The sequence below is a fragment of the Streptomyces ochraceiscleroticus genome, assembly GCF_000720485.1.
Taxonomy (GTDB): domain Bacteria; phylum Actinomycetota; class Actinomycetes; order Streptomycetales; family Streptomycetaceae; genus Streptomyces; species Streptomyces ochraceiscleroticus.
In genome coordinates this window covers 228,141-284,369 of record NZ_JOAX01000020.1, presented here as the reverse complement: position 1 = coordinate 284,369, position 56,229 = coordinate 228,141, and the positions used below count along the sequence as shown (strand labels likewise).

50 protein-coding genes (2 of these 50 running past the window's edge) are annotated in these 56,229 nt (G+C 73.1%); 27 read left to right on the top strand and 23 right to left on the bottom strand.

What is annotated here, in order from left to right; all coding sequences use genetic code 11:
• On the top strand, positions 1-331 hold the 3' portion of the coding sequence (gene hemQ, locus IG84_RS0124510) for a hydrogen peroxide-dependent heme synthase (RefSeq protein WP_031061245.1). The gene continues 410 nt to the left of window position 1, outside the view; 331 of the gene's 741 nt are visible here — the last part of the coding sequence; its start codon lies off the left edge, out of view; it ends in the stop codon at positions 329-331.
• Positions 332-349: 18 nt separating this feature from the next.
• Here hemQ and IG84_RS0124505 read toward each other — a convergent pair whose 3' ends face one another.
• The 6 genes from IG84_RS0124505 to IG84_RS0124480 all read right to left on the bottom strand — a co-directional run bounded on the left by IG84_RS0124505 (position 350) and on the right by IG84_RS0124480 (position 7,102).
• The gene (locus IG84_RS0124505; protein ID WP_031061243.1) at positions 350-1,888 is read right to left on the bottom strand and encodes an alpha/beta hydrolase; all 1,539 of its coding nucleotides are present in this window, start codon (positions 1,886-1,888) and stop codon (positions 350-352) included.
• A gap of 182 nt (positions 1,889-2,070) precedes the next feature.
• Positions 2,071-2,856, bottom strand: a complete 786-nt coding sequence (locus IG84_RS0124500; RefSeq protein WP_051862326.1) for a DUF4142 domain-containing protein — start codon at positions 2,854-2,856, stop codon at positions 2,071-2,073.
• Between the two features lie 172 nt (positions 2,857-3,028).
• Positions 3,029-3,919, bottom strand: a complete 891-nt coding sequence (locus IG84_RS0124495) for a TIGR04222 domain-containing membrane protein (RefSeq protein WP_051862324.1) — start codon at positions 3,917-3,919, stop codon at positions 3,029-3,031.
• A 5-nt stretch (positions 3,920-3,924) separates the two neighbouring features.
• Positions 3,925-5,499: an MbnB/TglH/ChrH family RiPP precursor modification enzyme gene (locus IG84_RS0124490; protein ID WP_078649304.1), complete on the bottom strand. Its 1,575-nt coding sequence runs from the start codon at positions 5,497-5,499 to the stop codon at positions 3,925-3,927.
• A 181-nt stretch (positions 5,500-5,680) separates the two neighbouring features.
• Positions 5,681-6,358, bottom strand: coding sequence for a LysE family translocator (locus IG84_RS0124485; RefSeq protein WP_031061231.1), 678 nt, complete (start codon positions 6,356-6,358; stop codon positions 5,681-5,683).
• A 105-nt stretch (positions 6,359-6,463) separates the two neighbouring features.
• Complete coding sequence (locus tag IG84_RS0124480) at positions 6,464-7,102, bottom strand: NUDIX hydrolase (RefSeq protein ID WP_031061228.1); 639 nt, start codon at positions 7,100-7,102, stop codon at positions 6,464-6,466.
• A gap of 196 nt (positions 7,103-7,298) precedes the next feature.
• Between IG84_RS0124480 and IG84_RS0124475 the strand changes: the two genes are divergently transcribed.
• Positions 7,299-8,108 (top strand): nuclease-related domain-containing protein, encoded by an 810-nt coding sequence (locus IG84_RS0124475; protein ID WP_157848937.1) that lies wholly within the window; start codon positions 7,299-7,301, stop codon positions 8,106-8,108.
• 51 nt (positions 8,109-8,159) lie between these two features.
• On the opposite strand, the gene IG84_RS0124470 is transcribed toward IG84_RS0124475, so the two are convergent.
• A complete protein-coding gene (locus IG84_RS0124470; protein WP_037800796.1) occupies positions 8,160-8,924 on the bottom strand; it encodes an aminoacyl-tRNA hydrolase in 765 nt (254 codons plus the stop codon).
• 101 nt (positions 8,925-9,025) lie between these two features.
• On the opposite strand from IG84_RS0124470, the gene IG84_RS0124465 reads away from it, so the two are divergent.
• The 4 genes from IG84_RS0124465 to IG84_RS41650 are packed head-to-tail and all read left to right on the top strand — an operon-like array spanning position 9,026 to position 11,512.
• Complete coding sequence (locus IG84_RS0124465; RefSeq protein ID WP_031061219.1) at positions 9,026-9,703, top strand: AIM24 family protein; 678 nt, start codon at positions 9,026-9,028, stop codon at positions 9,701-9,703.
• 35 nt (positions 9,704-9,738) lie between these two features.
• Complete coding sequence (locus IG84_RS41870; protein WP_031061216.1) at positions 9,739-10,662, top strand: ABC transporter ATP-binding protein; 924 nt, start codon at positions 9,739-9,741, stop codon at positions 10,660-10,662.
• On the top strand, positions 10,659-11,327 hold the full coding sequence (locus tag IG84_RS41865; RefSeq protein WP_031061214.1) for a hypothetical protein: 669 nt from the start codon (positions 10,659-10,661) through the stop codon (positions 11,325-11,327). The genes IG84_RS41870 and IG84_RS41865 overlap by 4 nt, the downstream gene beginning before the upstream one ends.
• Positions 11,328-11,353: 26 nt before the next feature.
• On the top strand, positions 11,354-11,512 hold the full coding sequence (locus tag IG84_RS41650) for a hypothetical protein (RefSeq protein WP_169749898.1): 159 nt from the start codon (positions 11,354-11,356) through the stop codon (positions 11,510-11,512).
• Positions 11,513-11,583: 71 nt separating this feature from the next.
• Here the strand turns inward: IG84_RS41650 and IG84_RS0124445 are convergent, their stop codons facing one another.
• Together IG84_RS0124445 and zapE are read right to left on the bottom strand one after the other, a co-directional pair.
• Entirely contained in the window at positions 11,584-12,945 is a 1,362-nt protein-coding gene (locus IG84_RS0124445; protein WP_031061211.1) for an alkaline phosphatase PhoX, read from the bottom strand.
• Between the two features lie 138 nt (positions 12,946-13,083).
• Entirely contained in the window at positions 13,084-14,163 is a 1,080-nt protein-coding gene (gene zapE, locus IG84_RS0124440; protein WP_031061208.1) for a cell division protein ZapE, read from the bottom strand.
• 129 nt (positions 14,164-14,292) lie between these two features.
• On the opposite strand from zapE, the gene IG84_RS0124435 reads away from it, so the two are divergent.
• Both IG84_RS0124435 and IG84_RS0124430 read left to right on the top strand, forming a co-directional pair.
• The gene (locus tag IG84_RS0124435) at positions 14,293-15,147 is read left to right on the top strand and encodes a pyrimidine reductase family protein (RefSeq protein WP_031061205.1); all 855 of its coding nucleotides are present in this window, start codon (positions 14,293-14,295) and stop codon (positions 15,145-15,147) included.
• 166 nt (positions 15,148-15,313) lie between these two features.
• Complete coding sequence (locus tag IG84_RS0124430; RefSeq protein ID WP_078649297.1) at positions 15,314-15,805, top strand: indole-3-glycerol phosphate synthase; 492 nt, start codon at positions 15,314-15,316, stop codon at positions 15,803-15,805.
• 18 nt (positions 15,806-15,823) lie between these two features.
• Here the strand turns inward: IG84_RS0124430 and IG84_RS0124425 are convergent, their stop codons facing one another.
• Positions 15,824-16,510, bottom strand: coding sequence for an ABC transporter ATP-binding protein (locus tag IG84_RS0124425; protein WP_031061201.1), 687 nt, complete (start codon positions 16,508-16,510; stop codon positions 15,824-15,826).
• A 52-nt stretch (positions 16,511-16,562) separates the two neighbouring features.
• Positions 16,563-17,657, bottom strand: a complete 1,095-nt coding sequence (locus tag IG84_RS0124420) for an ABC transporter permease (protein ID WP_031061199.1) — start codon at positions 17,655-17,657, stop codon at positions 16,563-16,565.
• Between the two features lie 184 nt (positions 17,658-17,841).
• On the opposite strand from IG84_RS0124420, the gene IG84_RS0124415 reads away from it, so the two are divergent.
• The 4 genes from IG84_RS0124415 to msrB all read left to right on the top strand — a co-directional run bounded on the left by IG84_RS0124415 (position 17,842) and on the right by msrB (position 21,781).
• Positions 17,842-19,089, top strand: coding sequence for a sensor histidine kinase (locus tag IG84_RS0124415; RefSeq protein WP_031061196.1), 1,248 nt, complete (start codon positions 17,842-17,844; stop codon positions 19,087-19,089).
• Complete coding sequence (locus IG84_RS0124410) at positions 19,086-19,766, top strand: response regulator (RefSeq protein ID WP_051862318.1); 681 nt, start codon at positions 19,086-19,088, stop codon at positions 19,764-19,766. Before IG84_RS0124415 ends, IG84_RS0124410 begins: the two co-directional genes overlap by 4 nt.
• A 177-nt stretch (positions 19,767-19,943) precedes the next feature.
• A complete protein-coding gene (murC, locus tag IG84_RS0124405; RefSeq protein WP_031061190.1) occupies positions 19,944-21,341 on the top strand; it encodes a UDP-N-acetylmuramate--L-alanine ligase in 1,398 nt (465 codons plus the stop codon).
• Between the two features lie 29 nt (positions 21,342-21,370).
• Entirely contained in the window at positions 21,371-21,781 is a 411-nt protein-coding gene (msrB, locus tag IG84_RS0124400; RefSeq protein ID WP_031061186.1) for a peptide-methionine (R)-S-oxide reductase MsrB, read from the top strand.
• A gap of 163 nt (positions 21,782-21,944) precedes the next feature.
• On the opposite strand, the gene IG84_RS0124395 is transcribed toward msrB, so the two are convergent.
• On the bottom strand, positions 21,945-23,018 hold the full coding sequence (locus IG84_RS0124395; RefSeq protein WP_031061183.1) for an ATP-dependent DNA ligase: 1,074 nt from the start codon (positions 23,016-23,018) through the stop codon (positions 21,945-21,947).
• 74 nt (positions 23,019-23,092) lie between these two features.
• Here IG84_RS0124395 and ligD point away from each other — a divergent pair, with 74 nt between their 5' ends.
• Positions 23,093-24,130, top strand: a complete 1,038-nt coding sequence (gene ligD / locus IG84_RS0124390) for a non-homologous end-joining DNA ligase (protein ID WP_051862317.1) — start codon at positions 23,093-23,095, stop codon at positions 24,128-24,130.
• An 85-nt stretch (positions 24,131-24,215) separates the two neighbouring features.
• On the opposite strand, the gene IG84_RS0124385 is transcribed toward ligD, so the two are convergent.
• Positions 24,216-25,736, bottom strand: coding sequence for a PucR family transcriptional regulator (locus tag IG84_RS0124385; protein ID WP_425424061.1), 1,521 nt, complete (start codon positions 25,734-25,736; stop codon positions 24,216-24,218).
• Positions 25,737-25,907: 171 nt separating this feature from the next.
• On the opposite strand from IG84_RS0124385, the gene IG84_RS0124380 reads away from it, so the two are divergent.
• Positions 25,908-27,380 carry a purine-cytosine permease family protein gene (locus IG84_RS0124380; protein ID WP_031061174.1) on the top strand — a complete coding sequence of 491 codons (1,473 nt, stop codon included), beginning with the start codon at positions 25,908-25,910 and terminating at the stop codon, positions 27,378-27,380.
• Here IG84_RS0124380 and treZ read toward each other — a convergent pair.
• Together treZ and IG84_RS0124370 are read right to left on the bottom strand one after the other, a co-directional pair.
• Positions 27,370-29,139: a malto-oligosyltrehalose trehalohydrolase gene (treZ, locus tag IG84_RS0124375; RefSeq protein ID WP_037800795.1), complete on the bottom strand. Its 1,770-nt coding sequence runs from the start codon at positions 29,137-29,139 to the stop codon at positions 27,370-27,372. The genes IG84_RS0124380 and treZ overlap by 11 nt on opposite strands.
• A gap of 70 nt (positions 29,140-29,209) precedes the next feature.
• A complete protein-coding gene (locus IG84_RS0124370) occupies positions 29,210-30,127 on the bottom strand; it encodes a GNAT family N-acetyltransferase (protein WP_031061168.1) in 918 nt (305 codons plus the stop codon).
• Between the two features lie 258 nt (positions 30,128-30,385).
• On the opposite strand from IG84_RS0124370, the gene IG84_RS0124365 reads away from it, so the two are divergent.
• Positions 30,386-30,931, top strand: a complete 546-nt coding sequence (locus IG84_RS0124365; RefSeq protein ID WP_031061166.1) for an FHA domain-containing protein — start codon at positions 30,386-30,388, stop codon at positions 30,929-30,931.
• Here the strand turns inward: IG84_RS0124365 and treY are convergent.
• Complete coding sequence (treY, locus tag IG84_RS0124360; protein ID WP_031061165.1) at positions 30,918-33,473, bottom strand: malto-oligosyltrehalose synthase; 2,556 nt, start codon at positions 33,471-33,473, stop codon at positions 30,918-30,920. The two genes, IG84_RS0124365 and treY, sit on opposite strands and share 14 nt — an antisense overlap.
• 121 nt (positions 33,474-33,594) lie before the next feature.
• On the opposite strand from treY, the gene IG84_RS0124355 reads away from it, so the two are divergent.
• Positions 33,595-34,956: an MFS transporter gene (locus IG84_RS0124355; protein ID WP_031061163.1), complete on the top strand. Its 1,362-nt coding sequence runs from the start codon at positions 33,595-33,597 to the stop codon at positions 34,954-34,956.
• Here IG84_RS0124355 and glgX read toward each other — a convergent pair.
• Positions 34,910-37,039, bottom strand: a complete 2,130-nt coding sequence (glgX, locus tag IG84_RS0124350; RefSeq protein ID WP_031061161.1) for a glycogen debranching protein GlgX — start codon at positions 37,037-37,039, stop codon at positions 34,910-34,912. The genes IG84_RS0124355 and glgX overlap by 47 nt on opposite strands.
• 528 nt (positions 37,040-37,567) lie before the next feature.
• Here glgX and IG84_RS0124345 point away from each other — a divergent pair.
• Positions 37,568-38,806: an SAV2148 family HEPN domain-containing protein gene (locus IG84_RS0124345; RefSeq protein ID WP_031061159.1), complete on the top strand. Its 1,239-nt coding sequence runs from the start codon at positions 37,568-37,570 to the stop codon at positions 38,804-38,806.
• A gap of 76 nt (positions 38,807-38,882) precedes the next feature.
• Here IG84_RS0124345 and IG84_RS0124340 read toward each other — a convergent pair whose 3' ends face one another.
• Entirely contained in the window at positions 38,883-39,647 is a 765-nt protein-coding gene (locus IG84_RS0124340; RefSeq protein ID WP_031061158.1) for an SDR family NAD(P)-dependent oxidoreductase, read from the bottom strand.
• Positions 39,648-39,824: 177 nt separating this feature from the next.
• Between IG84_RS0124340 and IG84_RS0124335 the strand changes: the two genes are divergently transcribed.
• Positions 39,825-40,535 (top strand): 3'-5' exonuclease, encoded by a 711-nt coding sequence (locus tag IG84_RS0124335; RefSeq protein ID WP_031061151.1) that lies wholly within the window; start codon positions 39,825-39,827, stop codon positions 40,533-40,535.
• A gap of 50 nt (positions 40,536-40,585) precedes the next feature.
• On the opposite strand, the gene IG84_RS0124330 is transcribed toward IG84_RS0124335, so the two are convergent.
• The 3 genes from IG84_RS0124330 to IG84_RS0124320 all read right to left on the bottom strand — a co-directional run bounded on the left by IG84_RS0124330 (position 40,586) and on the right by IG84_RS0124320 (position 43,135).
• Positions 40,586-40,933 (bottom strand): VOC family protein, encoded by a 348-nt coding sequence (locus tag IG84_RS0124330; protein WP_031061149.1) that lies wholly within the window; start codon positions 40,931-40,933, stop codon positions 40,586-40,588.
• Between the two features lie 33 nt (positions 40,934-40,966).
• A complete protein-coding gene (locus tag IG84_RS0124325; RefSeq protein WP_078649296.1) occupies positions 40,967-41,845 on the bottom strand; it encodes an SAM-dependent methyltransferase in 879 nt (292 codons plus the stop codon).
• 378 nt (positions 41,846-42,223) lie between these two features.
• Positions 42,224-43,135: an aminoglycoside phosphotransferase family protein gene (locus tag IG84_RS0124320; protein ID WP_051862316.1), complete on the bottom strand. Its 912-nt coding sequence runs from the start codon at positions 43,133-43,135 to the stop codon at positions 42,224-42,226.
• Positions 43,136-43,506: 371 nt separating this feature from the next.
• Here IG84_RS0124320 and IG84_RS0124315 point away from each other — a divergent pair, with 371 nt between their 5' ends.
• From IG84_RS0124315 to IG84_RS0124290, 6 genes are all read left to right on the top strand, one after another.
• Positions 43,507-44,436: a carbohydrate ABC transporter permease gene (locus IG84_RS0124315; protein WP_031061139.1), complete on the top strand. Its 930-nt coding sequence runs from the start codon at positions 43,507-43,509 to the stop codon at positions 44,434-44,436.
• On the top strand, positions 44,433-45,341 hold the full coding sequence (locus IG84_RS0124310; RefSeq protein WP_031061136.1) for a carbohydrate ABC transporter permease: 909 nt from the start codon (positions 44,433-44,435) through the stop codon (positions 45,339-45,341). The genes IG84_RS0124315 and IG84_RS0124310 overlap by 4 nt, the downstream gene beginning before the upstream one ends.
• Positions 45,342-45,364: 23 nt before the next feature.
• Entirely contained in the window at positions 45,365-46,675 is a 1,311-nt protein-coding gene (locus IG84_RS0124305) for an ABC transporter substrate-binding protein (protein ID WP_031061133.1), read from the top strand.
• A gap of 312 nt (positions 46,676-46,987) precedes the next feature.
• Positions 46,988-48,190, top strand: a complete 1,203-nt coding sequence (locus IG84_RS0124300; protein WP_031061131.1) for a S8 family peptidase — start codon at positions 46,988-46,990, stop codon at positions 48,188-48,190.
• Positions 48,191-48,367: 177 nt separating this feature from the next.
• Complete coding sequence (locus tag IG84_RS0124295; RefSeq protein ID WP_245659557.1) at positions 48,368-49,390, top strand: LacI family DNA-binding transcriptional regulator; 1,023 nt, start codon at positions 48,368-48,370, stop codon at positions 49,388-49,390.
• A gap of 13 nt (positions 49,391-49,403) precedes the next feature.
• Positions 49,404-49,697 (top strand): YkvA family protein, encoded by a 294-nt coding sequence (locus IG84_RS0124290; RefSeq protein WP_031061126.1) that lies wholly within the window; start codon positions 49,404-49,406, stop codon positions 49,695-49,697.
• A gap of 70 nt (positions 49,698-49,767) precedes the next feature.
• Here IG84_RS0124290 and IG84_RS0124285 read toward each other — a convergent pair whose 3' ends face one another.
• Positions 49,768-50,829, bottom strand: coding sequence for a glycoside hydrolase family 43 protein (locus tag IG84_RS0124285; RefSeq protein WP_031061124.1), 1,062 nt, complete (start codon positions 50,827-50,829; stop codon positions 49,768-49,770).
• A gap of 29 nt (positions 50,830-50,858) precedes the next feature.
• The gene (locus tag IG84_RS0124280) at positions 50,859-53,399 is read right to left on the bottom strand and encodes an alpha-L-arabinofuranosidase C-terminal domain-containing protein (RefSeq protein ID WP_051862315.1); all 2,541 of its coding nucleotides are present in this window, start codon (positions 53,397-53,399) and stop codon (positions 50,859-50,861) included.
• Between the two features lie 252 nt (positions 53,400-53,651).
• Between IG84_RS0124280 and IG84_RS0124275 the strand changes: the two genes are divergently transcribed.
• The 3 genes from IG84_RS0124275 to chvE form a co-directional block, all read left to right on the top strand.
• Positions 53,652-54,812: a mandelate racemase/muconate lactonizing enzyme family protein gene (locus IG84_RS0124275; RefSeq protein WP_031061120.1), complete on the top strand. Its 1,161-nt coding sequence runs from the start codon at positions 53,652-53,654 to the stop codon at positions 54,810-54,812.
• A complete protein-coding gene (locus IG84_RS0124270) occupies positions 54,809-55,798 on the top strand; it encodes a zinc-dependent alcohol dehydrogenase (protein WP_031061118.1) in 990 nt (329 codons plus the stop codon). Before IG84_RS0124275 ends, IG84_RS0124270 begins: the two co-directional genes overlap by 4 nt.
• Before the next feature lie 66 nt (positions 55,799-55,864).
• A protein-coding gene (gene chvE, locus IG84_RS0124265; RefSeq protein WP_031061115.1) for a multiple monosaccharide ABC transporter substrate-binding protein crosses the window boundary here: on the top strand, positions 55,865-56,229 show its start. The gene runs 739 nt beyond the window's last position; the window shows 365 of its 1,104 coding nt (coding positions 1-365); it begins with the start codon at positions 55,865-55,867; the stop codon falls past the right edge of the window.

Sequence of the window (56,229 nt, the reverse complement as noted above, 5' to 3'; positions counted from 1 at the left end):
CGACGAGCAGGCGCGCAACTACGTGAGCGTCTACCCGTTCGTGCGCTCGTACGACTGGTACCTCCTCCCCGACGAGGACCGCCGCCGGATGCTCGCGGACCACGGCAAGATGGCGCGCGGCTTCCCCGACGTGCGCGCCAACACCGTGCCGTCCTTCTCGCTCGGCGACTACGAGTGGATCCTCGCCTTCGAGGCCGACGAGCTGTACCGCATCGTCGACCTCATGCGGCACCTGCGCGGCTCCGAGGCGCGGCTGCACGTCCGCGAAGAGGTCCCGTTCTACACCGGCCGCCGCAAGCCGGTCTCGGAGCTGGTGGCCGGGCTGGCCTGACCGGCCCCCGCGCCCGACTCACTCCTCGCCGGGCTCGGGCTCCTTGTGCGGCTTGCAGAATGCATCCCGCTCCGGGACCCGCCCGGTGAGCAGGTAGTCCTCGGTGTACTTGTTCACGCAGTCGTTCTCGCTGAAGGCGATCCCGTGCGTGCCGGCGTCGCGCTCGGTGACCAGCGTGGACCCCGCCAGCCTGCGGTGCAGCTCCCGCGCCCCCTCGTACGGCGTGGCGCCGTCCCGCTCCGCCGCGAGCAGCAGGACCGGGGGCAGCACTCCGGGAGCCGTACGGACGTCCAGCGGGCGCTGCTGCTGCAGCGTGCGCGCAGGCCGGGGCCAGAACGCGCAGGGCAGGTTCATCCACGCGTTGTCCCAGGTCTCGAACGGCGCGACCTGGGACACGATCGTGTTGTCGCGGTCCCACGTCGCCCAGTCCCGCGGCCAGTCCGCGTCATTGCACTCCACGGCCGAGTAGACCGCGTCGCCGTTCTCCTTCGACGCCGCGTCCGCCGGGTCCGGCGCCGCCTGCGCGATCAGCGGCTTCGGGTCGCCCTTGAGGTACTTGGACAGCGCGGCCGCCCGGATGGGCCAGTAGTGGTCGCTGTACCCCGCCATCAGGAAGGCGGACTGGAGCTGGGCCGGGCCGACCTTGCCGCCCGCAGGCTTCCGGCGGAGCTGCGCGGCCGCCCGGTAGTACGACGTGCCCACCGCCTCCGCCGTCGTGCCCAGGCGGTACGTCTTGTGGTGCTTGGCCACCCAGGCCCGCCAGTCGTGCCAGCGGCCCTCGAAGGCGATGTTCTGTTCGAGGTTGTTCTGGTACCAGACCTTGTCCGGGTCCGGGTTCACGACGCTGTCGAAGACCATCCGGCGCACGTTCCCCGGGAAGAGCGTCGCGTACACGGCCCCGAGGTACGTGCCGTACGACGCGCCCATGAAGGTGAGCTTCTTCTCGCCCAGCGCGACCCGCAGCATCTCCAGGTCACGCGCGTTGTTCAGCGTGTTGTAGTGCTGCAGCGCGGACCCGGCCCGGCGTGCGCAGCCCTCCGCGTACTCCCGCGCCTCCTTGATCTTCTGCTGCTTGAAGCGCTCCGAGGGGTGCACCGGGCTGTCCGAGGGCGCCTTCGCGGACTGCTCGGGGTCCTCGCAGGAGAGCGGCGCCGAGCGCCCCACCCCGCGCGGCGCGTAGCCGACGAAGTCGTACGCCCTGGCCGTGCGGCGCCACTCGGGCAGCCCGCCGTACATGGGGAAGGCCATCGCGGAGCCGCCGGGGCCGCCGGGGTTGTAGAGCAGCGCGCCCTGCCGCTCGCGCGCGGGGCCACTGGCGCGCCGCCGGCTGACCGTGAGGTCGATCTTCCTGCCTTCGGGGTGCGCGTAGTCCAGGGGGACGCTGACCTTGCCGCACTCCACGCCGGCCGGGAGGTGCTCCACGGGGGCGCAGCGGCCCCATGAGATCTTCTTCGGGGCGGGCACGCGGAGCCCGGTCTCCGCGCCGTCCGCCGGAGCGGCCGCCAGTGTGCCCAGGACCAGTGACCCGATGGCGCCGAACAACGCTACTGCCTTCACAAGCCGTCCCTTCGTGGGTCACCGTGCCGCCTCCGAATGGCGTCACCGTGTGTGACAAAAGGGATACTTGAGCGGGGATTTGGTGATGTAAAGCACCGGGCGCCGGTGTCGGAAGGGATGCCCCGGAAGAGACCGTGCGGGACCGCGGGGTGGCTGCCTCCGGGGCTTTTCGACGAAGGCTCTCAGCGCGCGGCGTTCGCGTGGGACCGGCCCGCGCGGCCGGTGCCCTCCGGCGCGGGCGCCGAGGCGGCCGGCGGCAGCGAGTAGGTCGCGGACGGGGTGGCGGGCTCGGGCGGTGCGGGCGGCGCCGAGGGCGTCGGCGGGACGGGCGGCGGCGCGGCCGGCGACGTCGGCGAGCTCGACGCCTGCGTGTCCCGCGCGATGCCGTCGAAGTCCACGAAACCGGTGCGTTCGAGCACGGTGATGTGGTCGAGCACGGTCGCGTTGGCGTCGTCCGCCAGCCCGCGGACCAGCGAGTTTCGGGTCGTCGCGCGGACCTGTGCGACGACCGTGAAGACCCTGCCGTGCGCCAGCCGCAGGATGTTGGCGAACTTCCGGTCGTACTCGGCGCCGCGCGCGGCCTCCAGCTCGGAGAGCCAGCCCTGCTGCTGGTCGTTGGGCTGGTTGGGCAGGTCGACGCCGAGCTGGCCGGCCACCTCCCGTACGTGCCGGTCGAGTTCGGTGTGCCCGTTCACGAGGTGGTCGCCCGCGGTCCGTACGGCCTTGGTGGTGCCGCGCTCCTGCGCCTGCTGCCCGGCCGGCAGCTCCCACAGCCCGGCCAGCCGTACCTTGGTCACGAAGTCGCGGTCGAGCGGGGAGAGCGGGCCGGAGCGGGTGGCGACGGTGCCCGCGTCGGGGTCGGTGCCGGCCGCCGACAGCCCGGCGAAGGACAGGATGGGGAAGAGCAGTGCGGCTGCCGTCGCGACGAGTGCGGCGACGACGAGACCGGTTCCGGTGACGGTTCGCATGGTGCCTCCTGGTGCGGCACCGCACGCTAATCGGGCTGGCCGTGCCCGCGCCCCCGTTCGCCGAAGCCCGCTCAACAAGGGGCGGGGGTTGGTACGTTGGCGGGTTTCCGGGCCCGTGTGGCCCCGCGCCGTGCGGCCGGGCGCGCGGTTCAGCCGCCCGATCAGCCGCCGATCAGCTACCCGAGCCGCACCACGTCCCGCCGGTGTCCCCGGCCGCGCTCCAGTCGGCGCCGGGGCCGGTCGAGGACACCGCGGCGGCCGTCGCGCTGCCGGCCGCCGCCCGCTGCGCCTCCAGCAGATGGTCGCGCAGTACCCGGTCCACCAGTACCGCCACGCCGCCGACGGCCACGGTGAGCGCGGCGGACCGGTCCGCCGGGCCGGTGACGGCCGCCCTGTTCGCCGCGCGAAACTGCTTCAGGGCCCGCTTGCCGGCCTTCGTGATGCGGCGGCGCACGGCGCTCCGGCACAGCGTGCCGACGAAGATCCCCGCGAACACCGCGGGCGTCACCTTCAGTACGAACGGCATGTTCTGCGGGTACTGCGGAGCGCCGTCGTCCAGCGCGCCCGTCACCGACTGGAAGATGCCGAGGAAGAAGACGCACATGCACGCGCCGATCTGCAGCCGGGCGAGCTGCCGCCAGCGCCGGCCCGTCTCCGGGCGGCGCAGCAGGCCGCGGTCGGCCAGCCGGTCGCCGATCTGCTGGACGGCCGCGCTGCGCATGACCGTGGGGCGCAGCCGCGTCAGCGAGCCGCCGGGCGTGCGGACGAGCGCTTCCAGCACCGCGGACTCGACCGGGTCGTGCGAGACGGCGGGGCGGCGCGCGGTGACCGTTCCGGGGCCGCCGATCGCCAGCCGGCCGTCGCCGTGCATCCCGGCGATCGCCGCGTCGGCGACCCGGCCGGGACCGCCGGCGAGAAAGGCGTTGTCCCAGAGGTCCTGCGAGTCCGCCTCGACGAGCACGGTACGGGGGGACGGCGTGGCGCGGCGGGTGTGGACCGTACCGGCGATGAGCACCACTGAGGAAGCGGCGACGGCCCAGTACACCAACTGCGCGAAGGACAAAGTGATTACCTCCCACTCCGGGGTCTGTCGACATACTCCACCCGCGAGGCACCCGCCGGCACGCTCGGGGGTGCGCTCCGGCCGTCCGCCGTCCCGTCCGGGGCCGGACCGCCGCCCCGGGGCCGGTCCGGCGACCCGTCCGCAGTGTGGCCCGTCCGGGGCAGCAGGCGGCCGGTCACCGTGCGGGCCAGCCGGGCCAGCCGTGCGGCGGCGCCGGCCGACGGCGGGGTGGGGCCCGAGCGCTCGCGCCACCACTGTGTCAGCTCCCGCCGCGCGGCGGGGTGCGCCGGCAGGCCGAGGGCGAGCAGATGGCCGGCGAAGTCCAGCGCGTCGCGGCGGTAGCCGCCCCGCATCGGCCGGTGCTGCGCGTAGTCCAGGAAAGCGCTGCGGTAGTCCGCTCCGAGTATGCCGGGCAGCTCCGGCGCGACCGAGGCGATCACGTCGGCGCGCTTGCCCGCCAGCGCGCGCCGCTGCACGGCCAGCCGCTCCCCGTCGAACCCCGCGGGGTCCGGTTCGCCCGCCACCAGCGCCGCGAGCAGCTCCTCCTGCGCGGCGGCCAGGCGGGGGCGGGCGGCTTCGGTCTCCTTGGCGGCTGTGTCGTCCGGGGCGTTGCCCAGGTTGATGCTCCGGTCGTCGGGCCGGGGGACTGGGCGCGCGCCGGACCCGAGCCCGGGCCGCAGCGCGGTCGTTTCGACGACGGTCCGTATGGCATCCAGTTCGGCGGCGAGCTCCTCCGTAGCGGGGAAGTTCTCATCGCGTTCGAGGAGGACACCGGGCGGGCCGACGCGGGCGCACAGCTCGGCGAGTACCTCCAGAACGGGCTGCGTCACGGGGTGAGCATGGCTGTCGTGCCACACCCCGTCCCGTTCGAAACCGCCCGCGACATGGACGTACGAGATCGCCTCCACCGGCAGCGCCGCGAGCGCGGCCGCCGGGTCCTCGCCCCGGTTGACGCGGTTGGTGTGCAGGTTCGCCACGTCGATCAGCAGCCGTACGCCGGTCCGCTCGACGAGCTCGGCGAGGAACTGTCCCTCGGTCAGCTCCTCGCCCGGCCAGTTGACCAGCGCAGCGATGTTCTCCAGCGCCAGCGGTACCGGCAGCGCGTCCTGCGCGATGCGTACGTTCTCGCACAGCACGTCCAGCGCGTCGTACGTCCGCGGTACGGGCAGCAGGTGCCCCGCCTCCATGCGCGGGCCGCCGGTCAGCGCGCCGCCGGCCCGTACGAAGGCGATGTGCTCCGTGACGAGCGGCGCGGCGAGCGCCTCGGCGCGCTCGGCCAGCGCGGCCAGCCGCCCGGCGTCCGGCCGCTCGGCGCCGCCCAGCCCGAGGGAGACGCCGTGCGGCACGACGGTCGTGCCGCGGGCGCGCAGCGCTTCGAGGGCGGGCGGGAGGTGGCCCGGGCAGATGTTCTCGGCGACGACCTCGACCCAGTCGATACCGGGCAGCCGGGCGATGCCGTCGGCGATCTCCGGCCGCCAGCCGATGCCGGTGCCCAGGAGCGGCGTGTGTGCCGGCCGCTCCCGGTGGTCCGTACGGCCCGGCTGCCGCTCCCGGTGGCCGGTGTGCCCTGGCTGCTCCATGGTTCCCCCTCCACTCCCGACTCCGCGTATTCCGTACTCATCACCCCTCTGGGGAGGACGAACCGTCCATGGGCCGGGTTCAGAGCCGGATCTGAGCTTTTCCCTGCCTTTGCGCAGCGTACGGCGCCCGTACGGGGCGTTGGCGCGGCGCACGGGCGGGGCCGGTGCCGCGGGCGGCGCGTCAGCGGGCCGTTTCGGCGGCCACCGCGGCGCCGAGCCCGAAGAGGACGGTGCCGGTGAGCTGTTCGAGGCGGCGGCGGACGCGCGGCCTGCGGAAGACGGCCCGTGCGCGGTGCACGGCGAGGGTGACGGAGCCGAGCCAGACGACGCCCAGTAGGGCGTGGACGGCGACGAGCATCAGGGTGGTCGCCACGACCGGCGCGCCGTGCGGGATGAACTGCGGCAGCAGCGACATGTACACCACGCCGACCTTCGGATTGAGCACGTTCGTCAGCAGCCCGGTGCGGAACGCGCGCCACGGAGTCTGCGGTGCCTCCGGACCGGTGGGGCCGGCCGGGTCGGCCGCGCCGTCCGCCGGGGCGCTTTCGGCGGGCTCGGTGGCCGCCGTGGCGGTGCGCCGTGCGCTGCGCAGCGCCTGGAAGCCGAGCCACATCAGGTACGCGGCGCCCGCGATCCGCAGCCCGTCGTACGCCACCTGGGACGCCGACAGCATCGCCGTCAGCCCGGCCGCGCCCGCCAGCCCCCACACGAAGCAGCCCGCCGCGATGCCGAGCGCGGAACACAGCGCGGCGCGCCGCCCCGAGCCGAGCGCGGTACGCAGCACGACCGCGAAGTCCGGACCGGGGGAGACGGTCAGCAGGGCGGCGACGACAGTGAACCCGAGGAGTGAGGTGTACACGCAAGAAACGGTACGTGCTCGGCGATGCCCCACCGGCCGCGGGGCTGTGCACCGAGGCCGGTGGGGTGGTACGCCGCGGCCGGTGGGGGCGCCGCCCTCTCCGGCTCACCGGCGGGTGAACTCCGGCTGGGTCACCGTGCCGACCCGGGTCGGGCGGCCGAGCAGGCACACCTCCCGGAACTGCCACAGCAGCGCACCGGTCGGCGCGTGGATCACCATCCCCGGGCGCAGCGGCATCTGCAGCAGCGGCCCGCCGTCCGGAGCCGTGACCCACCGCGGCAGGTCCGGCTCCCGCAGCCGCCGCAGCGGTACGTGGTGCACCGACTGGACCTCGTCCGGGGCCGGCCGCGGCAGCGCCGGTCCACGCGGGACGACGACCAGCGGCGTGATGACGAACCCGGAGTCGGTACGGAAGTCGTCCAGATACCCGGCGATCTCCTCGGGGCCGGCGTCGACCGAGGTCTCCTCGGCCAACTCCCGCAGCGCGGCCGCCTCCGCCGACTCGCCCTCGTCCAGGCGGCCGCCGGGCAGCGCCCACTGCCCGGCGTTGCGGCCGCGCGGCGCCCGCTTGATCACCAGGACGTGCGGCTCGTCGCGGTACGGGAGAACGGTGAGGCACACGGCGGCGTGGCGCACGCCCTCGGGCACGGCGATCTCGCGCCGTTCGAAGGCCGCGAGGTTCGCGCGCAGGGCGGCTTCGAGCCGGGACGGATCCGCGAGGTCCGCTTCCTTCAACGTCGACATCGGCATCATCACGATGTACCACGCCCGGACGCCTGTTCCCACCCTTTCGCGGACGTTCACCGGCTCGTTCGGCGTACCTTCACTCGCTCTTGCCCGTGCCGCGGGCTCCTGGTCCCATGGGGGAGGGGCGGGGCCGGCGCCGTGGCGGTCTCCGCCGGAGGCGAGTCCCGCGAGGGGTGCGCGAGGGGTGATGTCCGTGGAACCGACGCCGGACTACCCCGACCGGAGCTACCTGCCGCCGGACGACGACCGAGACCGCCGCTACCTGCCGCCGGACGACCCCGACCGGCTCTTCCTGCCGCCGGACGACGACCTCGCGCCGAACCGCCCCGGGGAGGTGCTCCGCACCCACCTCGCCGCACACCCCCTCGACGGCCCCGCGCTCTTCGCCGCCCGGCTGCTGGGCCGGCGGCCCGTACAGGACGAGTGGCGGCGCCGGCTCGCCGCGGAGTGCGCGGTGGGCGCGGAGCTGGAGCGGCTGAGCCGCGGCGGCTGGCACGTGCTGCATTCCCTGCCGCTGCCGCCCGGCAGCGAGATCAGCCACCTGCTCATCGGGCCGGGCGGGGTCTTCTGCATCGCCACGGAGTGCGTACGTGCGGCGCGCGTACGTGCCGACGCCACCGACGTGCACCCGGGCCGCGGCCGGCGCCCGCAGCCGTACGTGCGCCGCACCCGGCAACGCGCCGAGCGCGCCACCTACGCCCTGACCCGCGCCTGCGGCTTCCCGGTCCCCATCCACCCCGTACTCGTCCTCATCGGCCCCCACCACATCGAACAGCTCCCGCCGGAGCAACCCGGCCCGGAGCCTCCCGTCGACGCGAGCCCGGAGGGCAACGCGGACGTGCCGGCCGACGCGGAGGCGAAGGGTGACGACGCGGCCGTCCGTCTCATGGCCGGGGCCCAGGCGGTCACCGCCCTCGGCGCCCTCGGCGGCGTACTGACCCCCACCACCGCCAACCGCATCCACACCCTCGCCCGCAACCGCCACACGTGGCACGGGGTGTGAGGCGGCGGCAGGCGCGCGCCGGCCGTCTCCTTGGACCCAGGAGCGGCCCGCCTACGGCTGTCGCAGGGGCCGGAGGGGGCAGAAGCGACTGCCGCCTTCGGCCACGACGGTGTTCCCGGGGGCGATCTCCGTGAAGCCCGCGTCACGGACGACGGGCAGGCCGCTGCGTATCAGTGCCGCCCAGCGGTCCGGCTCCGCCGTGCGTACCGACAGCGGGAAGCCGGCCGCCTGCCAGGCCGCCCGCTCGGGCTCGGACAGCTCCCACCACGCGAGCTGCGCGCCGTGGCCCGCCTGGGCCATCGACTTGCCCGCCGACATCTTCAGCTCCGGGCTCAGCCACAGCACGGGCCCCTCCGTGCCGGGCGCGCCCGGCGGCTCCGGGTCGTCCAGCTCCGTACCCGAGACCTGGAGCTTGGCCAGCTCCTTGGGCCAGCCGTCCAGCGGCACCGGCGGGAAGACCCGCACCTCGGCGGAGTCGCCGGTGACCGTGATGCCCGGCAGCTCCGACGCGCGCCGCCACTCCGCGCCCCGCGCCCGCCGCACGACCTTGCGGATGCGGGCGTCCTGCCAGTCCCGTACGGCAGCGGCCCACTCGCCCTCGCCCAGCGAGCGCGCGTCCGAGAGCAGTACGAGCACCGCCCGCGCGGCCGTCTCCAGCGCGTCCGTACGCGCCGGCGGCGCGGTCTTCTCCAGCCGGACGACCAGCGGCAGCACGAACTGCGGTGCCGCGTCGCGGTCGGTCTCCTCCCGGCGCGCGGGGGCGGCGGGGGCGGGGGTCTCGGTATGGCCGGTGCTGTGGGTCTCGGTGCTGCTCACGGTTTCAGTCTGCCAGCAGGTACTGACAATCCCCGGCCCGGAGCCGTCCCCTCCCCGGGCCTCCTTGGCGGAGGGAAGAGTTCCGGGCGATCATCCTCACCATGCAGAGCGAACTCTTCTCGTCCGAGAACTTGGTCACCCCGGCGACCGCACCCGGCATGACCCTGCAGAACGCCAAGTCGGTCAAGTACGTGGTGGACGGCGAGTGCTACGCGCGCCAGGGCTCGATGGTCGCTTTCCGCGGCAACCTGCAGTTCGAGAAGCAGGGCCAGGGGGTGGGCAAGTTCCTCAAGCGCGCGGTCACGGGCGAGGGGCTGGCTCTGATGGCCGTGCGCGGCCAGGGGGAGGTGTGGTTCGCGCACGAGGCACAGAACTGCTTCATCGTCGACCTCGCCCCCGGGGACAGCATCACCCTCAACGGCCGCAACATCCTGTGCTTCGACGCCACCCTGTCCTACGAGATAAAGGTCGTGAAGGGCGCCGGAATGACCGGCGGCGGGCTCTTCAACTCCGTCTTCACCGGGCACGGCCAGCTCGGCGTGATGTGCGAGGGCAACCCGATCGTCATCCCTGTCAGCCCGCAGTTGCCGGTCTTCGTGGACACCGACGCGGTGGTCGGCTGGAGCGCCGCGCTGAAGACCTCGCTGCACCGCTCGCAGAGCGTCGGGTCGATGATCCGCGGCGGCTCGGGCGAGGCCGTACAGCTCCGCCTGGACGGCGAGGGGTTCGTGATCGTACGGCCCAGCGAGGCGAAGCCCACCCAGTCGTCGAACGGCTGAGGCGGTACGCGAACGGCACGGAGAAGGACCCCGGAATGAAGCTGCACAAGGTGGGGCGGCGCTACGGGCTGCGCGGCCCCTGGGTGCTGCGCGACGTCGACCTCGAAGTGCCGCGCGCGTCCCTGCTGCGCATCGAGGGCACGAACGGCAGCGGCAAGTCCACGCTGCTCCGTCTGTTCGCCGGGATCGACGCACCGAGTACGGGCCGCGTCACGGGACGCCCGCGCGCCGCGTACGTACCGGAGCGCTTCCCCGCGGCGCTGCCCTTCACGGCCTTGGAGTACCTCGGCCATCTCGGGCGCGTCCACGGGCTGCGCGGTGCCGCGCCGGCCCGCCGGGCCACCGAGTGGCTGGAGCGCTTCGGGGCGGCGGGGCACGCCCGTACGCCGCTCGCCGAGCTCTCCAAGGGCACCAGCCAGAAGGTCGCCGTCGTACAGGCGCTGCTCGCCGAGCCCGAACTGCTCGTCCTGGACGAGGCGTGGACCGGCCTGGACGGCACGGCGCGCGGCACCCTCGACCGCGCGGTGGCCGAGCGCGTCGCGGCCGGCGGCACCGTCGTGTTCGTCGACCACGACCCGGCCCGCCTGGCCGGTGCCGCGGACGCCTGCTACCGGGTCGTGGACGCGGGCCTGCGCCCGCAGGACGCGCACTCGTACGCGGCGCGCGCCACCCGGGAGCCGAGCGCCACCTCGGGGCCGCGCGTGACCGTGGTGGCGGAGGGCCCGCCCGGTGCCGCCCCGCCGCCCGGCCTCCCCGGAGCGCCCGTCACCGGGCCCGGACCGGACGGCACGACCCGGCTCACCGTCCCCGCCACGCATTCCGACACGCTGCTGCGCGCCCTCCTCACGGCCCGTCCCCCGTGGCACATCCACGCGGTGGCTCCCGAGGGCACCCACCCAGCCCACTCGGGCCACCCCGCCCCGACCGCCCAGACCGCACCGAGGCCCGATACCCCGTGATCCCGCTGCTCCGCTACCACGTCGCGCTGCTCATCGGCTCGCACCGCTGGCTGCCGCCCGCCCTCCTGTACGCCGCATTCGTGGCGATCGGCATCCGGGCCGGCGATCCGGTGCTCGACGGGTACGGGTACGCCGCCGCCCCGCTGCTGCCCGTGGCCGTGTGGCTGGTGCGGGCCTGCGTGACCGGCGAACCGCCTGCCGCGCGGGCCTGCACCGCGGCGGCCGCGGGTCCCGGCCGCGCGCACCTGGCGGCCGTCCTGACCGCGACGCTGGCCGCGACGGTCCTCGGGGCGCTCGGTACGGGCTTCGTCGCGCTGGTCTCCGACCCGCACAGCGCCGATCACCGCACCCTGGTACCGATGGGGCCCGCGGCCCTCGCCGGGACGCTCACGGCGCTCTCCTGCGTCCTGCTGGGCACGGCAGCCGGCGCGCTGGCCAACTGGCCGGTGCTGCGCAGTACCGGATGGGCGGTCCCCACCGGTGCGCTGGCCGCCCTGCTGCTGCTCGTCACCGCGGCCTCGCCCGCGAACGCCGCGGTCAGCGGCCTGGTCACCGGCTCGGCCGACGGCACGGTGACCGTTCCCTGGCTGCCGCTGGGCGCGGCCGCCCTGATCGCCGCCGCGGCCGTCGCGGCGGCCTGTGCGCTCAGCTCCCGGCGTACCTGAGCGGCAGCGGCAGTAGGCTCGGGACCATGCCGCCCGCCACCCAGCACCCCGCGCCCGAAGACGCACCGCTCGCCGAGTGCGTCCTGTGCCGCGAGCCCACCGAGTACCCGGAGACCACCCCGGGCATCGTCCTGTGCCCGGTCTGCGAGTGGCAGGAAGCCCAGCGCACCGCCTGTTCGGGCTAGTCGAGCCCATACAGACGGTGCGCGCGCTCAGCCTCGAAGGGCCGCTCGGCCCCGAAGGGCGGTGATCACGGTCAGAAGGGCCCCGTCACGGCGAACGTCGTCCCCGGCGTGTAGCAGTTCACGTACATCGTGCGCCCGTCCGGCGCGAAGGTGACGCCCGCGAACTCGCCCCACTCCGGCTTCTCCGGCGTCCCGATGTTCTGCCGGCCGCGCGCCATCGGGTACACCGCGCCCTTCCGGGTCAGCCCGAAGACGTGCTGCGCGCCGTCCCCGTCCTCGCACACCATCAGGCCGCCGCTGGGGGCCAGGCAGATGTTGTCGGGGGACTCACCGGGGAGCTGCAGATCGCTGTCCGGGCCGAAGACGACCACCAGCGTGAGAGAGTGCCGCTTCGGGTCGTACCGCCACACCTGCCCGTAGTGGTCGGCGGCCGAGCCCTCGTCCCGGTGCGCGAAGCTGGACACGAAGTACACGCAGGAGCCGCCCCAGTAGCAGCCCTCCAGCTTCTGGGCGTGCGTGATGCCCTTCGTACCGAAGTCCTGGAAGCGGATGGGCGTCTGCTTCGCGAGCGGGTCCGGGACGTCCACCCACTCGATGCGGTCGAACGTCGCGCCCGTCTCCTTGATGGCGGAGAGGTCCTTCACCCCCGGTACGCGCATCGCCTGCAGCCGGCCGCCCGCGCGCAGTGAACCGGTGCCGCCCAGCGGCTTGTTCGGGTGGAAGCGGTAGAAGAGCCCGAACGGCTTCTCGAACGCGTCCTCGGTCTCGTAGACCGTGCCGTCCCGGGGGTCGACCGCGATCGCCTCGTGCTGGAAGCGGCCCATGTCCGTGAGGGGCACGGCCCCGGTGCGCCGCGGGTCGTACGGATCGACCTCGAAGATGAAGCCGTGGTCCTTGGTGTAACCCTCCTCGCCCGCCTTGAACTCGGTCTCCTCGCAGGTCAGCCAGGTGTTCCAAGGGGTGGGGCCGCCGGCGCAGTTGGTGGAGGTACCGGCGATGGCGACCCGCTCGGAGACCACCTCGTTGTGCGCGTCGACCTCGATGGCCGTACAGCCGCCCTCGCCCATCGGGTCGTAGGTGATACCGGGCACGGTGGGCACGGCGGAGCGGGACTTGCGGCGGTTCTCGTGGTTGCGCACCAGGTGGGTGTGGCCCCGGCGGCCGCGGAAGGCCGCCATGCCGTCGCAGTTGCTCGGTACCTTGCCCTCACCGGAGAGCAGCGGGGAGCCCTCCCGGGACAGCACCTTGTAGCGGAAGCCCTTCGGGAGGTCGAGCAGGCCGTCCGGGTCGGGAACCAGCGGTCCGTAGCCGTCCGGGCCCGTCGACTGGGCAACAGCGGTACCGGCGAAGATCTCCGAGACGGCGCCGGAGAAGGCGATTCCCGCCCCCACCGCGCCGGTTCTTGCAAGGATCTGACGTCGTGTTGCGGACATGAAGCAACTCCCTGCTGGCGGACAGGTGATGTGACCGGATGTGTGTACCACGTCACAGGGCCGCCGGGAACCACGCGCGTAGAGGTGTGGTGACAAGCCGTGGCGGGGGCTCTGGCGCCCTGGCAGGGGCGCCGGGGGCTACTTCTCCGTGAGCTGCTTCGCGTCGCGTGCCAGCGCCGTCAGGCGCGATATCGCGCGGAAGTACTTCTTGCGGTAGCCGCCCTTGAGCATCTCCTCGCTGAACAGCTCATCGAACGGCTTGCCGGACGCCAGCACCGGCACCTCGCGGTCGTAGAGCCGGTCGGCCAGCACTACGAGGCGCAGCGCCGTGGACTGGTCCGGCACCGCCTGTACGTCCGTGAGGCAGACCGCCCGGATGTCGTCGCACATCCCGCCGTACCGGCTCGGGTGCACCTTCGAGAGGTGGTCCAGCAGCCCGGGGAAGTCGTCGAGCGAGGCGCCGGGCGTGGCGTACGCGACCCGGGTGACGGTCTCGTCGTCGAAGGGCGCCGGGGCCTCGGGCAGCCCGCGGTGGCGGTAGTCCTCGCCATCGATGCGCAGCGGCCGGAAGTGCGCGCTCAGGCCCTGGATCTCGCGCAGGAAGTCGGCGGCGGCGAAGCGGCCCTCACCGAGCTTGCCCGGGAGCGTGTTCGACGTGGCCGCCAGTGCCACGCCGTGCTCGACCAGCTTGGCCAGCAGGGAGGAGACCAGCACCGTGTCGCCGGGGTCGTCCAGCTCGAACTCGTCGATGCACAGCAGGCGGTGACCGCTGAGGGTGCGCACCGTCTCCTGGAAGCCGAGCGCGCCGACCAGGTTGGTCAGCTCCACGAAGGTGCCGAACGCCTTGAGCTCCGGTGCGGCGGGCGTGGCGTGCCACAGGGACGCCAGCAGGTGGGTCTTGCCGACGCCGTAGCCGCCGTCCAGATAGACGCCGCGCGGGCCCTGGGGCGCAGCGGGCTTCTTCGAGAACCAGCGCCGCTTGCCGCTCGAGGAGCTCGCGCTGCCCCCGATGCTTGCCGCGAAGGAGCTGAGCACCTGTACGGCCTCGGCCTGGCTGGGCTGCGAAGGGTCCGGGATGTAGGTCTCGAAGCGCGCGCTCTGGAAGCGCGGCGGCGGCACCATCTCCGCGACCAGCCGGTCGGCGGGGACGTGCGGGGCGCGCGCGGTGAGCGCGGCCGGGGCCGCGTCGTCCGAGGGACCGGCGGCCTGGCCGGTTATCGGAGCGGGCTGCGAGGGCGACGAGGGCGTGGAAGGTGACACAGCGCTCCAGCGTAGTCGCTGCACGGCACGGGCCGGACCGCTGAGCGAGGCATGTCACACGGCCGTCTCCGTGCCACACTGCGGCCTATGCGACGTCTGTTCCCCTCTCCCGCCCCGTCCGCGCCGTCCGGAAACGCACCCTCCCAAGGAACCTCCGGTGAAGCGGTGTCGCCGCCGCCGGACGGGTACCGGGAGTGGATGGAAGACCGGGAATGGACCTTGGACGAGCTGGCGGAGGCATACGCGTATCCGGAGGCAGCGGCCGGCACGGAGGCGTCCCACGGCTGGCTGCGGGCCAACATGGTGTCCTCGGTGGACGGCGCCGCGCACCATGAGGGCCGCTCGCACCCCCTCTCGAGCGACGCCGACATGCGGATCTTCGGTGTGCTGCGCGGGCTGGCCGACGCGGTGATCGCCGGCGCCGAGACGGTGCGCCAGGAGGGGTACCGGCCGGCCAGGGCGCGCGAGGCGTTCGCCGCGCGGCGGGCGGCGGCCGGGCAGGGGCCCGCGCCGGCCATCGCCGTGGTGAGCGCGAGCCTGGACCTGGACTTCTCGCTGCCCCTCTTCACGCAGCCGCTGGTGCCCACGGTCCTGCTGACCGGCGCGGCCGCCGACGAGGACCGGGTGAAGGCCGCGCGGGCGGCCGGTGCCCAGGTGGTCTTCGTCGGGGAGGGCGCGGCGGTGGACCCCGCACGGGTGACTGGCGCGCTCGCGGACCTGGGGCTGACCCGGCTGCTCACGGAGGGCGGGCCGCGGCTGCTCGGCCAGTTCGCCGCGGCGGGCGCGCTGGACGAGCTGTGCCTGTCGCTCGCGCCGCTGGTGACGGTGGGGGACGCGCCGCGGATCATGAACGCGCCCGGCCTGGCGGTACCGGAACGGTTCCGGCTCGCGTCCGTACTGGAGGACGACGGATTCCTGTTCACCCGGTACCGCCGCCCATGAACCGTTTCACCGCACCTCCCGGGCGTTCGGCGGAATTTCTCGTTCCGCTTAGCTTCCAGTGGGCACACTGAAGGAACGAAAGCCCCGTCCTGCGACGGGGAAGGATGGTTTCTGTCGGACCACCGCTCCGCGGCGGTCCATGAAGCGGAGAAGAAGGGCGCGCGTCGTGTTCACGAGCGTATTGATGATCGAGAAGCCTCTGTCGCCCGCGGACGTGGAGTTCGTCACCACGCTGCACGGCAACGATGAGGTCTCCTTCGTCGTCCTCATGCAGCCGCGCGGCGAGCAGGACGTGCTGCTGCGGGCCATCGACGACGTAGCCCTCGGGGAGTTCGACGAGGCCGTGCGGGAGGGGGACGAGCCCGAGGGCGCGCAGGCGGAGCCGCCCGCGGAGCGGGCCCTGTCGCACACCCTGCAGCAGCTTCGGGGCGCGGGCGCCGAGGCCATCGGCCAGGTGGTCGAGGATCATCCGCTGGACCTGCTGCGGTCGGTCGTCGACCAGACGGGCGCGGACGAGGTGATCGTGCTGACCGCCCCGCACTTCGTCGAGGAGTTCTTCCACCGCGACTGGGCCTCCCGCGCCCGCCACAAGGTCGGCGTGCCGGTACTGAAGCTGTTCGCACACGCGCCGGGCGAGCCGGCGGGGGAGGCGGGCTAGGAGCCCTCGGAGCCGCTGTCAGGCGCCCGTCGGCGCCCCCGCGCCGACCCGCCCGTCCCGTACCTCCACGACCGCGTCCACCGCGCCCAGGTGCGACCGGTCGTGCGTGACGAGGACGGTCGCCGTGGCCCGCCGGTGGGTGAGCGTGGTCAGCAGGTCCAGAACGGCCGCGCCGCGCTCCTGGTCCAGCGCGCTGGTCGGCTCGTCGACCAGCAGGACGGCCGGGTCGTTCATCAGCGCCCGCGCGATGTTGATGCGCTGCCGCTGGCCGCCCGAGAGCTGGTGCGGCCGGCGGTCCGCCTGCCCGGCGAGCCCCACGGCGGCCAGCAGCTCCTTCGCCCGCGGCGCGGCCTTACGGGGCGAGCGCCCGTCCAGGTGGGCCATCGCCTGCAACTGCTCGGCGGCGGTCAGCGAGGGGAGCAGGTTGGGCTGCTGGAAGACCATGCCGACCTTGTCGCGGCGGAGCGCGGTCAGCCGCGCCCGGCTCATCCCGGTGGTGTCGACGCCGTCGATCGTGACGGTGCCGCGGTCCGGGGTGATCAGGGTGGCGGCCACGGCCAGCAGGCTGGACTTCCCCGACCCCGAGGGGCCGAGTACCGCGGTCATGGTGCCGGCGGGCACGTGCAGCGACACCTTGTCCAGCGCGGTCAGCCGGGAGCCGCCGTCGGGGTAGGTGAGGGTCACATCGGTCAGATCGAGGCTCATCGGGTGCTCCACGGGGCGGTCGGCGCGGTACGGGGACGGCGGTGGCGGCGCGTCATCGGGCGCTGCCCAGGGCCGTCAGCGGGTCCACGGAGGTGATACGGCGGATGGACAGCGCGGCGCCCACCGCACCCAGCGCGATCATGATCAGCGCGGGGACCAGCACGGTGGCCGGCTCCAGCACGAAGGGCACGGTGCCGCCGACCGCAGCCCCCACCCCGGCGGCGAGCGCGGTGCCCAGGCCCGTACCGAGGACCAGCAGGACGACTGCCTGACCGAGCGCGTCCTTCAGGAGGTAGCGGGTCGAGGCGCCGAGCGCCTTCAGTACGGCCACGTCGCCGCTGCGCTGGATCGTCCACACGGTGAAGAACGCGCCGATGACCAGCGCCGAGATGGCGAAGAGGAAGCCGCGCATCAGTTGCAGCGAGCCGTTCTCCGCGGTGAAGGACCCGATCGCCTGCAGGGCGTCGGCGGAGCTCACCGTCTTCGTGCCCAGCTCTTTGTCGGCGGCCGTGAGCGCGCCGGCCCCCGCGTCCTCGGTGGTCAGCGCGAGGACGGTCGAGCCGCCCGTACCGCGCGCGGCGGCCGGACCGCCGCCCACCCGCTGCCAGTCGTCCAGCGAGGTCCACACCACGGGCGTGTGGCTGTACATCGCCTCGCCCGACACGGCGGCGACCCGCAGCCGCTGCCCGGCCAGCGTGAAGCGGTCCCCGGCCCGTACGCCCAGCTCGTCGGCGGCCTTCTCGGAGAGCACGGCGGCGCCGTGCGCGATCACCCGGGATTCCGGTGCCAGCCCGGAGCCGGGGCGTACCCCGAAGGCGGACAGCGCCGCGTTACGGGGCCCCGACTCGGCCTTCGTGGTGGCGATGCCCAGCGGCTCGGCCCGGTCCACCCCGGGCACTCCGGCCCAGCGTTCCGCGGTCTTCGCACTGAGGTGCGAGTCGGTGAACGACACGTCGTCGCCCTGCGCCGGCGCGGAGAAGACGAGGTGGTCGGCGGGGAGCGAGGCGACCGCCGAGGTGTTCTCTCGGCCGAGGCCCGCCGTCAGGCCGGACAGCAGCCCCACCAGCACGGTGATCAGCACGATGACGGTCCCCATCAGGGCGAACCGCCCCTTGGCGAACCTCAGGTCCCTCCAGGCGACGAACACGGCCTCGGAGCTCCTTTGCGTACGGTGCCGGGCCGGTGCCCGGCGGCTGCTCCCAAACCTCGCGGCAATGGGGTGCGCCGGGCATCGCGCCGAGGACGGCTTCCCCGGTATCGAAAGGCCGCCGACCCGGTCAACCTTTCGGTTGATGCCGCCCTGTGGGGCTCCGCATAGCCTTGAAGCTGTCGTGAACCCGCACTCCCTCACCCCCGTTCTCCGGGTGCTGCGCCTGTGCCTGCACCTGATGGTCGCCGCACTGCTGGCCCTCGCCACGATCAGGGCGGCCGCCGAGCACGCGCCCGACACACCGGGCGTCATCGGAGCGGCCGTCGTGCTCGCCTTCGTATACGCACTGGGGCCCGTCCTCCCGAAGGTGTCCGCCGCCCCCGTGGCCGCCGCCCTCTGGCTCGCCGCCGTACTGGCCGTATGGGCCCTGCTGGTGCTGCTCACCCCGGACGGCGTCTGGCTCGCCTTCCCGCTCTTCTTCGTGCAGCTTCATCTGCTGCCCCTGAGGTGGGCGCTGCCCCTCGTAGCGGTCACCACCGCCGTGGCCGTCGGCGGCTTCGGGTGGCACGCCCGTACCCTCACCGTCGGTACAGTCCTCGGGCCCGCCCTCGGGGCGGCCGTCGCGGTCGCCGTCGTCCTCGGGTACCAGGCGCTGTACCGGGAGAGCGAGCAGCGGCGCCGCCTCATCGAGGAGCTGACCGCGGCCCGCAGCGACCTGGCCGCAGCCGAACGCACCGCCGGCGTCCTGGCCGAGCGCGAACGCCTCGCCCGCGAGATCCACGACACCCTCGCCCAGGGCCTGTCCAGCATCCAGCTCCTGCTGCGGGCCGCGGAACGGGCCCTGCCCGACCGTCCCGACGGCGCGCTCGGCCACGTACGGCACGCCCGCGAGGCCGCCGTCGACAACCTCGCCGAGGCCCGCCGCTTCGTACGCGCGCTCAGCCCGCCCGGCCTGGAACACGGCTCGCTGCCCGCCGCCCTCGAGCGCCTGTGCGCCACCACGGCGCGTACCAGCGGCCTCGCCGTGCACTGCCACGTGTCCGGTACGCCCGCCGAACTGCCCACCCCGCAGGAGGTCGCCCTGCTGCGCATCGCCCAGTCCGCACTGGCCAACACCGTGCAGCACGCCGCGGCGGGCCGGGCCGAGCTGACCCTCAGCTACATGGACACCGAGGTCGCCCTCGATGTCGTCGACGATGGCACCGGGTTCCGGCCGTCCGAGGTCCCGGCCCCGGGCACGGACTCCACCGGCTCCGGTTTCGGCCTCGCCGCGATGCGCGCCCGGGCCCGCGCCCTGCACGGCACCCTCGTGGTCGAATCGGCACCGGGGGAGGGCACGGCCGTCGCGGTCACCCTGCCCACGGCCGCCACAGTCAGCACGGCCCCTGGGGCCGCGACCCCCACCCGACTCCCGGAACAGGCCCCGTGACCGACACCCCGCAGACCAGCGACCGCGCCCCGGAGGACGACGCCCCCGAAGGCCGCATCCGGCTCCTCCTGGCCGACGACCATCCCGTGGTACGCGCCGGGCTGCGGGCCGTCCTGGAGACGGAGCCGGACTTCGAGGTCGTCGCCGACGTGCCCACGGCGGAGGAGTCCGTGGCGCTCGCGGCGCGGCCCGGTGTCGACGTGGTCCTCATGGACCTCCAGTTCGGCGGCGAGATGCGCGGCCCGCAGGCCACCGCCGAGATCACCGCCCGGGACGGCGCGCCCCGCGTGCTGGTGCTCACCACGTACGACACCGACGCCGACATCCTCGCGGCCATCGAGGCCGGCGCCACCGGCTACCTCCTCAAGGACGCGCCGCCCGAAGAGCTGGCCGCCGCCGTCCGCACCGCCGCCGCCGGGAAGTCCGCGCTCGCGCCCGCCGTCGCGCTCCGCCTGATGGACCGGATGCGCACGCCCGCCGCCGCTCTCTCGCGCCGCGAGACCGAGGTGCTCCAGCTCGTCGCCGACGGCCTGTCCAACGCGCAGATCAGCAAGCGGCTCTTCCTCAGCCAGGCGACCGTGAAGTCCCACCTCGTGCACATTTACACCAAGCTCGAGGTCGACTCCCGTACGTCGGCCGTCGCGGCGGCGACGGCACAGGGACTGATCCGGCGCTGAGGCGGTGCGCCGAAGCGGTGCGCCGGCATGGCGCGGGGCGGCCGGGCGACCGGCCGTGGCCGGGATTGTCAGTGCGGGGTGCGAGAATCATGACCGCCCCGACAGACTGACCGGCGAGCGCCGGCCGACCGTCCGAGCAGACCGTCCAGCAGACCGACCGACCAGGGAGACGTCACGATGGCACCCGGCATCCCCGCCGCGATGGACCGACCGCACTTCATCGGCATCGGCGGCGCCGGCATGTCCGGCATCGCGAAGATCCTTGCGCAGCGCGGCGCCGCCGTCGCGGGCAGCGACTCCAAGGAGTCGGCGACCGTGCTGGCCCTGCGCGAGGCCGGTGCCACGGTCCATATCGGCCACGCCGCCGAGCACCTCGCCGCCGACGCCACCAGCGTCGTCGTCTCCTCCGCCATCCGCGCGGACAACCCCGAGCTGGCCGCCGCCGCCGAGCGCGGCATCCCGGTCGTGCACCGCTCCGACGCCCTCGCCGCCCTGATGGACGGCGCGCGCCCGATCGCCGTCGCCGGCACGCACGGCAAGACGACCACCACGTCCATGCTGGCCGTCGCCCTGACCACCCTTGGCCTGGAGCCCTCGTACGCCATCGGCGGCGACCTCGACGCGCCCGGCTCCAACGCCCACCACGGCACCGGCGACATCTTCGTGGCCGAGGCGGACGAGAGCGACCGCAGCTTCCACAAGTACGCGCCCGACGTCGCGATCGTCCTCAACGTCGAGCTGGACCACCACGCGAACTACGCCTCGATGGACGAGATCTACGAGTCCTTCGAGACCTTCGTGGGCAAGGTGCGCCCCGGCGGCACCCTCGTGATCTCCGCGGACCACGCCGGTGCCCGCGAGCTGACCACCCGCGTCCGCGGCCGCGCCGACCTCACGGTCGTCACGTACGGCGAGGCGGACGACGCCGGCCTGCGCGTCCTCGACATCACCCCGCGCGGCCTGACCAGCGAGGTCACCGCGCTGCTCCCCACCGGCGAGGAGCTGGCCTTCACGGTCTCGGTCCCCGGCCGGCACTACGCGCTGAACGCCACCGCTGCCCTGGCCGCCGCCACGGCCCTCGGCATCGCGCCCGCCGACCTCGCCGCGGCGCTCCCCTCGTACACCGGCGTCAAGCGCCGCCTCCAGCTCAAGGGCGAGGCCAAGGGCGTCCAGGTCATCGACTCGTACGCGCACCACCCGACGGAGATGACCGCCGACCTCGAAGCGATCCGGGGCGCCGCCGCCGACTCCCGCGTCCTCGTCGTCTTCCAGCCGCACCTCTTCTCCCGCACCCAGGAGCTGGGCCGGGAGATGGGCCAGGCGCTCGCCCTCGCCGACGCCTCCGTGGTCCTGGACATCTACCCGGCCCGCGAGGACCCGATCCCCGGCGTGACCAGCGACCTGATCATCAAGGCGGCCGAGGCCGCCGGCGCGACGGTCACCGCCGAGCACGACAAGTCCGCGGTTCCCGACGTCGTCGCCGGAATGGCGGGCCCCGGCGACCTTGTTCTCACCATGGGAGCGGGCGACGTGACCGAGCTGGGCCCCGACATCCTCGCCCGCCTCGACGCCTGACCCAGTACGCCGGCCCGAAGGAGCGAGAGATGGCCTACGAGATCGACAAGCCCGACGAGCAGTGGCGCGCCGAGCTGACCCCCGCGGAGTACCACGTCCTCCGCGAGGCCGGCACCGAGCCCGCCTTCGTCGGCGAGTACACCGACACGGAGACCGCCGGCGTCTACTCCTGCCGCGCCTGCGGCGCCGAACTCTTCCGCTCGGACACGAAGTTCGCCAGCCACTGCGGCTGGCCGTCCTTCTACGACCCCAAGGACACCGACGCCGTCGAGCTGATCGAGGACCGCTCCCACGGCATGGTCCGCACCGAGGTCCGCTGCTCCCGCTGCGGCTCCCACCTCGGCCACGTCTTCGAGGGCGAGGGCTACCCCACCCCCACCGACCAGCGCTACTGCATCAACTCCATCTCCCTGCGCCTGGCTCCGGACGAGGAGGGCTGAGCGCCCCGCCGGCCTGCTCCGAGCCGGGCGCTGCTGCCCCGTGACGCTCATGGCCGTTCCCGCTGTTCGCTACGGCTGATCTCGTCTTGGCGGGGACGGTGGCCGTAAGGGCGCCGGGAGCAGGGGAGTCGCGGAACAGCGGCAGCACATCCCTGACGGCGCTTCAGTCCACCCTTCGGGTCAGCACCCTCCCCAGGTCGTACCGCACCGGCTCCTCCAGTTGTGCGTACGTGCAGCTCTCCGGATCGCGGTCCGGGCGCCAGCGGCGGAACTGGGCGGTGTGCCGGAAGCGCTGCCCGTTCTCCATGTGGTCGTACGCCACCTCCAGCACCCGCTCCGGGCGCAGTGGTACCCAGGACAGGTCCTTCTTGCCGCTCCAGCGGCTGGGCGCGCCGGGCAGCCGCGCCGACTCGTGCGCCTCCTCCTCCGCCCAGTGCGCCCAGGGATGGCCCGCCGCCGACTCCATGCGCAGCGGCTCCAGCTCGGCCACCAGCTCCTCGCGCCGCTTCATGGAGAACGCGGCGCAGACCCCCACGTGCTGCAGCGCGCCGGCCGCGTCGTACAGGCCGAGCAGCAGCGAGCCGACCACCGGGCCGCTCTTGTGGAAGCGGAAGCCGGCGAGCACGCAGTCCGCCGTGCGCTCGTGCTTGATCTTGACCATGACCCGCTCGTTCTGGCGGTACGGCATGTCCAGCGGCTTGGCGATCACGCCGTCCAGGCCGGCACCCTCGTACTCCGTGAACCACTCGGCGGCGAGCGCGGCGTCCGTGGTGGCGGGCGCGAGATGGACCGGCGCCTCGGCGCCCTGCAGGGCCTCCGTCAACCGGGCGCGCCGCTCCTTCTGGGGCGCGCGGAGCAGCGCTTCATTGTCCAGCGCCAGCAGGTCGAACGCGACGAAGCCCGCGGGGGTCCGCTCGGCGAGCAGGTCGACCCGGGACTTGGCGGGGTGGATCCGCTCGGTGAGCGCGTCGAAGTCCAGCCGGTCGCCGCGCGCGATCACGATCTCGCCGTCCAGCACGCAGCGCTCGGGCACATTGAGGCGCAGCGCCTCGACCAGCTCGGGGAAGTAGCGGGTGAGCGGCTTGCCGGTGCGGCTGCCGAGCTCGATCTCGTTGCCGTCCCGGTAGACGATGGCCCGGAAACCGTCCCATTTGGCCTCGTACTGCATGCCGGACGGGATCTTCGCCGCCGGCTTGGCCAGCATCGGCTTCACGGGCGGCATCACCGGGAGATCCATATCCTGATTGTGCGCGTACACCCCTTACGTCGCCCGACGAGCGCGCCCGGCCGTGCGCCCTTACCGTGGCGCCCATGAGCGGTACAGACGGTGCCAAAGGCTCAGGCGGTGCGGCAGAGGAGATCGAGGTCGGCGGCCGTGCCGTACGGCTGTCCCACCCGGACAAGGTCTATTTCCCGGAGCGCGGCTTCACGAAGCGGGACCTGGCGCAGTACTACGTGGCCGTCGCCGACGGCATCACCCGGGCACTGCACGACCGGCCGACGACCCTGGAGCGGTATCCGGACGGGGTCACCGGCGAGTCGTTCTTCCAGAAGCGCGCCCCGAAGAACCGCCCCGACTGGCTGCCGACCGCCCACATCACCTTCCCCAGCGGCCGCTCGGCCGACGAGATCTGCCCCACCGAGCCCGCCGCCGTCCTCTGGGCGGCGAACCTGGGCTGCGTCACCTTCCACCCCTGGCCGGTCCGCCGCGGCCGGCCCGACCACCCCGACGAGCTGCGCATCGACCTCGACCCGCAGCCGGGCACCGGCTACGCGGACGCCGTACGGGCCGCCCACGCGCTGCACGCCCTCCTGGACGAGCTGGGCCTACGGGGCTGGCCGAAGACCTCCGGGGGCCGCGGCCTGCACGTCTACGTACCGATCGCGCCGCGCTGGACGTTCACCGAGGTGCGGCGCGCGGCCATCACCGTGGGGCGCGAGCTGGCCCGCCGGATGCCGGACCAGGTGACGACGGCCTGGTGGAAGGAGGAGCGCGGCGCCCGGATCTTCGTCGACTACAACCAGATGGCGCGCGATCGCACCATCGCCTCCGCCTATTCGGTACGGCCGAACCCGCGTGCCACGGTGTCCGCGCCGCTGCGCTGGGAGGAGCTGGACGACGCCGAGCCGGCCGACTTCGACCTGGCCACGATGTCGGCCCGCTTCGCGGAACGGGGCGATGTGCACGCCGATATGGCCGAGGAGAGCTTCGGGCTGGAGTCCGTGTTCGAGCTGGCCGACCGCGCCGAGCACGACGGCCTCGGCGATCTGCCCTATCCGCCCGACCACCCGAAGATGCCGGGCGAGCCCACCCGGGTCCAGCCGAGCCGCGCCCGCCACAAGGGCTGACGCCCGCCATCCATACGCCGTCCAGCGCGCCCGCGCGCCCTGCCAGCGCCCGTACGCCCGCGCGCCACACCCCCGCGCCCGCTTGTCACACCCGCCCCCCACGCCGGATCCTCGTCGCCAGCCACAGGTCGAAGCGGTCGTCCGCGTCGTCGAGGCGGCGGCCGGTGAGGGTCATGGCCTTGTCGAGGCGGTTGCGGACGGTGTGGCGGTGGACGCCGAGGCGGCGGCTGGTGGTGTCCCAGGAGCCGCCGGTCTCCAGCCAGGCGGCCAGTGTGGCGATCAGCTCCTCGCCGTTGTCGGCGAGGTCCAGCGGACTCAGGACGGCGTCCGCGTAGCCGAGGAGGGTGCGCCGGTCGCCGAGCTCCAGGAGCAGCCGACTGGCCTGGCTCTCGCGTGCTTCGACCGGCGCGCCCGAACTCCGGCTCAGGCCCAGGAGCCCGGCTGCCTGCCGCAGGGAGGCCCGTACGGCCTCGGGGGCGGCCGGCGGGCCGAGGCCGGCGGGACAGCCCGGTGTGAAGCGGCCCAGCACGTCCCGTACGTCCAGCTCCTCGGCGACCACCGCCTCGACGAGGCCGCCCTCGGTGACCCGCACCAGTCCGCCCGGGATGGCGAGGGCGAGGTCGGCGGCCGCCTCCTGGGCGGACTCCGGGGGCGCCTCGACCACGACGCCGCGCACCCGGTCGGTGGCCAGCCCGACCGAGGCGAGGATGTCCTGGGCGCGCCCCGCGGCCCGCTCCTGCCCCCCCTCGGGCTCGGCGAGCAGCTCCGAGAGGAGCGCGGAGCGCCGGCGCCGCTCCGGCTCGTCCATCAGGTGGCGCCGCTCCAGCTCCAGGGAGAGCAGGGAGACCAGACCGGGGACGACGGCGCGGGCCGAGGCGTCGGGGCCGCCGCTGAGGAGGAGCAGGCCGCGCAGCCGGCGGGCGCCCAGCGGCTGCACTTCGAGTTGCTGACCGCCGGCCGTACTGGCCGCGCTGCCGCGCAGCCCCCGGGAGGCCACCCGGTCGATGAGGTCGCGGGCGCTGTCCAGTACGGACTCGGCGTCCGGCCCGCCCGAGGCGAGCAGCCGCCCCAGGGGGTCGAGGACCGCGGCCCCTACCCCGGTGGCCGCCGTCCACTCCTCCAGCATCGGGCGCAGCCCGTTGTCCGTGGCCGCCGCGGTCAGCCGCCGCTGGGTCGCGAAGGCCCGCTGCAGGACCTGCCGCTCCTCATGGGCGCGCGCCTCGAAGACGGCCTTCGTGACGGCGATGAACGGCACCTCGTCCGGGACGGTGAGCAGCGGCAGGCCGGCCTCCTGCGCCGCGTCCACCAGGGGCTGCGGCGCCGCCTGGTACGGGAGACCGTGCCCGAGGCCGAGCGCCAGGGCCGCCGCGCCGCCCGCCGCCACGTCGGCGACGTACGCGCGGCAGGCGGCGGGCTCCATCGGCAGCAGCAGCCCGATGGTCATCAGCAGCTCGCCGCCCTGCAGCCACTCGCCGGGATGCAGCAGGTCGGAGACGGTGGCGGCGTCGATGGTGCGGTCCAGCAGCCCGGGCGCGGGGTCGCCGGTGACCGAGAGGTTCAGGTCCGGGCGCGCCAGGAGATCGGTGAGGTACAGCGGCATAGACATAGTGTCCATCACATATCTATCGGATGGACGATCGGGCGATCGAAGCGGCTCCGAACGGGCCCGTAGGTTCACACCACCGCGCTCACCCCCGGGCCGCACCACCCCCGCAGGCCCCCACCGTCCCCGTACTACGGCCCCCCAGCCGATCAACGCACCACCCGAGGAGGACCCATGGCTGCCGCCCCCAGGGTCATCGAACAACGATCGATCGACTATGTGCCCGTGCGCGAGCGCCACGGCAAGGTCTGGCACCAGGGGCCGTTCTGGTTCACCGGGAACTTCGTGCTCACCACGATGGTCACCGGCTTCCTGGGCCCCGAGCTGGGCCTGAGCCTGGGCATGTCCGTGCTGGCCGTCGTGCTCGGTGCCTGTTTCGGCACCTTCTTCATGGCGTTCCACGCCAACCAGGGCCCCCGGATGGGCCTGCCGCAGATGATCCAGTCGCGCGCCCAGTTCGGCACCCGCGGCGCGATCGTGCCCTTCGCCGCCGTCGTCTTCGTGTACGTCGGCTTCAACGTCTTCAATGTGGTGCTGGCCACGGAGGGGCTGCAGACGGTCCTGCCCGGCGGCACCACCCTCTGGTACGCCTTGATCATCGCCCTCGCGATCGTCCTCGCGGTCGTCGGCCACGACCTGCTGCACCTCGTGCAGCGCTGGCTGACGTACGTACTGATCGCCGTCTTCGGCGTGCTCACCATCGGGGCGTTCGTTCAGCTCGACCCGGGTACCGCGCACGCCGCCGCGTCCGGTGGCGGCTCGACGTGGACCTCCTTCCTGGTCGTCTTCTCCGCCGCGGCCGGCTACCAGATCAGCTACGCGATCTACGTCTCGGACTACTCCCGCTACCTGCCGAAGGACGTCCCGGCCCGCAAGGTCATCTGGTGGACCTACGCCGGCGCGGCCGGCTCCGCAGTCTGGCTGATGTCGCTCGGCGCGCTGCTGTCCTCCGCGCTGCCCGAGCCGGGTGCGATCACCGGTATCCGCCAGGTCGGCAACGACATCCTGCCCGGCTTCGGCACCTTCGCCGTGGTGGTCTCCTCCATCGCCCTGATCGGCATCACGGCCGTCAACGCGTACGGCGCGATGCTCACCACCACCAGCGCCGTGGACGCCTTCCGGACGGTCAAGCCGACCGTCCGGCTGCGGGTCGCCGGCATCGCAGCGGTCGGCGTCGTCATCTTTACCGTCGCCATGCTGCTCCCGGAGAACTACCTGGAGAGCTTCAACACCTTCGTGCTGATGATGCTGTACTTCCTGGTGCCGTGGACCGCGGTCAACCTGGTGGACTTCTACTGCGTGCGGCGCGGCCACTACGCGGTCACCGCGATCTTCGACTCGAACGGCGGCATCTACGGCCGCTGGTCCTGGCGCGGCATCGTCTCCTACGCCGTCGGCTTCCTCACGATGATCCCGTTCTTCGCCACCCACGCCTACGAAGGCCCGGCCGCCAAGGCCCTGGGCGGCGCGGACCTCTCCTTCGTGCCCGGCCTGATCATCGGCGGCGGGCTGTACTACCTGCTCAACCGCAACCTCGACCTGGCCGCCGAGCAGGCCGCGGTCGAGGCGAGCGAGCGCGAGCTGGACGGCGAGCCGGCGGAGGACGACCCCGCGTCCGCCGCCGCTCCGGAGGCCGTCACGCCCTGAGCACCGCCACCTCAGCGGGCTCCAGCCGCAGCAGGCCGTCCGCGCCCCGTTCCGGGGGCGTCGGGCGGCCTGCGAGCGTCTGTGCGCCCTCGTACGGCAGCGGGACCGCGGCCGTACGCGAGGGGTGCAGATTCACCGCGAGGTGCACGCTCCCCGGGCCTTCGGGCGTCAGCCGGTCCAGCCGCAGCCACCGCGCCTCCTCGTCGTACTCCACGCGCGTACGGGCCAGGTCCGGGTCCGTGAGGGCCGGGAGCTCGCAACGGAGCGCGAGGAGCGTGCGGTACCAGTCGAGCAACTCCGCGTGCGGCGCGCGCCCCGGTTCACTCCAGTCCAGGCAGGAACGTTCCCGGGTGGCCGGGTCCTGCGGATCGGGGATCTCCTCGGCCTGCCACCCGTGCGCGGCGAACTCCCGCCGCCGCCCGTTGCGTACCGCCTCCGCCAGCTCCGGATCGGTGTGGTCGGTGAAGAACTGCCAGGGCGTGCCCGCGCCCCACTCCTCGCCCATGAAGAGCATCGGTGTGTACGGGGCGCACAGCACGAGTGCGGCGGCGCATGCCTGAAGGCCGGGGGAAAGCTGCGCCGAGAGGCGGTCGCCGAGCGCGCGGTTCCCGATCTGGTCGTGCGTCTGCGTGTAGCCGAGCAATCGGTGTGCGGGGGTGGCGGGTATGTCGAGCGGCGCGCCGTGCCTGCGCTCCCGGAAGCTGGAGTACGTACCGGCGTGGAAGAAGCCGCTGGTCAGCGTGGTCGCGAGGGCCGCCATCGGAGCCCGCGCGAAGTCGGCGTAGTAGCCCTGGGCCTCGCCGGTGAGCGCGGCGTGCAGGGCGTGGTGGAAGTCGTCGTTCCACTGTGCGTGCAGGCCGTGGCCCCCGTAGGGGCGCGGCGCCGTCGTCCGCGGATCATTGAGGTCGGACTCGGCAATCAGGAACAGCGGGCGGCGCAGTTGTGCGCCGAGCGCGTCCACCGCCTCCGACAGCTCGGCGAGGAAGTGCCGGGCCCGGGTGTCGTGCAGCGCGTGCACGGCATCCAGACGCAGCCCGTCGATCCGGTAGTCGCGCAGCCAGGACAGCGCGCTCCCTATGAAGTACGCACGGACCTCGTCCGACCCCGGGGCGTCGAGGTTGACGGCGGCGCCCCAGGGCGTGTGGTGGGTGTCGGTGAAGTACGGCCCGAAGGCGGGCAGGTGGTTGCCGTACGGGCCGAGGTGGTTGTGCACGACGTCCAGGACGACGCCGAGCCCGAGGCCGTGCGCGGCGTCCACGAAGCGCTTCAGCCCGTCCGGGCCCCCGTACGGCTCGTGCACCGCCCACGGGGCGATGCCCTCGTACCCCCAGCCGTGCGTACCGGGGAACGGGCAGACCGGCATCACCTCGATGTGCGTGATGCCGAGCTCCTTCAGATGCGGCAGCCGCTCGACGGCCGTATCGAACGTGCCCCCGGGGGTGAACGTCCCGATGTGCAGCTCGTAGAGGACCGCGCCGGGCAGCCCGCGGCCCGGCCAGTCGTGCCGCCAGGCGTACCGGGCGTGGTCCACGACCGCGGCCGGGCCGCCGGGGCCGTCCGGCAGCCGGGCCGCGCGCGGGTCGGGCAGCGGCTCACCGCCGTCCAGCCGGAAGGCATACCGGTCCCCGTGGCCGGCCGGGACCTCGGCCCGCCACCAGCCGGGGCGCGCGGAGCCGGAGCCGCACTCCATGGGAACGGTCCGGTCTTCCTGTACGAGCTCCACCCGACCGGCGTCCGGTGCCCACACCTCGAAGAGCACGTGGCCTCTCCCTCCTCGTCACACCACCGCGACGCGCCCCCGTGGGCACCGACGCGCCTGCGTGCTGCGCCTACCCGTCGAAGAAAGCACGCTCCTGGGTGACGGGGTACCCCGCCTTGGCGAATGCCGCCGCCATTGGGGTGTTGTGCTGGTCCGTCTCGGCGACGATCCGGTCCACGCCGAGCGCGGCCAGATGGCGCGTGCAGTCGGCCAGCAGGTCGTACCCGTAGCCGTGGCCGCGCTGCGCCGGGACGACGCCGATGAACCCCACGACGGGCGACGTGTGGTTGCGTGCCGGGACGTGCAGCCCGACGACCTCCCCCTCGGGCGTGTACGCCACCCGCCACCAGTCGCGCGGCGACGGGCACCAGTGGAAGAACTCCAGCTCCTCCCGGGCGGCCTGCTCCACACCGCCCGCGGCGACGGCCCGCCGGGCGTGCGCGTCGAGCGAATCGCGCTCCACCTGGCACAGCACGTCCAGGATCACCTCGTCGTCCGGCTCCGGCCGGAAGACCAGCCGCCCCGGGTCCGCGGGCACGCCGCACTCGGGGGTCCAGACGTACTGGAAGCGCTCGACCATCGGGCGCAGCCCGGCGGCCCGTACGACGTCCATCCGGGCCTCTGCGGCGGCCCGCACCTCGCGCTGCGCACGCCAGCCGGGCGGTAGCAGCAGGACGTATTCCGCCGCCAGCGGCGCGGCCCGCAGCAGCTCGGCCGCCGCGGCGGCCTCGCCGGGCGCGAAGTCCAGCCGGTCCAGGGCGATCGGGCGGGTGTCGTCCGGACCGGCCCACCATGCGGCGCGCGCCACGACGACGCCGTCGCGCAGCGCGACCCACGTCCATTCGGGGCGGTACACGCCGCCGGCCGCGACCGTGGCGTACGGCCGGCCGAAACGGTCGTGCCCCAGCAGTGGGGCCGTGGGGTCGTGCAAAGTGTGGAAAAGATGCGCGTCGCCTTCGGTGAGCGCGCGGATGACCAGGTCGGTCATGGGTGTACGAGTCCTCTCGGAGGCACGCTCCCGACGCCCGTCAGCGTATGCGGCGGGCGGCGCCGGAGCGCGCGAACAGATCATTGGCCGTGCCGTACATGCCGTTCCGCCTCCTTCCGCTCGCCCCACCGGCCCGCCTGTCGCGGGCCGTTCGCGTGTCCGCACAGTAACCGCCCATCCGTGCGCGGCGCGAGCGAATTTCCGGTGCCCCGGGTGCTGCCTGGACAGAAGGCCGGAACTCGCCGGACAATCGGCGGCATGACATCGCTCGAATTCCCGGCGCGACCGGCCCGCTTGTCGGATGCCGAGCGGGATCGCGCGCTGGCGCTGCTGCGCGAGGGTGCGGCCGACGGGCGGCTGTCCCAGGACACCTTTCTGCGCCGCCTGGAGCTGGTGCTCACCGCACGGCACCGCAGCGAACTGGACAAAGCCACTGGCGACTTGGCCACGCGTGGCCGCTTCGAGGGCGCCGTGCTGCGCGCGGTGGGCAAGGCGTCCGCCTTCCACCTCATGGTCCGCAGGGCATGGCGCACGGAGCGCCTCCCCAAGCTGCTGCTGCCGGACCCCGGGCCGTTCCCCCTCCTGATAGGCCGCGCCCCGGGTGCGGGCCTGCGCCTGAACGACGACACGGTCTCCCGTTCCCACGCCCAGCTCCGCACCTCGGGCGACGTCTGGCTGCTGCGCGACCTCGGCTCCATGAACGGCACGTTCGTCAACGGCCGTCGCGTCCTCGGCGAGGTCGCCGTCAACCCCGGTGATCACGTCAACTTCGGCAGCGTGGCCTACGTGCTCACGGGGCGCTGAGGACCAGAAGGGCCACCGGCCACCGGTCCAGGAGGGCGGCCAGCGGGACCGTGGGGCCTTCGAAGTCGCGGCCGGTGAGCAGGTCCCGCCAGGTCGCAGACGCCGCGCCGGGGAGCTGGAGGGTGGCCGTGTGCCAGCCGCCGGACTCGGCGAGGCGGAGCGAGAGCCGGGTGGCCACGGTCACCGCGCGGTCGGCGCGGGCGAAGGCCACGCAGTGGCCGTCCGGATCGCCGGCGGCCTGCAGCGACCGGTACGCGCCCTGCGGGCCGAACCACTCCGGGTGCGCCCGGCGCAGCCGCAGCGCCGCCGCGGTCAGCCGCAGCTTCTCGGCGGAGAGCCCCGACGTGCCGTCCGGGGCGCCGGCCGGGCCGCCGCCCTCCCCGCCGCCGTCCACATCGGCCAGGAACTCCGGTGAGAAGCGCGCGGGGGCGCGGTTGTCCGGGTCGACGAGTGCCAAGTACTCGTGCTCCGTGCCCTGGTAGAGGTCGGGCACGCCCGGCATCGTGAGGTGCAGCAGCGCGGCGCCGAGCACGTTGGCGCGGATGAAGGGGGCCAGCTCGTCGGCGAACGCGGTCAGTTCGGCGGCGGCCGCGGGACTGCACGGGCCCGCCCGCAGGAATTCCGTGACCGACTCCTCGTACCACGTGTTCTGTTCGGTCCACGTGGTGTGCAGCCCGGCCTCCCGCACGGCCTTCAGGACAGCCGGCGCGAGCCGCTCGAAGGGGATGCCGTCGCCCGCCGGCCCCGGGGCGACCGCTGCTCCACAGGAGGGGACGTGGAGGTCCGCCGCGCCAGGAAGGGGCGCGGTGGTGCCCGCCAGTCCGAACGCCGTCTGCCAGGCCGTCCACGCCATCTGCGGATCGGGTTCGATGCCGTCCATCGTGCGGGCCGTGCACGCGTTCAGCCGGGTCACCACCTCGCGCCAGCCTTCGGGGCACTCGCTGACGGCGGCGAGGCGGGCCCGGACGTCGGCGCTGCGCTTGGTGTCGTGGGTGGACAGCACCGTTCCGGACGCCGGCCAGGACTCCTGCAGACGGGCGCAGAAGGCGTGGAACGCCGCCACCGGGACCGCGGGCGCACCGGGGTCGCCGCCGACCTCACAGGCGGACAGCAGCGGCGCGTACCGGTAGAACGCGCGGTCCTCCACCGACTTGGCGTGCAGCGCGGAGGCGGTCTGCGCGAAGCGGGCGGCGAAGTCGTCGTGGTCCGCGCTGTCGCCCCCGGAGCCGTCACGCAGCCGGCCCAGCGCGAGGTCGCGCACGAGCGCCACGGAACGGGCCTCCTCGCGTACTTCGAAGGCGGCCGCCGCACCCTCGGCGGCCGCCGCCAGCATCGCTGCGTCCCGTTCCGCGCACCACGGGTCGTGCGCGTACGGGCGGTACACCGGGAGCCGTACGAGTAGTTCGTGCAGGGCGCGGCGCAGGGCCCACGGCGCGTGGTCGCCGTGGTGCGGCGCGCGCTCGCTGATGCGCGCCGCCGTACGCACCAATCGGTCGACCTCCGCCGACAGCTCGTGGGTGACGACTTCGTACGCGGCCTGCCGTACCGTTTCCTCCCAGTCGCCGCCGCGGTCGGCCAGCGGTGCGACGGCGTCACGGTAGACCCCGAAGAGCCGGTCGACGCCCTCCGGGCACACGAAGAGCCCGTCAATGTGGCGCAGCGCGTCGTAGCCCGTGGTGCCCGCGCAGGCCCAGCTCTCCGGAAGCCGTTCGTCCCCGGTGAGGATCTTCTCGACCACCGTCCAGCGCCCGCCCGTGGCCTGCCGCAGCCGTGCCAGATAGCCCGCGGGGTCCGCGAGCCCGTCCGGGTGGTCGATGCGCAGCCCGTCGATCACGCCGTCCTCGACGAGCCGCAGCACCGTGGCGTGCGTCGCGCGGAAGACCTCGGGGTCCTCGACGCGGACCGCGATCAGCTCGGAGATGGTGAAGAAACGCCGGTAGTTCAGCTCGGTGCGGGCCAGCCGCCACCAGGAGAGCCGGTACCACTGCGCATCCAGGAGCTGCGGGAGCGGCAGCCGCTCGGTACCGGGACGGATGGGGAACGCGTGTTCGTGATAGCGCAGCACATCCCCCTCGACGCGCATCCGGGGCAGCTCGTCGGCCAGCCGCCCGCCCAGTACGGGCATCAGCAGCCGCCCGCCGTGCCCGCCCTCCCAGTCGATGTCGAACCAGCGGGCGCAGGGCGAGGCGGGTCCGTCCCGCAGAACGGACCACAGCGGCCCGTTCAAGGAGGCGGGGGCCGGCCGGGCCATGTGGTTGGGCACCAGGTCCACCACGAGCCGCAGGCCGTTCGCCGCGGCCGTCCGGGACAGCGCGCGCAGCCCCTCCTCGCCGCCCAGCTCGGCGCGCACCACGGAGTGGTCGACCACGTCGTAGCCGTGCGTCGACCCGGGGACGGCGCCGAGCACGGGGGAGAGGTGCAGGTGCGAGACGCCCAGGGCCGCGAGGTACGGCACGGCCTTCTCGGCCGCGGCGAACGGGAAGTCCGGCTGGAGCTGCAGCCGGTAGGTGGCGGTGGGCGGCGCGCTGAATTCGGGCGTCATGGGGACACACGTACCCGCGCGGTGCCTTGTTGCTTCATCCGATCGGGCGGGGTGTGCCCCGTTTTTCGTTCGTACGTCCTGCCCATACGGGGCACGCCCGCCGGCCCGATAGCGTCGGGCGATGACCGCTGTACTGGCCACCTACCGCACCGTGCTCGCCACGACCGGCCCGGTGCTGCCCGCCGTCTCCTTCCTCGGCCGGCTGCCCACCGCCATGTGTCAGCTCGGCAGCGTCCTGCTGGTCACCGAGACCAGCGGCAGCCTGGCGACGGCCGGCGTGGCCGGTGGCGCGCTGGCGGCCGGGCAGACCGTGGCGGGGCCGCTCATCGGCCGGCTCGCCGACCGGCACGGGCAGCGCCCGGTGGTGCTGGCGGCCTGCTGGGCCAACGCGCTCGCCGTCACTGCCCTCGTACTCGCCGCGCTGTCCCACGTGGCGACGCTCCCGCTGGCCCTCCTCGGGCTGCTCGCCGGGCTGACGGTGCCCCAGGTGGGACCGCTCGCCCGGACCCGGCTGGTCGCCCTCGTACGGCGCTCCGGGGCCGACGAGCGCACGGTGAACGCCGCGCTCTCCTGGGAGGGCACGCTGGACGAGGTCTCCTTCGTGCTGGGCCCGGCGCTGGTGGGCGTGGCCGCGGCGGTCGCGCACCCGGCCGTCGCGCTCGCCCTCGCGGCGCTGCTCCTCGCGACGTGCGGCTCGGCGTTCGCGCTGCACCGGACGGCGGGGGTGACGGCGCCTGGCGCGCGGGAGGCGCACGCTCCCGTGGCGCACGGCCGCACCGCACGCCTCCCCTGGCGGCTCTTCCGGCCCGGACGACACGCCGAAGCGCGAGAAGCCCGCAGGACGGCCCGGCGCGACCGCCCCCGCATCCCGGCGGGCGCGCACGCGCTGCGGGTCTCCATGGCCCTCCAGGGCGCCATGTTCGGCGCCTCGCAGGCCGGCATCACCGCGCTCACCGAGCGGCTCGGCGCTCCCGGCCACGCGGGCCTGGTCTACGCGGCGATGGGCGTGATGAGCGCCGTGGCCGGGCTGTCGCTCGTCCTCGTGCCGGCCCGGATCGGCCTGCCGGCCCGCTGGCGGGCCGCCGCGGTGGGCCTGACCGTCCTCTCCGTACCGCTGCTGTTCGTCGGCTCCCTGGGCGCGCTGTACGCGGTGGTCGTGGTGCTCGGCGTGGCCTTCGCGCCGCACCTCATCACGATCTTCGCGCTCACCGAACGGTTGGTGCCCGCGCGCCGGATGGCCGAGTCGATGGCCTTCCTGACCAGCTCGGTCGTCGGCGGGCAGGCGCTCGCGCTGGCCCTCTCGGGGCGGCTGGCCGAGTCGTACGGCCCGCCGGCCGCCTTCGCCGTCGCGGTCGCCGCCGCCGTCCTCGTGCTGTGCCTGGCGCTGACCGTCCGGTTCCGCACGCGTCCGGAGAGCGCGGGCGCACCGCTCCCGGTCAGGCCGGCCGCTGAAGCACCATCAGGCTCCGCGGCACCAGGGTGAGCGTGTCGCCGGCGCGCACCTTCGGGCCGCCCTCGGCGACCTTCTCCGGGCGCGCGGTGTCCACCACGGCCTGCCACTGCCGGCCGTGGTCCATCGGCACGGTGAACTCCTTCTCCTCGCCATGCGCGTTGAACAGCAGCAGGAACGAGTCGTCGGAGATCCGCTCCCCGCGCTTGCCCGGCTCGGAGATCGCGCTCCCGTTGAGGAACACCGTCAGCGACTTGGCGTGCGCGGCCTGCCAGTCCCGCTGCCGCATCTCCTCGCCCTCGGCCGTGAACCACGAGATGTCCGAGAGCTCGTCGTGCGTGCCCTCCATGGGGCGGCCGTGGAAGAAGCGGCGCCGCCGGAACACCGGGTGGTCACGCCGCAGCCACACCATCTTGCGCACGAACTCCAGCAGTCCCAGCGCCTCCTGGTCCTGGCCGTCCTCGCCCTCCTTGGGCCAGCGCACCCACGCCAGCTCGTTGTCCTGGCAGTAGGCGTTGTTGTTGCCCTGCTGGGTGCGCCCGAACTCGTCACCGTGGCTGAGCATCGGCACGCCCTGCGAGAGCATGAGGGTGGCGATGAAGTTGCGGATCTGCCGGGCACGCAGCTCCAGCACTTCGGGGTCGTCCGTCTCGCCCTCGGCGCCGCAGTTCCAGGAACGGTTGAAGCTCTCGCCGTCCCGGTTGTCCTCGCCGTTGGCCTCGTTGTGCTTCTCGTTGTACGAGACCAGGTCGTTCAGCGTGAAGCCGTCGTGGCAGGTCACGAAGTTGACGGAGGCGAGCGGCCGGCGCCCGTCGCCCTGGTACAGGTCGGACGAACCGGTCAGCCGGGACCCGAACTCCGCGAGGGTGCGGGGCTCGCCGCGCCACAGGTCGCGCACGGTGTCGCGGTACTTGCCGTTCCACTCGGTCCACAGCGGCGGGAAGTTGCCCACCTGGTAGCCGCCCTCGCCCACGTCCCACGGCTCGGCGATCAGCTTCACCTGGCTGACCACCGGGTCCTGCTGGACCAGGTCGAAGAAGGACGACAGCCGGTCCACCTCGTGGAACTGCCGGGCCAGCGTGGCCGCGAGGTCGAAGCGGAAGCCGTCCACCCGCATCTCGGTCACCCAGTAGCGCAGCGAGTCCATGATGAGCTGGAGCACGTGCGGGCTGCGCATCAGGAGGCTGTTGCCCGTGCCCGTGGTGTCCATGTAGTACCGCGGGTCGTCGGTCAGCCGGTAGTACGAGACGTTGTCCAGCCCCCTGAAGGACAGCGTCGGCCCCATGTGGTTGCCCTCGGCCGTGTGGTTGTAGACCACGTCGAGGATGACCTCGATGCCTGCCTGGTGCAGCGCGCGCACCGCCGACTTGAACTCCAGCACCTGCTGGCCGCGGTCGCCCCAGGAGGCGTAGGCGTTGTGCGGCGCGAAGAAGCCGATCGTGTTGTAGCCCCAGTAGTTCGCCAGGCCCTCGTCCGCCAGCCGGTGGTCATTGACGAACTGGTGTACGGGCATCAGCTCCAGTGCCGTGACCCCGAGCGTCCGCAGGTGGTCGATGATCACGGGGTGGGCCAGCGCCGCGTACGTACCGCGCAGCTCCTGCGGGAGCTCCGGGTGCAGCATCGTCAGGCCCTTGACGTGCGCCTCGTACATCACGGTCTCGTGGTAGTCCGTACGCGGCGGCCGGTCGTCGCCCCAGTCGAAGTACGGATTGACGACGACCGACGCCATCGTGTGCGGCGCCGAGTCCAGGTCGTTGCGGCTCTCCGGCTTGCCGAAGTGGTAGCCGTAGACCGCCTCGTCCCAGTCAATGGTGCCGCTGACCGCCCGGGCGTACGGGTCGAGCAGCAATTTCGCCGAATTGCAGCGGAGACCCTTGGCCGGCTCGTACGGGCCGTGCGCCCGGAAGCCGTACCGCTGCCCCGGCATGATGCCGGGCAGATATGCGTGACGGACGAACGCGTCGGACTCGCGGAGCTCGACCGCTGTCTCCGAACCGTCGTCGTGCAGCAGACACAGCTCGATACGTTGTGCCGCCTCGGAGAACACCGCGAAATTGGTGCCCGCACCGTCGTACGTGGCACCTAGCGGATACGCCTGTCCCGGCCAGACCTGCATGCGTCGACTCTTCCACTTCCTAGAGGGGTGCCGCGACGGACTGACGACCGCGGACCAAACCGGAATTCTTCCCCGATGAGCGACGAACAGTGGGATGTTCGCGAGATCTTCGCCGAAAGGCAGGCAACCTGCCGCGAAACAGGGTCCTCCGACCGGGGGAACGGTCAGGTGTCCGACCGCAGATCGCCATGTATGACGACATGACGCGTCGTAAGGGGCCTCATGGGCGTGTCGCGACTCCTGAGCAATCACTTTCGGCCTCGTTCCCGAGTGCCTCCGGAGCCGCGCGAGACCCCTGACGAGGAGCGTGACGAGGGGAGAGTCCGCCGGGACTCCCGTGCGGCTCCCGGTGACTCCGCCATGACGGCGCTATGACTCCGCTCACGCCCCCCTTCCCTTTCCGGACACAACGGGCACAGAGAATAAGGGGAGTTGGTGGAAGAGTCGGCGCATCGGGCTGCACCCCCTCCCGGACCCGCAGTAGGGTGCCTTGATCGTTGGCACGGAGGTTCGGAAGGCGGTGTACAGGTGAGCTCGGGCGGGTTGGAGTTGCCTCCTGGTGACGATGGTCATGAGGGCGGCTCCATCGACGCACCGCCCGGTGCGGTGTCCCTCGCACGCCCCCTGGAGATCGGGGCGGAACTGGAGTGGGGCGCCGATGCCTGGAGCGAGGTCCGCACCCGCGCCAGACGCGCCGGGCGTGCGTACATCTGGCTGAATCTGGTCGAACAACGGCTGCGCGCCGTTGTCGCGGCCGTGCTGCGCCCCATTTACGAGCCGGTGCACGGCGACGAGTGGGTGGTCGCGGCCGCCGGGCCCGCCGGGCAGGAGTGGGTGCACCGCGCGGTCGCCGTACGGGAGGTCAGCCGCCGCAAGGGGTACCTCCTGGACCCCGCCGACGACAACATCCTCAGCTTCCTCACCCTCCCGCAGCTCCGTGAGCTGATGGTCCAGCACTGGCCCTGCTTCGAGCCGTACTTCGATGACCGGCGCGACGTCGAGCTGGGCCTGGACGAGCTGGAGGTGGCCCGCAACATCGTCTCCCGCAACCGCGCGCTCTCCGAGACGGTGCTCGCCCAGGCCGAACGCGCCTCCGCGCGCCTCCTGGAGATACTCGGCTCCGGCATCGGCACCCGTACGGCCGGGCGGCTGCCCATCGACGCCGTCGAGGACCTGGTCGGCGACCGCTACGCCGACGTCGTCGGCGTCCACTCCGACCGGGTGCGCCTGCAGCGCCAGCTGCCCGCCGAGGACCTCTTCGGGGGTGCACGGCGGCTCGACGCGGTCGGGATAGGGCTGAACCTCCTCGTACAGAACTACTCGGGCCGCCGGCTGGTCCGGCTCGCCGAGTCCGGCTGCCGGGTACGGCTGCTCTTCCTCAACCCGGCCAGCAGCGCGGTGCGCCGCCGCGAGCGGGAGCTGGGCCTGAAGAAGGGCGAGATGAGCCGCTCGATCGAGAGCAACATCATGCACATGCGGCGGGTGCGGGCCCGGCTGCGCGACCCGGGCGCGTTCGAGATCCAGGTCTTCGACGAGACGCCGCGCTTCACGGCGTACCTCGTGGACGGCGACGGCCCGGACGGCCTGGCCGTCGTCCAGTCCTACCTGCGCAAGAGCCGGGGCATGGAGGTGCCGGTCCTGGTGCTGCGCGGCGGCGGCCGGGAGGTCGTGCGCCACGAGGACGGCCGGGAGAGCGACCACGGGCTCTTCGAGGTGTACCGCGAGGAATTCGAGAGCGTGTGGGCGGACGCGCGGCCGGTGTCGTGACGGGCTGCGGCCCCGCGGGTCCCTCGGGCCCCGCGAGGGCCTCTGCGGCCGTCGCGGGGTGTCCGTGGCCGGTGGCTCAGGGTGTGCCCGTGATCCCGCCGTCGACGCGCAGCTCGATGCCGTTGACGTAGTCGGCGAGGGGGCTCGCGAGGTACAGCACCGCGCCCGCGATGTCCTCCGCGCGCCCCAGCCGGCCGACGGGATTGGGCGCGTACTGAGCCGCACCCTCCGCCACGGGCTCGCCGCGCTCCTCGAACATCCGGCGCATCGAGGGCGTTTCGATGACGCCCGGGCTCACGCAGTTCGCCGTGATTCCCGTACCGGCGAGGTGCTGGGCCAGGCTCGTCGTCATGTTCACCACCGCGGCCTTGGCTGCGGAGTACTCGACCATGTTCGGCAGGGGCGTCCGCACCGCCCGGCTGCCGACGTTGATCACCCGGCCCCAGCCGTGTGCGCGGAGCGACGGCAGCAGCGCCTGCGTGACGCGCGCCGCGGACAGGACATTCCCCTCGAAAGCGGCCCGCCAGTGCGCGTCCCGTACGCCGTCCCAGTCGTGCTCGGCGAACGGGCCCGCGTTGTTGACCAGGATGTGCACCCCGAAGTCCCGCGCGGCGGCGGCCACCCGCTCCGCGCCGTCCGGCTCGCCGAGGTCGCCGAGCACCACGTCGGCGCGGACGCCGTGCTCCGCGGCGCGGCGCGTGACCTCCTCGGCGGCTGCCGCGTTCCGCCCGTGCACCAGCACGTCGCAGCCCTCGGCCGCCAGCAGCGCGGCGACCGCCGCCCCGATCCCGCCACTGCTCCCGGTCACCAGCGCCGCCCGCCCGGCCAGTTGAAGATCCATGCCGGCCACCCTAGGGGCGCATGCCCGGGGGGCGGGGCGGGATCCGGCGGCGTTGTCAGTGGTGCGTGGGAGAGTAAAGGCACACGAGATCGCGGACGGACGAGGCCGGCGGATCGCGCGGGCCGCAGCGGCCGTGATCGCGTGCGACACGGGGGACGCACCACTGAAGGAGGCCGCATGAGCTGGCACAAGGAACCGCTGGTCGGCTTCGACCTGGAGACCACGGGCACCGACGTCGAGACCGACCGGGTCGTCACCGCGGCCGTCATCCGGCTCGACGCGGCGGGGCGGGCGGCGCCGGCGCTGAGCTGGGTCCTCGACCCGGGCGTGCCGATACCGTCCGAAGCGGCGGCCATCCACGGCTTTTCGACCGACGCCGTGCGGCTGCGCGGCCGCCCGGCGGCGGAGGGCCTGGCGGAGATCACGGACGCGCTCGAGGCGGCGCTGCGCGCGGGGACACCGCTGGTGGTGATGAACGCCCGGTACGACCTCTCGCTGCTGGACCGCGAGTGCCGCCGGCACGGCATACCGCCGCTGTCCGACCGGCTCGGCACGGACCCGGCCCCGGTCGTCGACCCGCTCGTCCTCGACAAGCACCTCGACACGTACCGGAAGGGCAAGCGCACCCTCCAGGCGCTGTGCGCGCACTACGGCGTGGCGCTGGACGCGGCGCACGAAGCGGGCGCGGACGCCGTGGCCGCGGTCGAAGTGGCCCGCCGCATAGGCGCGAAGCACCCGGAGGTGGCCGGCCTGACGCCGCCGGCCCTGCATGCCCTGCAGCGCAAGGCGGCCGCCGACCAGGCCGCCTCCTTCCAGCGCTACTTGCGCCGCACGGCCGACCCCGCGGCCCGGGTGGAGGCGGCCTGGCCGCTGATACCGCAGGGGTGACGCCGCGCGGGTGACGCCGCTCCGGGGGAGCGGGCGGGGGAGAGCGGGCGTCAGCGGTGGCCGAGCACGTTGACCACCCGGCCGTTGGGGTCGCGGACGAAGAAGCGGCGTACGCCCCACTCCTCGTCCTGCAGCGGGTGGACGATCTCGGCACCGTTTTCCCGCATCACCGCGTAGGCCGCGTCCACGTCGTCCACCTCCACGCTCATGTCGGGCACGACCGGGGCCGTCCGGTCGCTCGTGAAGAAGCTGACCTGGGCGGTCGGGCTGGACGGGGAGGCGAGAGTCATGACCCAGCCGAGATTCATGACCTCCTCGAAGCCCAGGAGGCCGTAGAAATCACGGCTTTCGCCCACCGCTTCGGACTGGACGTTGGGCACGACACGGCGAATGGCCATCGGTGTCTCCAAGTGAGAGGACGGAAAAACACCTTAGGGGCGCGGGGCGGGCCCGACCGGGACGAGAGTGAGGTAGGCGATGCCGAGGAGACCGCGGTAGCCCGTCAGCCAGGAGGCGCGGTGGGCGTCGGCCCGTTCGCGGGTCTCGGGGGCGAGCGGGTGGTCGGGGTGGGCGGCCAGCCACTCCTCGACGTCGCAGCGGTAGCCGGACTCGAACGCCTCCCACTCGTCGCGGTTCGCCGTCTCCACCCAGGCCGGGCGGAAGTCCTCCTCGACGGCGAGGTCGACGAGTTCGGCCAGGCTGAGGTGGTCCTCGGCGGTGGCCCCGGGCCACATCCGGGCCAGTTCGGCCGCGGCCGGCGGGCGCTGCCAGAAGCCCTCCCCGTACAGCACGCGGCCGCCGGGGGCGACGAGGCGGCGCAGTTCGCGCAGTACGGTGCGGAAGTTGTTCGGGGACTCGGGGCCGGCCACGGCATGGCCGGAGCCGAGGCAGAGCACGAGGTCGGCGGGGCCGCGGGTGGTGCCGTGTCCGGACTCCTCGGCGAACTCCACGCGGCCGGCGAGCCCGCGGGCCGCGGCGTTGGTCCGGCCCCTGGCCAGGTCGTCGGCGTTGAGGTCGATGCCGAGCCCGGTGGCGCCGGGCGTCGCGTCGAGCACCCGCAGCATGAACTCGCCCCAGCCGCAGCCGAGGTCGAGCACGGTGGCCGGGCGTGCGGCGGCGAGCCGTTGCACCATCCGCGCCGCCCGCTCCTCGGACAGCGGCCCGTGGAAGGCGAGCCGGGTCAGCCGCGGGGGCCCGTTACCGTCGGGGCCGGTGGCGGACGGGGCGGCGCTTGTGTCGGTCGCGGCGTCCGGGCCGCGGCCCGGCGGTGGCGCGTCCGCGCGAGGTGCGGGAGGTGTGGTGTCGGGCATGGGGCGGGACGCTAGCCCGCGGACGGCCACGAACGGTACCGAATATCGCGGCGGCCGCGAACGGCTGCCGATCGGCCCGGCCGGCCGTCAGCTCGACCCCGCAGACCGGCTGGCTCTCAGACCGGCCCCGCAGGCCGACTGGCCGCTAGATCGGCTCGGCAGAGCGGCTGGCCGTCAGCTCGCCCCCCAGACCGGCCGGGTTGGCCGACCGGCCGTCAATCGGCCCCCCAGGCTGGCCGGCGGTCAGATCGGCTCGTCAGATCGGGCCGGCTGGCCGACGGGCCGTCAGCTCGGCCCCGTAGGCTGGCCGACGGGCCGGTCAGACCGTCTCCGCAGGCCGACCGACCGTCAGCTCGGCCCCCGCGAGCCGGTCGGTCCTCAGAACGGGTACCACCGCACCGCCGCGTCGCCCTCCCTCAACGAGGCGACCCGGCGGCGGAATTCCTTCAGGGCCGCGGGGTTGCCCGGGGCGTGCTGGGAGACCCAGGCGCAGCTCGCGGTCTCGCGGGAGCCGCGGAGCACGGCGCAGCCCTCCCAGTCCCGCACGTCCCAACCGTAGGCCTGTACGAAGGTGTCGTACGCGTCGGCGCCCAGGCCGTACCGGTCGCGGCTGAGCGCCATGACCACCAGGTCGTGCTCGCGCAGGTCGCGCGAGAAGGTCTCCAGGTCGACCAGGACCGGGCCGTCCGGGCCGACATGGACGTTCCGCGGGATCGCGTCGCCGTGGATGGGGCCGCGCGGCAGGTGCGGCTCCAGGGCCGAGGCCGCGGCGGCGAACGCGTCCCGGCGGCCGCGCAGATACTCCGCGTCCTCCCGCGACACCGCGTCCCCCGCCAGCCGCAGCCAGCGCTCCACGCCGCCCAGCAGCTCCCGCCGGGGCAGCGCGAACGGCGGCTCGGGCAGCGCGTGCACCCGTCGCAGCAGCTCGGCGAGGTCACCGGGCCCCGCAGGCCGTACCGCCTCGGGCAGCCGCTCCCAGAACGTCACGGGGTGGTCGTCCACGAGCCGCGCCGTCGGCTCCGCCGCGCGCACCGCCGGTACGCCCGTCTCCGCCAGCCAGCCGGCCACCCGCAGCTCCCGCTCGGCCCGCTCCAGCAGCTCGGCGCTGCGGCCCACGCGGATCACGGGGCCGGCGTCGCCGAGCGCGAAGACCGCGTTCTCGCCGAGCGCGAGCAGCTTGGCGTCCGCCGCGGCGTCCGGCCTGCCGGCCGCGGCCAGGACGTCCCGTGCGCGCGCTTCCGTGAAGGGCGTGCCCGTCGTGGCGTCCGCTCCGCCACTCGCCTCGGTCATGGTGCTGCCTCCTGCGCTCCGTGAGCGGTGTCGCTGACGCTCCGGTGGTTCCATCAGCCGCTCGGTCGCTCCGGTGTTTCGATCACCCACAGTCTCTCAGGCGGCTCTGACAACCAGCCCGCACAGGCCCCGCGTCCGCACAGGCCCCGCATCCGCACAGGCCCCGCGTCCCCACCCACCCCCACGTCCGTCCAGGTCCCCCGGGCCCTACAAGCCCCGCCCACTGCCTTGACGGCACCCCCCGCTGTCACGACGATGACGACGGCTGTTCGTGCGGCTGTTCGTGTGTCCGGGCGCGCGCGGCCGTTCCGTATCGGATGTACCGGATCAGCCGGACACATCGGACCGAGCCGCGCCAAGGAGCCCCTGCCGTGACTCTCATGACCGCGGCGAAGCGGTCAGCAGGCCCCCGGGCCGGTGCCGGACCGCGCCGCGACCACGGTGTGTGGTTCCTCGTGCTGCCCGCGCTGATACCGATCCTCGTGCTGAGCGTCGGCCCGCTCCTCTACGGGGTCGCGCTGGCATTCACCGACGCGCAGTCCGGGCGTACCGAGCCGACCCAGTGGGTGGGGCTGCTCAACTTCGCCGACCTGTTCCGCGACACGCTCTTCTGGGACTCCTTCCGCATCGGGCTGGTCTGGGCGCTGGGCGTCACCGTCCCGCAGTTCTTCCTGGCGCTCGGCCTCGCGCTGCTGCTCAATGAGAAGCTGCGGCTGCGCTGGCTGGCCCGGGCGCTGGCCATCGTGCCGTGGGCGATGCCCGAGGTCGTGGTCGGCATCATGTGGCGGCTCGTGTACCACCCGGACGCGGGCGTGCTCAACGAGACGCTGCGCGGCCTCGGGCTCGGCGACGGCCGCGACTGGCTGAGCGGCCTGGCGACCGCGCTGCCCGCCGTCATCGTCGTCGGCATCTGGTCGGGCCTGCCGCAGACCACCGTGCCGCTGCTGGCCGGCCTGCAGAACGTGCCGCGCGAGCTGCACGAGGCGGCGGCCATGGACGGCGCGGGCGCCTGGCGGCGGTTCCGTACGGTCACCTGGCCCGCGCTGCGCCCGGTGGCGCTGGCGATCAGCGCGCTCAACTTCATCTGGAACTTCAACTCCTTCGCGCTGGTCTTCGTGCTGACGGACGGCGGCCCCGGAGGGCGCACCCGGCTGCCGATGCTCTTCGCGTACGAGGAGGCGTTCCGGTACGGGCAGTTCGGCTACGCGGCGGCGATGGGGCTCGCGATGGTCGCCGTCGTCGCGATCCTGCTGGCCGTGTACCTGGCCGGCCGGCTCAAGGGCGAGGAGGCCCCCCGATGACCGCCGGCGCCGACCGCCCCGCAGCCACCCGCCACGTCCCCGCCGCCGGCGGCCGCAGGCGTGCCCCCGGCCGCCGCAAGCGCACCGCCGCCCGGGCCGCCCAGTACCTCGCCCTCCTCTGCTACCTGCTCTTCCTGCTGCTGCCGTTCCTGTGGCTGGTGTCCACCGCCTTCAAACCCCCGCGCGAGCTGGGCAGCATCGATCCGACCTGGGTGCCGCACGACCCGACGCTCGCCAATTTCCGTGCCGCGTTCGACGAGCAGCCGCTGCTGCGCTCGGCCGCCAACAGCCTGCTCGCGGCGGCCGGGGCCGCGCTGCTGGCCGTCGTGGTGGCCACCCCGATGGCGTATGTGCTCGCGCGCTTCCGTACGCGGCTGGCGCGGGCCGCGACCGGGTGGGTGGTGGTCAGCCAGGCGTTCCCTCTGGTGCTGGTGATCATCCCGCTCTTCCTGCTGCTGAAGGCCCTGCACCTGGTGGACTCGCTCGGCGGGCTCACCCTCGTGTACGTCGTCTGGTCGCTGCCGTTCGCGCTGTGGATGCTCACCGGGTACGTACGGGCCGTGCCGGCCGAGCTGGAGGAGGCGGCGGCCGTGGACGGCGCGGGCCGGGTCCGCACGCTGGTCTCCGTGACCGCGCCGCTGCTCGCGCCCGGGATCGTCGCCACCGGGCTGTTCGCCTTCATCACCGCCTGGAACGAGTTCTTCTTCGCGCTCGTCCTGCTCAAGTCGCCGGAGAATCAGACGATGCCGGTCGTCCTCACGCACTTCCTCGGCGCGGAGGGCGCCGCCGACCTCGGCCCGCTCGCCGCCGCCGCGCTGCTCGCCACGGTGCCGAGCCTGCTCCTCTTCGCCGTCATCCAGCGCCGCATCACGGGCGGGATGCTGGCCGGGGCGGTGAAGAGCTGATGCCCGCTCCCGCCCGCGCTCCGATGCGCCGCCGTACGTTCCTGGGCGCCGCGGCCGCTCCCGTACTGGCGGCCGCGCCCGTACTCGCGGGCTGCTCCGGCGGCTCCAAGGCGTCCGGACCCCGCCGCCCCCTGCGCTTCCAGTCCCTGGCCTGGCAGGCGGAGTCCGTACGGGCCAACAAGGCGCTGGTGGCCGAGTGGAACCGGCAGCACCCCCGCAGCCCCGTCGAGTACGTGCAGGGCGCCTGGCCCACCGTCCACGACCAGCTCCTGACCGCCTTCGAGGGCGGCGAGGCGCCGGACATCATCCACGACGCCTCCGACGACCTCGCCGACTTCGCGTACGGCGGCTACCTCGCCGACCTCACCGGGCTGCTGCCGGACCGGCTCGCCGCCGATATTCCGCGGCACAGCCTGCGGACCGGCACCTTTCAAGGGCGCCTCTACGGGGTGCCGTTCCTCCAGGAGCCGCGCGTCCTGATCGCCAACCGGAAGCTGCTGCGCGCCGCCTCCAGGGTGCGCGTGCCCACACCGGACCGACCCTGGAGCTGGGCCGAGTTCCGGGCGGCGGCCAAAAAGCTGACCAGGGACGGGGGCCGGGACGGGCACCAGTACGGCGTCGCCTGGCCCCTGAAGGAGCCGGTCTCCGCGACTCTTAACCTCGCGCTGTCCACCGGCGGCCGGCTCTTCCACCGCCGCGCCGACGGCCGCGCCGAGGTCCGCTTCGAGGCGGCCGACCAGGTCGTGCCGCGGACGGTCCACGACCAGGTGCACGCCGACGGCAGCGCGGCCCGCGCCACGCTCGGCATGGGCGGTTCGGACACGCTCCCCGGTTTCTTCGCCGGGCGGTACGCGATGGTGCCGCTCGGCTTCTCGTACCGGCAGCAGATCGTTCAACAAGCCCCCAAAGGGTTCGAGTGGACGGTGCTGCCGGCGCCCATGGGGAGCGCGCACGCCCAGGGCGTGAGCCCGCAGACGCTCTCGATCGCCGCCGACTGCCCGCGCAAGGAGGAGGCGATGGCGTTCCTCGCCTTCCTGCTGCGCCCGGAGAACATGGCGCGGCTGGCGCTCGGCGACTGGATGCTGCCCACGGGCACCGAGGCGCTGCGCGACCCCCGGCTGCGGGTGGTGAAGTACGGCTGGGCCACGGGCACGGCGCTGGCCGGCACGCTCCGGGCCGCGCCCGCGCAGTCCGTACGCGGTTATCCGGAGTGGAAGGACAAGATCGCCACGCCGGGGCTGCAGGAGTACTACAGCGGCGCGATCGGTCCGACGGAGCTACGGAACCGACTTGTCGAGGACGGCAATCTCGTCCTCGCCCGCTACCAGCGCTGAGCGCCATCCGCCACCAGGCACCCGCTACCAGCCCCGCCCGGGACCCGCTCCGGAAGGCGTTTGTTGCCCCATCTTGCTGAAATGTAACGGGAGTTGAGGCAACCAGAGTCAACTCGGGTGCTCAATTTGACCGGGTGTGACGGTATTTGCATTTTTGCAAGGTTGTTGCCTATGTCACACCCGTGGGGGAGTCTTGAATTGGACGCGTCAATCAGTCAGGGTTTCGAACCAGCCCGGCGCAGATTTTTTCGTGCAACCGGGCTGCAACGCAACGCTTTCCCCCCACACCATCAAACGAGGAGAACCCTCGCTATGGCTCACAAGCGTTCCAGCAAGAAGCGGCTGATCACCGGCATAACCGCCGTCGTCGCCGCGACCGGTATCGCCGCCGTCACCGCGGTCACCGCCGACGCCAGCCCCGCCGAGGGCAGGATCTATGGCGCGAGCGCCAAGTCCGCCGTCAGCGGCAGCTACATCGTCATGCTCAAGGACCAGGCCCGTACGGCCGAGAACAAGGACCTCGCCGCGGAGTACGGCGGCAAGGTCAAGCGCTCCTACAGTGCGGCCATCGAGGGCTTCTCCGCCACCGGCCTGAGCGAGACCGAGGCCAAGCGGCTCGCCGCCGACCCGGCCGTCGACAAGGTCGTCCAGAACAAGAAGTTCTCCATCGACGGCACCCAGGACAACCCCCCGTCGTGGGGCCTGGACCGCATCGACCAGGAGGACACGGCCGGCGACAGCAAGTACAACTACCCGGACAGCGCGGGTGAGGGCGTCACCGCGTACGTCATCGACACCGGCGTGCGGACCACGCACAAGGACTTCGAGGGCCGCGCGTCCTCCGGCTTCGACGCGGTCGACGGCGACGACAACGCCGATGACGGCAACGGCCACGGCACGCACGTCGCGGGCACCATCGCCGGTGCCGCGCACGGCGTCGCCAAGAAGGCCAAGATCGTGGCTGTCCGCGTGCTGGACGACCAGGGCTCCGGCACCACCGAGCAGGTCGTGGCCGGCATCGACTGGGTCACCAAGAACCACCAGGGCCCCTCGGTCGCCAACATGTCCCTCGGCGGCGGCGCGGACGAGGCGCTCGACGCGGCCGTGCAGAAGGCCGTCGACTCCGGTGTCACCTTCGGCGTCGCGGCGGGCAACGAGTCCACCGACGCGGGCCAGGGCTCGCCGTCCCGCGTCAAGGACGCCATCACGGTGGCCGCCAGCGACAAGGACGACAAGCAGGCGGACTACTCCAACTACGGCAGCATCGTCGACATCTACGCCCCCGGTACCGACATCACCTCGGACTGGAACGAGGGCGACGACGCCACCAACACCATCTCGGGCACCTCGATGGCCACCCCGCACGTCGTGGGCGCCGCCGCGGTCTACCTGGCGGGCCACCAGGACGCCAAGCCCGCGGACGTCGCCACGGCGCTGACCGAGGGCGCCACCCCGGACAAGATCTCCAACCCGGGTGAGGGCACGCCGAACAAGCTGCTGAAGATCGTCGAGTAAGCAGCCTCGGTACGTCAGTAAGCCCTCAGCACATCGAGTAAGTCGGGCAAACAGCCCTCGACATCCGCGCCCGGCACCGGAACACCGGGCGCAACCGCCGGCCGTCGCGCTCGCCCCCACGGGGCGCGGCGGCCGGCGGCGTCGAGCGGGAAAGGCGGAGTGCGTAGCATGGCGGGTGTGGCGCACACGGTGGGTATCAAGGATGTCGCACGCCAGGCCGGCGTCTCCATCGGCACGGTCTCCAATGTGATCAACCGTCCCGACATGGTCGCGAAGGAGACCCGCGAGCGGGTGCAGGCGGCCATCACCGCGCTGGGCTACGTCCGCAGCGAGTCGGCGCGTCAGTTGCGCGCGGGCCGCAGCCGGATCATCGCGCTGCTCGTGCTCGACATGGGCAACCCCTTCTTCGTCGACGTCGCGGCGGGCGCGGAGCGCGCCGCGCGCAAGGAGGGGCTGGGCGTGATGCTCTGCAACAGCGCCCAGAGCCCGGCCGAGGAGGCGGAGTACCTCTCGCTCTTCGCCGAGCAGCAGGTGCGCGGCGTGCTGATCACGCCGGCCGACCTGACCGGCGGCACGCTCGCGCGTTTCCGGCCGCGCAACATCCCGCTGGTCTTCGTCGACCGGGTCCTCGGCAGCGCGGAGGGCTGCTCGGTCTCGGTGGACGACGTGGCCGGCGGCGCGCTGGCCGCCCGGCACCTCGTCGAGCAGGGCCACGAAGGGCTGGTCTACGTCAGCGGGCCGATGTTCCTGACCCAGTGCCAGGACCGGCGTACGGGGGCGATGCAGGCGCTGCGCGAGAGCGGCCTGCCGGAGTCGGCGCTGCGGCACATCGAGGCGGAGCGGATGGACGTCGCGGCGGGCCGGGACGCGGGCGCCCGGCTGCTGGGCATGTCGCCCCGGCCGACCGCGGTCTTCTGCGCCAACGACCTGCTCGCGCTCGGCGTCTTCCAGGCGCTCTACGGCGCCGGGCTGGCGGTCCCCGACGACATCGCCCTGGTGGGGTACGACGACATCGAGTTCGCCGCGGCCGCCGCCGTGCCGCTCACCTCCGTACGGCAGCCCGCCCGGCTCATGGGGCGGACGGCGGCCGAGATGCTGATCGAGGAGACCGGCGACCGGGCGGCGGACCACGAACACCGGCAGGTCGTGCTCGCGCCGGAGCTGGTGGTCCGCGCCTCCACGCTGGCCGCCCGCGGCTGACCGAGGAGGCGGGATGAGCACCGAAGCGTGGATCGTCGTGGTGGTCGCGGGGGTGCTCGTCCTGGCGACGGTCGTCCTCGCCGTCCGTCTTCTGGTGCGGCTGGTCCGCGCCCGCGGGCTGCTGCGCGATGCCGGCGTCCCCGTGCAGAACAAGGCGGTGTTCTGGGGCGCGGTCCTTTACCTCGTCTCCCCGGTCGACCTGCTGCCGGACCCCGTGTACCTCGACGACATCGGCATCCTGTTGCTGGCGCTCCGCTCGCTGCACACCGCGGCCGCGTCCGCCGGGCTGCGTGCCCGCCGCGACTGAGCACCCGGCCGGACGAGTGTCCGGCCCGCACGGCGGCCGCGGCGGCCCCGTCACGCCGCGGCCGGACCGCTCAGCGGACGGTGTCCGCGACCGGCACTCCGAAGTCCGGTGTGCCGTCGGCGCGCCAGCCCAGGGTCTGGACGCGGGTGTGCCGGTTGGGGTCGTTCAGCGGGTCGCCGGTGATGTCCTTGTACTGCCGCGCGTGGTAGACGAGGACGTCGGTGCGGCCGTCCTCGGCGACCGTGAAGGAGTTGTGCCCCGGGCCGTACTGGCCGGTGGTCTCGTTGCTGGTGAAGACCGGTACGGGCGACTTCGTCCAGGAGGCCGGGTCCAGCAGGTCGGCGCGCGCGTCCGCAGTGAGCAGCCCCATGCAGTAGTTGCTGTCGGTGGCGCTGGCGGAGTACGTCATGAAGACCCGGCCGTTGCGGATGAGCACCGACGGCCCCTCATTCACCTTGAAGCCGCGGGTCTCCCAGTCCAGCGTGGGCGAGGAGAGCCGCACGGGCGGGCCGCCGAGCGTCCAGGGGTTGGCCAGCGGAGCGATGTAGAGGTTGGAGTTGTTGACGATGCCCGGCTCCTGCTGGGCCCAGATCAGATACCGCCGGCCGCGGTGGGTGAAGGTGGAGGAGTCCAGCGAGAAGGTGTCCCAGGCGGTGGCGATCTGTCCCTTCTCGGTCCAGGTGCCCCGGAAGGGGTCGGGGTGGGAGTTCTCCAGGACGTACATCCGGATCTTCCAGATGTCGTCGGACCGGCCGGCCGCGAAGTAGATGTACCAGCGGCCGTCGATGTGGTGGATCTCCGGCGCCCAGATGTGGGCGGCCATCTCGCCGGTGGTGTGCTTGCGCCACAGTACGGTCTCGTGCGCGTCCGTGAGGCCGCGCAGCGTACGGGACCGGCGCAGCACGATGCGGTCGTACTCGGGGACGGTCGCGGTGAAGTAGTAGAAGCCGTCGGTGTGGCGGTGGATGTGGGGGTCGGCGTGCTGTCTGACCAGCGGGTTCGGGTACGTCGCCGCGGGCCGGCGGCGGCCGGCGGGCGCGGCGTGGGCCGCCGTGGCGGGCAGCCCGGCGGCCGCGGTCACGGCCAGCGTGCCCAGCAGCACGGCTCTGCGGCTCGGTTCGGTACGGGACATCCGGTGCTCCTTCGTGGCGGGTGGGCGGATCAGCCGGTCTTCTTGATCCGCAGGAACGTGACCGAGTGGGCGGGGAAGGTGTGCGTGAACTGGCGGCCGATGCCGCGCAGGGTCGACTGCCGGGGCGCGATCGGCTGTGCGTCGGCGGTGTTCACCGCGTCCGGGTCGCCCTGGAGCGTGGTCAGCCGGGCGGTCGAGGCGACCTTGGTGCCGAGGTCGATCCGCGTCCGGGCGGCCGCGTCCTGCGCGTTGACGACCTTGACGATCAGCTCGCCGGTCTTCTTGTCCTCGGTCACGACCTGGCGGAAGGGCTCGGCCTTGGCGTCGTCGGTGAAGGAGCCCCACTTCTTGCCGTCGAGGTAGAGCGTCACCTGCCGCCCGCGGACCTGGACCTTCAGGTCGTAGCTCCGGCCGGTCTCGATCTTTGTGCCGTCCTCGGTGCCGGCCATCGTCTGCTTGGCGCCGCCGGTGGTCTTCTCCACGGCGGAGCGGGTGTTGCCCCAGCCGCCGAGGTTCCACCAGTAGTGGTTGCCGGTGTCCTTGACGCCGAAGGCGACCATGAAGCCCTCCTTGCCGGACTTCTTGGTGGCCTTCACATGCAGGTCGTAGTTCTGCCAGCCGGGGTCGCCCGCGGTGACCAGGGTGTTCTCGGCCGCGGCGTCGGACTGGACGTATGCGCCGTCCTCGACCTGCCACGTGCCGCGCCCGGCCGCCTTCGTCCACTTGCCGTCGCCGTTCGAGAAGTCGTCGCTGAGGAGCGTCTTCCCGTCCGCGCCGGTGACCGTCACGTCGTCGTACGCGGCACTGGTCGCCCAGGTGGACAGGCCGATGGCGCCGGTGATCGGGGCGGTGGTGGCCGGGGTGCCGGAGGCGGTGCTCGGGACGACCCGGTCGCCGGCGTTGTTCATGAACAGCTTCTGGACCTCGTAGTTCGCCGAGCCCCAGGACCGCTGTCCGTCGAACCAGATCATGTCGGGGCGCCACTGCACGGAGTCGGTGCGGGCGAGCAGCGGGGCGTACGAGGCGAGCTTGACGACGTCGGCGTTGCGTTCCAGGCCGGTCATGTACGCGGCCTCGGACAGTGCGTTGCCGAAGCGGTTGTCCTGGGAGGCGTACTCGCCGAGGAAGACCTTGGGGCCGTTGCGGTCGTAGGAGTCGTAGCGCTCGTTGTTCTCGAGGAACCACTGCGGGCTGTTGTAGTAGTGCTCGTCGACCATGTCGACCTTGGCATCGCGGTTGAGCTGCCAGGCCCGGTCGAAGATGGTGCCGCTGTCATCGGGGCCCGAATTGCTGATGACGGTGACGTCCGGATACTTGGCCTCGATGGCGGCGCGGAACTCCTTGAAGCGGGCGAAGAACGCGTCGGGGAGGTTCTCCTCGTTGCCCACCTCCAGGTGTGTGAGGTGGAAGGGCTTCGGGTGGCCCATCGCGGCCCGCTTCCTGCCCCACTCCGAGGTCACCGGGCCGTTGGCGAACTCGATCAGGTCCAGGGTGTCCTGGACGTGCCGCTTCAGCAGCGCCGGATCGTCCGTCACCTTGTTCTCGCCGCACCCGGTGACCAGCGCGGGGACCACCGGCAGCGGCATCGCGCCGATGTCCTCGGCGAACTGGAAGTACTCGTAGTAGCCGAGGCCGTAGGACTGGTTGTAGCCCCAGAAGTTGGCGTTGGTGGCGCGCTCCTCGACGGGGCCGATGGTGTCCTTCCACTGGTACGAGCGCCTGCGCTGGTAGCCGGATGCCTCGTCGTACCCTTCGTGGCTGCCGGTGTTGACCAGGCAGCCGCCGGGGAAGCGCACGAAGCCCGGGTCGAGCGCCGCGATCTTCTCGGCGAGGTCCTTGCGCATCCCGTTCGCGCGGCCCTTGTAGGTGTCGCGGGGGAACAGGGAGATCATGTCGAGCGCGACGGGGGCGCCGGACGCGACGGTGAGCCGGCCGGTGGCGGAGGTGCGGGAGGCGGTGAAGGTTGCTGTGTACTTCGCCCAGCCGCCCCGCGCGGTGACGCGGCGGGCGGCCGCCAGCTCGCCCGAGGAGTCCCGCAGGGTGAGGGTCAGGGGCGCGCCGGCCGCCTCGCCGGTGCGGGCCCAGACCGAGAAGTCGTACCGCTCGCCCTTCCGCACCGCGATGCCGGTGCCGTAGCCGGAGTTGGTGACGGATGAACCGCCGTCCACGGAGAGGTAGTTGCGGTTGCGGGCGTTGAGCCGGCCGTCGTCGTTCACCACCTTCGCGGAGCCGGTCGTGTCCCACGAGGTCAGCGGCGTGTAGGAGGCGTTGTCGGCGCGGTCGTACTCGAAGGAGCGGTTCTGGACCTGCTCGGCGTACAGGCCGCCGTCCGCCGCGCGGTTGATGTCCTCGAAGAAGACGCCGTACAGGGTGTCGTCGATGGCCGGGCCCTGGTGGGCGGGGTCGACGTTCAGGGTGTAGTCGGTGGGGTCCGCGGCCGCCGGGGGAGCGGCGAGGGCGGGCACCGCGAGGGCGAGGGTCAGCGCCCCGGTGAGGAGGGTGAGCCGCCCGCGTCTTCGCGGCCGTGACCGTGGCGCTGCGGATGCGGACGAGGGTGCCGTGGTGGGCATGGTGCGCTCCTTGACGGGCTGTTCGAAGGAACGGACTGTTCGAGATATCGGACATTGCTCGGGATATCGCCCAGTGAGGATTGCGTCCGACCTGTCACCCCGTCAACACCTCTGAGCGCGACCGCGAAATCCTGCGGGGACCGTTGACACCGCTCCCGTCGTGGCATTACCTATCTCGCAGCATTTCGAACGTGTGACGAAATTTCGAACGCTAAGCAGTCGGACACCGCGAGCCGTGAAGGGGCACCTCCCGTGCGCATCACCGGAATCAGCACTCATGTCGTCGGGACGCCCTGGCGCAACCTGACCTACGTCCAGGTCCACACCGACGAGGGGCTCACCGGCGTCGGCGAGACCCGCATGCTCGGCCACACCGACGCGCTGCTCGGCTACCTCCGCGAGGCCGAGGCCAACCACATCGCGGGCTCCGACCCGTTCGCCGTCGAGGACCTGGTGCGCCGCATGAAGTACGGCGACTACGGGCGGGCCGGCGAAATCGTGATGTCCGGCATCGCGTGCGTGGAGATGGCCTGCTGGGACATCAAGGGCAAGGCGCTGGGGGTGCCCGTCTGGCAGCTGCTGGGCGGCAAGGTCACCGACAAGGTCAAGGCGTACGCCAACGGCTGGTACACCACCGAGCGCACCCCGGAGGCGTACCACAAGGCCGCCCAGGCGGTCGTCGAGCGCGGCTACCGGGCGCTGAAGATCGACCCGTTCGGCACCGGGCACTTCGAACTCGACCACGAGGAGACCGTGTACGCGGTCTCGCTGATCGAGGCGGTACGGGACGCGATCGGTCCCGAGCGGGAGCTGATGCTGGAGATGCACGGCCGCTTCAGCCCGGCCACCGCCGTCCGGCTGGCCCACGAGATGGCGCCCTTCAAGCCCGCGTGGCTGGAGGAGCCGGTACCGCCGGAGAACCTCAAGGCGCTGGAGAAGGTCGCCGCCAAGGTCGACATCCCGGTCGCCACCGGCGAGCGCATCCACGACCGCATCGAATTCCGCGAGCTCTTCGAGTCGCAGGCCGTCGACATCATCCAGCCCGACGTCGGCCACCTCGGCGGCATCCTGGAGACCCGCAAGCTCGCCGCCACCGCCGAGACCCACTACATGCTGGTCGCGCCGCACAACGTCGGCGGCTCGGTGCTCACCGCCGCCTCCCTCCAGGTCGCCGGCTGCACCCCGAACTTCAAGATCCTGGAGCACTTCAACGACTTCGCCGACGCGGAGATCAAGAAGGTCGTGAAGGGCGCCCCGCAGGTCGTCGACGGCTACTTCCAGCTCTCCGAAGCGCCGGGTCTGGGCGTCGAGCTGGACACCGACGCCGCCGCCGAATTCCCGCAGCAGCAGGCCCGGTTCGACCTCTGGGCCGAGGGCTGGGAGAAGCGCGACCCCACCGGGGCCGGCCGGTGACCGGCCGCGCGCTCGTCCTGGACGCGCCCGGCTCGTACCACTTCGAAGAGGCCGAGCCGGCCGCGCCGGGCCCCGGCGAGGTCCGCGTCCGGGTGCACGCTTCCGGTGTCTGCGGCAGCGACCGCGAGCTGTACCAGGGCACGCGCCCGGCGGGGTACGTGCGGTACCCGGTGGTCCCCGGGCATGAGTGGTCCGGCACGGTCGAGGCGGTCGGCCACGGCGTGCCGGAGGCGCTGCTGGGCCGGAAGACCGTCGGTGAGGGCTTCCGCAACTGCCAGGTGTGCGCCCGCTGCCATGCGGGCGAGACGACGCTGTGCACGGCCGGGTACGAGGAGACCGGGTTCACGCAGCCCGGCGCGATGGCCGACACGCTGGTGCTGCCCGCCCGGCTGCTGCATCCGCTCGCCGACGGCGCCGACCTCACGGCCGCCGCGCTCCTGGAGCCCGCGGCCTGTGTCGCGGCCGCGGCGCTGAAGGCCGAAGCGCGGCCGGGGGAGCGGGTGGCGGTGGTCGGCACGGGCACGCTCGGCATGATCGCCGTACAGTTCCTGGCCGCGGCATCGCCCGCCGAGCTGCTGGTGGTCGGCCTCGGCCGGGACCGGGAGAAGCTCGCTCACGACTTCGGGGCGACCTCCTTCCGTACCGCTGACGAGCCGCTGCCGGACGACTTCGACGTGGTCATCGAGGCCGCCGGATCGGCCGACGCGGCCCGCACCGGGGCCGGACTGCTCCGCCGCGGCGGCCGGCTGGTCCTCACCGGCCTCCCGGCCCCGGGCGCCACCGGCCTGGACCCCACCGACCTGGTCGTCCGCCAGACCGAGGTGCGGACCGTCTTCGGCGCCCCGCCCGCCGCCTGGGCACACGCCGTGCGCGCCTTCGACGCCGGACTGCTGGACCTGCTGCCCCTGGTCACCCACCGCCTGCCGCTGGAGGGCTTCGCGGAGGCGATGGCGCCGGGCGCCGGAAAGGTACTGCTGCACCCCTAGGCACGACCAACCCGCCCGGCCCGGCCGCCGCGTGCTCCGCCCCACCATCCGAAGGGAACCCCACCCATGCCCACCCGCAGACGAGCCGCCATCCTGGCCGCCGTCCTCCTCATCGGCTCGCTCACCGCCTGCGGTCAGGAGGCCCGCGGCGGCAGCCGCTACAAGCCGGACACCGGCAAGGGCGGCACCATCGGCCTGGCGATGCCCACCAAGTCCTCCGAACGGTGGATAGCCGACGGCAAGAACATGGCCGAGCAGTTCCGCAAGGCCGGGTACAAGACCGACCTCCAGTACGGCGACGACAAGGTCGAGAACCAGGTCGCCCAGATCGAGAACATGATCACCAAGGGTCACCGGCTGCTGGTGGTCGCGGCGATCAACGGCTCCGCGCTCACCGAGGTCCTCAAGCGCGCACACGACGCCGGCATCCC

Excerpts from the sequence above, each read along its gene's own strand:
- IG84_RS0124500 (WP_051862326.1), bottom strand. The coding sequence starts at position 2,856 with ATGCGAACCGTCACCGGAACCGGTCTCGTCGTCGCCGCACTCGTCGCG.
- IG84_RS0124490 (WP_078649304.1), bottom strand. The coding sequence starts at position 5,499 with ATGGAGCAGCCAGGGCACACCGGCCACCGGGAGCGGCAGCCGGGCCGT.
- IG84_RS0124480 (WP_031061228.1), bottom strand. The coding sequence starts at position 7,102 with ATGTCGACGTTGAAGGAAGCGGACCTCGCGGATCCGTCCCGGCTCGAA.
- IG84_RS0124465 (WP_031061219.1), top strand. The coding sequence starts at position 9,026 with ATGCAGAGCGAACTCTTCTCGTCCGAGAACTTGGTCACCCCGGCGACC.
- IG84_RS41870 (WP_031061216.1), top strand. The coding sequence starts at position 9,739 with ATGAAGCTGCACAAGGTGGGGCGGCGCTACGGGCTGCGCGGCCCCTGG.
- IG84_RS41650 (WP_169749898.1), top strand. The coding sequence starts at position 11,354 with ATGCCGCCCGCCACCCAGCACCCCGCGCCCGAAGACGCACCGCTCGCC.
- IG84_RS0124445 (WP_031061211.1), bottom strand. The coding sequence starts at position 12,945 with ATGTCCGCAACACGACGTCAGATCCTTGCAAGAACCGGCGCGGTGGGG.
- IG84_RS0124435 (WP_031061205.1), top strand. The coding sequence starts at position 14,293 with ATGCGACGTCTGTTCCCCTCTCCCGCCCCGTCCGCGCCGTCCGGAAAC.
- IG84_RS0124425 (WP_031061201.1), bottom strand. The coding sequence starts at position 16,510 with ATGAGCCTCGATCTGACCGATGTGACCCTCACCTACCCCGACGGCGGC.
- murC (WP_031061190.1), top strand. The coding sequence starts at position 19,944 with ATGGCACCCGGCATCCCCGCCGCGATGGACCGACCGCACTTCATCGGC.
- msrB (WP_031061186.1), top strand. The coding sequence starts at position 21,371 with ATGGCCTACGAGATCGACAAGCCCGACGAGCAGTGGCGCGCCGAGCTG.
- IG84_RS0124395 (WP_031061183.1), bottom strand. The coding sequence starts at position 23,018 with ATGGATCTCCCGGTGATGCCGCCCGTGAAGCCGATGCTGGCCAAGCCG.
- ligD (WP_051862317.1), top strand. The coding sequence starts at position 23,093 with ATGAGCGGTACAGACGGTGCCAAAGGCTCAGGCGGTGCGGCAGAGGAG.
- IG84_RS0124385 (WP_425424061.1), bottom strand. The coding sequence starts at position 25,736 with ATGTCTATGCCGCTGTACCTCACCGATCTCCTGGCGCGCCCGGACCTG.
- IG84_RS0124380 (WP_031061174.1), top strand. The coding sequence starts at position 25,908 with ATGGCTGCCGCCCCCAGGGTCATCGAACAACGATCGATCGACTATGTG.
- IG84_RS0124370 (WP_031061168.1), bottom strand. The coding sequence starts at position 30,127 with ATGACCGACCTGGTCATCCGCGCGCTCACCGAAGGCGACGCGCATCTT.
- IG84_RS0124365 (WP_031061166.1), top strand. The coding sequence starts at position 30,386 with ATGACATCGCTCGAATTCCCGGCGCGACCGGCCCGCTTGTCGGATGCC.
- treY (WP_031061165.1), bottom strand. The coding sequence starts at position 33,473 with ATGACGCCCGAATTCAGCGCGCCGCCCACCGCCACCTACCGGCTGCAG.
- IG84_RS0124355 (WP_031061163.1), top strand. The coding sequence starts at position 33,595 with ATGACCGCTGTACTGGCCACCTACCGCACCGTGCTCGCCACGACCGGC.
- glgX (WP_031061161.1), bottom strand. The coding sequence starts at position 37,039 with ATGCAGGTCTGGCCGGGACAGGCGTATCCGCTAGGTGCCACGTACGAC.
- IG84_RS0124340 (WP_031061158.1), bottom strand. The coding sequence starts at position 39,647 with ATGGATCTTCAACTGGCCGGGCGGGCGGCGCTGGTGACCGGGAGCAGT.
- IG84_RS0124335 (WP_031061151.1), top strand. The coding sequence starts at position 39,825 with ATGAGCTGGCACAAGGAACCGCTGGTCGGCTTCGACCTGGAGACCACG.
- IG84_RS0124330 (WP_031061149.1), bottom strand. The coding sequence starts at position 40,933 with ATGGCCATTCGCCGTGTCGTGCCCAACGTCCAGTCCGAAGCGGTGGGC.
- IG84_RS0124325 (WP_078649296.1), bottom strand. The coding sequence starts at position 41,845 with ATGCCCGACACCACACCTCCCGCACCTCGCGCGGACGCGCCACCGCCG.
- IG84_RS0124320 (WP_051862316.1), bottom strand. The coding sequence starts at position 43,135 with ATGACCGAGGCGAGTGGCGGAGCGGACGCCACGACGGGCACGCCCTTC.
- IG84_RS0124310 (WP_031061136.1), top strand. The coding sequence starts at position 44,433 with ATGACCGCCGGCGCCGACCGCCCCGCAGCCACCCGCCACGTCCCCGCC.
- IG84_RS0124305 (WP_031061133.1), top strand. The coding sequence starts at position 45,365 with ATGCGCCGCCGTACGTTCCTGGGCGCCGCGGCCGCTCCCGTACTGGCG.
- IG84_RS0124300 (WP_031061131.1), top strand. The coding sequence starts at position 46,988 with ATGGCTCACAAGCGTTCCAGCAAGAAGCGGCTGATCACCGGCATAACC.
- IG84_RS0124290 (WP_031061126.1), top strand. The coding sequence starts at position 49,404 with ATGAGCACCGAAGCGTGGATCGTCGTGGTGGTCGCGGGGGTGCTCGTC.
- IG84_RS0124285 (WP_031061124.1), bottom strand. The coding sequence starts at position 50,829 with ATGTCCCGTACCGAACCGAGCCGCAGAGCCGTGCTGCTGGGCACGCTG.
- IG84_RS0124280 (WP_051862315.1), bottom strand. The coding sequence starts at position 53,399 with ATGCCCACCACGGCACCCTCGTCCGCATCCGCAGCGCCACGGTCACGG.